General features: G+C 43.1%; 59 protein-coding genes and 8 tRNA genes (1 of these 67 running past the window's edge). 36 read left to right on the plus strand and 31 right to left on the minus strand.

Translation table 11 applies throughout. The features are described 5' to 3' along the window. Window positions 1–148, minus strand: a 148-nt coding sequence (locus GQA99_RS11470; RefSeq protein ID WP_170293532.1) for a helix-turn-helix domain-containing protein, incomplete at its 3' end; no start/stop codon positions are given. 496 nt (window positions 149–644) lie between these two features. Here GQA99_RS11470 and GQA99_RS11475 point away from each other — a divergent pair. The 7 genes from GQA99_RS11475 (at window position 645) to GQA99_RS11500 (ending at window position 4,758) form a co-directional block, all read left to right on the plus strand. Continuing rightward, window positions 645–721, plus strand: a tRNA-Trp gene (locus GQA99_RS11475). A gap of 789 nt (window positions 722–1,510) precedes the next feature. After that, entirely contained in the window at window positions 1,511–1,597 is an 87-nt protein-coding gene (locus GQA99_RS20945) for a Fic/DOC family N-terminal domain-containing protein (protein ID WP_369126857.1), read from the plus strand. Window positions 1,598–1,713: 116 nt separating this feature from the next. Further along, window positions 1,714–2,073 carry a Fic family protein gene (locus GQA99_RS20950; protein ID WP_369126856.1) on the plus strand — a complete coding sequence of 120 codons (360 nt, stop codon included), beginning with the start codon at window positions 1,714–1,716 and terminating at the stop codon, window positions 2,071–2,073. 874 nt (window positions 2,074–2,947) lie between these two features. After that, on the plus strand, window positions 2,948–3,256 hold the full coding sequence (locus GQA99_RS11485; RefSeq protein WP_160054028.1) for an ArsR/SmtB family transcription factor: 309 nt from the start codon (window positions 2,948–2,950) through the stop codon (window positions 3,254–3,256). 70 nt (window positions 3,257–3,326) lie between these two features. Next, a complete protein-coding gene (locus tag GQA99_RS11490) occupies window positions 3,327–3,572 on the plus strand; it encodes a thioredoxin family protein (protein ID WP_160054029.1) in 246 nt (81 codons plus the stop codon). 15 nt (window positions 3,573–3,587) lie between these two features. Beyond that, the gene (locus GQA99_RS11495; RefSeq protein WP_160054030.1) at window positions 3,588–4,064 is read left to right on the plus strand and encodes a nitrophenyl compound nitroreductase subunit ArsF family protein; all 477 of its coding nucleotides are present in this window, start codon (window positions 3,588–3,590) and stop codon (window positions 4,062–4,064) included. After that, a complete protein-coding gene (locus GQA99_RS11500; protein WP_160054031.1) occupies window positions 4,057–4,758 on the plus strand; it encodes an aromatic aminobenezylarsenical efflux permease ArsG family transporter in 702 nt (233 codons plus the stop codon). Before GQA99_RS11495 ends, GQA99_RS11500 begins: the two co-directional genes overlap by 8 nt. 110 nt (window positions 4,759–4,868) lie before the next feature. Here the strand turns inward: GQA99_RS11500 and GQA99_RS11505 are convergent, their stop codons facing one another. Continuing rightward, complete coding sequence (locus GQA99_RS11505) at window positions 4,869–6,152, minus strand: arsenic transporter (protein ID WP_160054032.1); 1,284 nt, start codon at window positions 6,150–6,152, stop codon at window positions 4,869–4,871. A gap of 450 nt (window positions 6,153–6,602) precedes the next feature. Here GQA99_RS11505 and arrA point away from each other — a divergent pair, with 450 nt between their 5' ends. The 6 genes from arrA to rimI all read left to right on the plus strand — a co-directional run bounded on the left by arrA (window position 6,603) and on the right by rimI (window position 12,579). Further along, on the plus strand, window positions 6,603–9,167 hold the full coding sequence (arrA, locus tag GQA99_RS11510) for an arsenate respiratory reductase molybdopterin-containing subunit ArrA (protein WP_160054033.1): 2,565 nt from the start codon (window positions 6,603–6,605) through the stop codon (window positions 9,165–9,167). 11 nt (window positions 9,168–9,178) lie between these two features. Next, window positions 9,179–9,883 (plus strand): arsenate respiratory reductase iron-sulfur subunit ArrB, encoded by a 705-nt coding sequence (gene arrB, locus GQA99_RS11515; protein WP_160054034.1) that lies wholly within the window; start codon window positions 9,179–9,181, stop codon window positions 9,881–9,883. Between the two features lie 308 nt (window positions 9,884–10,191). Then, entirely contained in the window at window positions 10,192–10,539 is a 348-nt protein-coding gene (locus GQA99_RS11520; RefSeq protein ID WP_160054035.1) for a metalloregulator ArsR/SmtB family transcription factor, read from the plus strand. Window positions 10,540–10,673: 134 nt separating this feature from the next. Beyond that, entirely contained in the window at window positions 10,674–11,669 is a 996-nt protein-coding gene (locus GQA99_RS11525) for a permease (protein WP_160054036.1), read from the plus strand. Between the two features lie 96 nt (window positions 11,670–11,765). Then, window positions 11,766–12,137, plus strand: a complete 372-nt coding sequence (locus tag GQA99_RS11530) for a hypothetical protein (protein WP_160054037.1) — start codon at window positions 11,766–11,768, stop codon at window positions 12,135–12,137. Continuing rightward, a complete protein-coding gene (gene rimI, locus GQA99_RS11535) occupies window positions 12,124–12,579 on the plus strand; it encodes a ribosomal protein S18-alanine N-acetyltransferase (RefSeq protein WP_160054038.1) in 456 nt (151 codons plus the stop codon). Before GQA99_RS11530 ends, rimI begins: the two co-directional genes overlap by 14 nt. 98 nt (window positions 12,580–12,677) lie before the next feature. Here the strand turns inward: rimI and lipA are convergent, their stop codons facing one another. From lipA to leuS, 14 genes are all read right to left on the minus strand, one after another. Further along, window positions 12,678–13,643, minus strand: coding sequence for a lipoyl synthase (gene lipA / locus GQA99_RS11540; protein ID WP_160054039.1), 966 nt, complete (start codon window positions 13,641–13,643; stop codon window positions 12,678–12,680). Then, the gene (lipB, locus tag GQA99_RS11545) at window positions 13,643–14,293 is read right to left on the minus strand and encodes a lipoyl(octanoyl) transferase LipB (protein WP_160054040.1); all 651 of its coding nucleotides are present in this window, start codon (window positions 14,291–14,293) and stop codon (window positions 13,643–13,645) included. Before lipB ends, lipA begins: the two co-directional genes overlap by 1 nt. A gap of 84 nt (window positions 14,294–14,377) precedes the next feature. Next, on the minus strand, window positions 14,378–14,644 hold the full coding sequence (gene ybeD, locus GQA99_RS11550; RefSeq protein WP_160054041.1) for a DUF493 family protein YbeD: 267 nt from the start codon (window positions 14,642–14,644) through the stop codon (window positions 14,378–14,380). 136 nt (window positions 14,645–14,780) lie between these two features. Further along, the gene (locus GQA99_RS11555; RefSeq protein WP_373291433.1) at window positions 14,781–15,989 is read right to left on the minus strand and encodes a serine hydrolase; all 1,209 of its coding nucleotides are present in this window, start codon (window positions 15,987–15,989) and stop codon (window positions 14,781–14,783) included. 133 nt (window positions 15,990–16,122) lie between these two features. Beyond that, a complete protein-coding gene (locus GQA99_RS11560) occupies window positions 16,123–16,941 on the minus strand; it encodes a septal ring lytic transglycosylase RlpA family protein (RefSeq protein ID WP_160054043.1) in 819 nt (272 codons plus the stop codon). A gap of 10 nt (window positions 16,942–16,951) precedes the next feature. Then, complete coding sequence (gene mltB / locus GQA99_RS11565) at window positions 16,952–17,947, minus strand: lytic murein transglycosylase B (RefSeq protein WP_160054044.1); 996 nt, start codon at window positions 17,945–17,947, stop codon at window positions 16,952–16,954. A 14-nt stretch (window positions 17,948–17,961) separates the two neighbouring features. Beyond that, complete coding sequence (gene rodA, locus GQA99_RS11570; protein ID WP_373291432.1) at window positions 17,962–19,083, minus strand: rod shape-determining protein RodA; 1,122 nt, start codon at window positions 19,081–19,083, stop codon at window positions 17,962–17,964. Next, window positions 19,065–20,921, minus strand: a complete 1,857-nt coding sequence (mrdA, locus tag GQA99_RS11575) for a penicillin-binding protein 2 (RefSeq protein ID WP_160054045.1) — start codon at window positions 20,919–20,921, stop codon at window positions 19,065–19,067. The genes rodA and mrdA overlap by 19 nt, the downstream gene beginning before the upstream one ends. A gap of 127 nt (window positions 20,922–21,048) precedes the next feature. Then, window positions 21,049–21,519: a 23S rRNA (pseudouridine(1915)-N(3))-methyltransferase RlmH gene (gene rlmH / locus GQA99_RS11580; RefSeq protein ID WP_160054046.1), complete on the minus strand. Its 471-nt coding sequence runs from the start codon at window positions 21,517–21,519 to the stop codon at window positions 21,049–21,051. After that, entirely contained in the window at window positions 21,519–21,848 is a 330-nt protein-coding gene (gene rsfS / locus GQA99_RS11585; protein ID WP_160054047.1) for a ribosome silencing factor, read from the minus strand. The genes rlmH and rsfS overlap by 1 nt, the downstream gene beginning before the upstream one ends. Window positions 21,849–21,949: 101 nt before the next feature. Continuing rightward, window positions 21,950–22,585 (minus strand): nicotinate-nucleotide adenylyltransferase, encoded by a 636-nt coding sequence (gene nadD, locus GQA99_RS11590; protein ID WP_160054048.1) that lies wholly within the window; start codon window positions 22,583–22,585, stop codon window positions 21,950–21,952. 26 nt (window positions 22,586–22,611) lie between these two features. Then, window positions 22,612–23,646, minus strand: coding sequence for a DNA polymerase III subunit delta (holA, locus tag GQA99_RS11595; RefSeq protein ID WP_160054049.1), 1,035 nt, complete (start codon window positions 23,644–23,646; stop codon window positions 22,612–22,614). Beyond that, on the minus strand, window positions 23,646–24,140 hold the full coding sequence (locus tag GQA99_RS11600) for an LPS-assembly lipoprotein LptE (protein ID WP_160054050.1): 495 nt from the start codon (window positions 24,138–24,140) through the stop codon (window positions 23,646–23,648). Before GQA99_RS11600 ends, holA begins: the two co-directional genes overlap by 1 nt. Before the next feature lie 94 nt (window positions 24,141–24,234). Next, a complete protein-coding gene (gene leuS, locus GQA99_RS11605; protein ID WP_160054147.1) occupies window positions 24,235–26,826 on the minus strand; it encodes a leucine--tRNA ligase in 2,592 nt (863 codons plus the stop codon). Between the two features lie 120 nt (window positions 26,827–26,946). On the opposite strand from leuS, the gene GQA99_RS11610 reads away from it, so the two are divergent. Continuing rightward, window positions 26,947–27,447: a zinc ribbon-containing protein gene (locus tag GQA99_RS11610; RefSeq protein WP_160054051.1), complete on the plus strand. Its 501-nt coding sequence runs from the start codon at window positions 26,947–26,949 to the stop codon at window positions 27,445–27,447. A 15-nt stretch (window positions 27,448–27,462) separates the two neighbouring features. On the opposite strand, the gene GQA99_RS11615 is transcribed toward GQA99_RS11610, so the two are convergent. From GQA99_RS11615 to miaB, 6 genes are all read right to left on the minus strand, one after another. Further along, a complete protein-coding gene (locus GQA99_RS11615) occupies window positions 27,463–27,753 on the minus strand; it encodes a DUF6482 family protein (protein ID WP_229785871.1) in 291 nt (96 codons plus the stop codon). A gap of 155 nt (window positions 27,754–27,908) precedes the next feature. Then, window positions 27,909–29,471, minus strand: a complete 1,563-nt coding sequence (gene lnt / locus GQA99_RS11620; RefSeq protein ID WP_160054052.1) for an apolipoprotein N-acyltransferase — start codon at window positions 29,469–29,471, stop codon at window positions 27,909–27,911. Window positions 29,472–29,474: 3 nt separating this feature from the next. Next, window positions 29,475–30,353 carry a CNNM family magnesium/cobalt transport protein CorC gene (gene corC / locus GQA99_RS11625; RefSeq protein ID WP_160054053.1) on the minus strand — a complete coding sequence of 293 codons (879 nt, stop codon included), beginning with the start codon at window positions 30,351–30,353 and terminating at the stop codon, window positions 29,475–29,477. Between the two features lie 45 nt (window positions 30,354–30,398). Continuing rightward, entirely contained in the window at window positions 30,399–30,869 is a 471-nt protein-coding gene (ybeY, locus tag GQA99_RS11630) for an rRNA maturation RNase YbeY (protein ID WP_160054054.1), read from the minus strand. Next, a complete protein-coding gene (locus tag GQA99_RS11635; RefSeq protein ID WP_160054055.1) occupies window positions 30,866–31,930 on the minus strand; it encodes a PhoH family protein in 1,065 nt (354 codons plus the stop codon). Before GQA99_RS11635 ends, ybeY begins: the two co-directional genes overlap by 4 nt. Before the next feature lie 162 nt (window positions 31,931–32,092). After that, on the minus strand, window positions 32,093–33,517 hold the full coding sequence (gene miaB, locus GQA99_RS11640) for a tRNA (N6-isopentenyl adenosine(37)-C2)-methylthiotransferase MiaB (protein ID WP_160054056.1): 1,425 nt from the start codon (window positions 33,515–33,517) through the stop codon (window positions 32,093–32,095). A gap of 442 nt (window positions 33,518–33,959) precedes the next feature. Here miaB and GQA99_RS11645 point away from each other — a divergent pair, with 442 nt between their 5' ends. The 11 genes from GQA99_RS11645 to GQA99_RS11695 all read left to right on the plus strand — a co-directional run bounded on the left by GQA99_RS11645 (window position 33,960) and on the right by GQA99_RS11695 (window position 39,342). Next, window positions 33,960–35,192, plus strand: a complete 1,233-nt coding sequence (locus GQA99_RS11645) for an FAD-dependent monooxygenase (RefSeq protein WP_160054057.1) — start codon at window positions 33,960–33,962, stop codon at window positions 35,190–35,192. A 148-nt stretch (window positions 35,193–35,340) separates the two neighbouring features. Beyond that, window positions 35,341–35,928 (plus strand): aminoacyl-tRNA hydrolase, encoded by a 588-nt coding sequence (gene pth, locus GQA99_RS11650; RefSeq protein WP_160054058.1) that lies wholly within the window; start codon window positions 35,341–35,343, stop codon window positions 35,926–35,928. Window positions 35,929–36,007: 79 nt separating this feature from the next. Beyond that, window positions 36,008–37,099 (plus strand): redox-regulated ATPase YchF, encoded by a 1,092-nt coding sequence (ychF, locus tag GQA99_RS11655; RefSeq protein WP_160054059.1) that lies wholly within the window; start codon window positions 36,008–36,010, stop codon window positions 37,097–37,099. Window positions 37,100–37,302: 203 nt separating this feature from the next. Continuing rightward, window positions 37,303–37,379: transfer RNA gene (locus tag GQA99_RS11660), tRNA-Met, on the plus strand. A gap of 43 nt (window positions 37,380–37,422) precedes the next feature. Beyond that, window positions 37,423–37,507 (plus strand) — tRNA-Leu (locus GQA99_RS11665). A gap of 46 nt (window positions 37,508–37,553) precedes the next feature. Further along, a tRNA-Gln gene (locus GQA99_RS11670) sits at window positions 37,554–37,628 on the plus strand. Window positions 37,629–37,652: 24 nt separating this feature from the next. Next, a tRNA-Gln gene (locus GQA99_RS11675) sits at window positions 37,653–37,727 on the plus strand. Between the two features lie 5 nt (window positions 37,728–37,732). After that, a tRNA-Met gene (locus tag GQA99_RS11680) sits at window positions 37,733–37,809 on the plus strand. 107 nt (window positions 37,810–37,916) lie between these two features. Next, window positions 37,917–38,001: transfer RNA gene (locus tag GQA99_RS11685), tRNA-Leu, on the plus strand. A 52-nt stretch (window positions 38,002–38,053) separates the two neighbouring features. After that, window positions 38,054–38,128 (plus strand) — tRNA-Gln (locus GQA99_RS11690). 188 nt (window positions 38,129–38,316) lie between these two features. Beyond that, window positions 38,317–39,342: a patatin-like phospholipase family protein gene (locus tag GQA99_RS11695; RefSeq protein WP_160054060.1), complete on the plus strand. Its 1,026-nt coding sequence runs from the start codon at window positions 38,317–38,319 to the stop codon at window positions 39,340–39,342. 71 nt (window positions 39,343–39,413) lie between these two features. On the opposite strand, the gene GQA99_RS11700 is transcribed toward GQA99_RS11695, so the two are convergent. The 3 genes from GQA99_RS11700 to lolB form a co-directional block, all read right to left on the minus strand. After that, window positions 39,414–40,361 (minus strand): ribose-phosphate pyrophosphokinase, encoded by a 948-nt coding sequence (locus GQA99_RS11700; RefSeq protein WP_160054061.1) that lies wholly within the window; start codon window positions 40,359–40,361, stop codon window positions 39,414–39,416. A 91-nt stretch (window positions 40,362–40,452) separates the two neighbouring features. Further along, the gene (ispE, locus tag GQA99_RS11705) at window positions 40,453–41,325 is read right to left on the minus strand and encodes a 4-(cytidine 5'-diphospho)-2-C-methyl-D-erythritol kinase (RefSeq protein WP_160054062.1); all 873 of its coding nucleotides are present in this window, start codon (window positions 41,323–41,325) and stop codon (window positions 40,453–40,455) included. Window positions 41,326–41,365: 40 nt separating this feature from the next. Continuing rightward, window positions 41,366–41,977, minus strand: a complete 612-nt coding sequence (lolB, locus tag GQA99_RS11710) for a lipoprotein insertase outer membrane protein LolB (protein WP_160054063.1) — start codon at window positions 41,975–41,977, stop codon at window positions 41,366–41,368. Window positions 41,978–42,214: 237 nt separating this feature from the next. Here lolB and hemA point away from each other — a divergent pair, with 237 nt between their 5' ends. From hemA to GQA99_RS11750, 8 genes are all read left to right on the plus strand, one after another. Next, window positions 42,215–43,465: a glutamyl-tRNA reductase gene (hemA, locus tag GQA99_RS11715; protein ID WP_160054064.1), complete on the plus strand. Its 1,251-nt coding sequence runs from the start codon at window positions 42,215–42,217 to the stop codon at window positions 43,463–43,465. A 14-nt stretch (window positions 43,466–43,479) separates the two neighbouring features. Continuing rightward, on the plus strand, window positions 43,480–44,565 hold the full coding sequence (gene prfA / locus GQA99_RS11720) for a peptide chain release factor 1 (RefSeq protein WP_160054065.1): 1,086 nt from the start codon (window positions 43,480–43,482) through the stop codon (window positions 44,563–44,565). A 9-nt stretch (window positions 44,566–44,574) separates the two neighbouring features. Then, window positions 44,575–45,429 (plus strand): peptide chain release factor N(5)-glutamine methyltransferase, encoded by an 855-nt coding sequence (gene prmC, locus GQA99_RS11725; RefSeq protein WP_160054066.1) that lies wholly within the window; start codon window positions 44,575–44,577, stop codon window positions 45,427–45,429. A 119-nt stretch (window positions 45,430–45,548) separates the two neighbouring features. Continuing rightward, window positions 45,549–45,944, plus strand: coding sequence for a SirB2 family protein (locus GQA99_RS11730; protein ID WP_160054067.1), 396 nt, complete (start codon window positions 45,549–45,551; stop codon window positions 45,942–45,944). Window positions 45,945–45,953: 9 nt separating this feature from the next. Then, window positions 45,954–46,742: a transglutaminase family protein gene (locus tag GQA99_RS11735; RefSeq protein ID WP_160054068.1), complete on the plus strand. Its 789-nt coding sequence runs from the start codon at window positions 45,954–45,956 to the stop codon at window positions 46,740–46,742. Between the two features lie 158 nt (window positions 46,743–46,900). Then, window positions 46,901–48,148 carry a DUF819 family protein gene (locus GQA99_RS11740; protein WP_160054069.1) on the plus strand — a complete coding sequence of 416 codons (1,248 nt, stop codon included), beginning with the start codon at window positions 46,901–46,903 and terminating at the stop codon, window positions 48,146–48,148. A 17-nt stretch (window positions 48,149–48,165) separates the two neighbouring features. Further along, window positions 48,166–49,017, plus strand: a complete 852-nt coding sequence (gene kdsA, locus GQA99_RS11745; protein ID WP_160054070.1) for a 3-deoxy-8-phosphooctulonate synthase — start codon at window positions 48,166–48,168, stop codon at window positions 49,015–49,017. A 158-nt stretch (window positions 49,018–49,175) separates the two neighbouring features. Beyond that, window positions 49,176–50,048, plus strand: coding sequence for a DMT family transporter (locus tag GQA99_RS11750; protein WP_160054149.1), 873 nt, complete (start codon window positions 49,176–49,178; stop codon window positions 50,046–50,048). A gap of 48 nt (window positions 50,049–50,096) precedes the next feature. Here GQA99_RS11750 and GQA99_RS11755 read toward each other — a convergent pair whose 3' ends face one another. Both GQA99_RS11755 and GQA99_RS11760 read right to left on the minus strand, forming a co-directional pair. Then, a complete protein-coding gene (locus GQA99_RS11755; RefSeq protein ID WP_170293533.1) occupies window positions 50,097–51,056 on the minus strand; it encodes a ketopantoate reductase family protein in 960 nt (319 codons plus the stop codon). A gap of 25 nt (window positions 51,057–51,081) precedes the next feature. Further along, the gene (locus tag GQA99_RS11760; RefSeq protein ID WP_160054072.1) at window positions 51,082–51,438 is read right to left on the minus strand and encodes a VanZ family protein; all 357 of its coding nucleotides are present in this window, start codon (window positions 51,436–51,438) and stop codon (window positions 51,082–51,084) included. 359 nt (window positions 51,439–51,797) lie between these two features. Between GQA99_RS11760 and GQA99_RS11765 the strand changes: the two genes are divergently transcribed. Further along, window positions 51,798–52,283, plus strand: a complete 486-nt coding sequence (locus GQA99_RS11765; RefSeq protein WP_160054073.1) for a YajQ family cyclic di-GMP-binding protein — start codon at window positions 51,798–51,800, stop codon at window positions 52,281–52,283. A 207-nt stretch (window positions 52,284–52,490) separates the two neighbouring features. On the opposite strand, the gene GQA99_RS11770 is transcribed toward GQA99_RS11765, so the two are convergent. The 4 genes from GQA99_RS11770 to GQA99_RS11785 all read right to left on the minus strand — a co-directional run bounded on the left by GQA99_RS11770 (window position 52,491) and on the right by GQA99_RS11785 (window position 55,817). Further along, complete coding sequence (locus GQA99_RS11770; protein WP_160054074.1) at window positions 52,491–53,906, minus strand: AmpG family muropeptide MFS transporter; 1,416 nt, start codon at window positions 53,904–53,906, stop codon at window positions 52,491–52,493. 100 nt (window positions 53,907–54,006) lie between these two features. After that, a complete protein-coding gene (locus GQA99_RS11775) occupies window positions 54,007–54,333 on the minus strand; it encodes a hypothetical protein (RefSeq protein ID WP_160054075.1) in 327 nt (108 codons plus the stop codon). Between the two features lie 274 nt (window positions 54,334–54,607). Next, a complete protein-coding gene (locus tag GQA99_RS11780; RefSeq protein WP_160054076.1) occupies window positions 54,608–55,192 on the minus strand; it encodes a peptidylprolyl isomerase in 585 nt (194 codons plus the stop codon). A gap of 58 nt (window positions 55,193–55,250) precedes the next feature. After that, the gene (locus tag GQA99_RS11785; protein ID WP_160054077.1) at window positions 55,251–55,817 is read right to left on the minus strand and encodes a YajG family lipoprotein; all 567 of its coding nucleotides are present in this window, start codon (window positions 55,815–55,817) and stop codon (window positions 55,251–55,253) included. 261 nt (window positions 55,818–56,078) lie between these two features. On the opposite strand from GQA99_RS11785, the gene GQA99_RS11790 reads away from it, so the two are divergent. Next, window positions 56,079–57,104: a DUF2804 domain-containing protein gene (locus GQA99_RS11790; RefSeq protein ID WP_160054078.1), complete on the plus strand. Its 1,026-nt coding sequence runs from the start codon at window positions 56,079–56,081 to the stop codon at window positions 57,102–57,104. Window positions 57,105–57,179: 75 nt separating this feature from the next. Next, window positions 57,180–57,671: the 5' portion of a sterol desaturase family protein gene (locus tag GQA99_RS11795; RefSeq protein ID WP_160054079.1), read on the plus strand. It continues 363 nt past the right edge of the window; 492 of the gene's 855 nt are visible here — the first part of the coding sequence; its start codon is at window positions 57,180–57,182; its stop codon lies off the right edge, out of view.

Genomic DNA, 57,671 nt, shown 5'->3' on the forward strand with positions numbered 1-57,671 from the left:
CATTTACACTTGTTCTACTGACCTTCAACATGTTGGCAATCGCGGTGCGAGAATGACCTTCGGTAAAGTGGAGTAAGGCGAGGTAACGGATACGTTTACGAGCACTTTTTTCAGATTTAGCTAATGCAGCAAGATTGATATTATTCATAAATATAGCAATAAGAGAATGACGGTTAATTAGATCATATATTTAATGTAATTGGTATAACGTGATCTTTATCTGCAATGTATTCCATAAATCACTAGGTATCGACGATTGCTTCGTAATCCCTCAAATAACGATTGGCTAGCTTACGTAGCCATAGCTAACTCCATACAGCTCTATTGAGTACAATTCCGTTAAATCGGGTGGTAGTTTCTACAGATAGATTCTCCAAATCATTTGCAATATCATTGGTGTGCCAACGAGGATTAACCTTTGTCACTGTTCGCATTTTGTTGTGGTTGACCTGAACTGTTCCTGAAGTTATACGATGGGCTTTTACTTTATTAATCTTGTAATCGCAGGGTATGAGGTTATTTTGCTTTGCGTTATTCAGTTTTAACAAATTGTTTAATCTGCATGAAAAAACTGCAATTGAACTGATATTTCAAAAAAGTACTTTACCTTTGGAAGGGGTTTTAGCATAATGCCCCTCGTCAACAGGGGTGTAGTTCCAATTGGTAGAACAGCGGTCTCCAAAACCGATGGTTGCGGGTTCGAGTCCTGCCACCCCTGCCAAATTAAGAGGGCCTAGCAGAAATGCTAGGCCTTTGTCTTTTCTAGAATTTATAAATTATTTAGTCATCTCTACAGTGTCAATCCCTTAGTTTGTAAAACTCGTATTTTGTAAATGGTGACCAAATGGTGACTCAGGCATCTTTTATGATGCTATTTTTACAGCCTTAGATCTAATATCTTACTAGTGTACGAGTTTAATTTGAGTGAGTTTGGTTTGCTGATCGAGTTTTAGGTTTAAACGAGGTAGACAAACACTTTCGTCACCTAATGATGACATGAAAGATTTAGTAGATATCACCTGTAGACTTTGTGGTCGATTTTATGGTGCCACTAAGTACCTGATAAGCTGTGCCCGGTACTAGAAGTTCAAAAAAGTGCTCCTTCTTGGGAGCAACATTATCGAGGCAGGACTAATAGACGAATTGATATCCACAATAGATAAACCCATTTTCTATACTCATTAACGGCTATCGACATGAGTGTAATAAATAGCCATAACATGTCGATTAAATTGGTTTTTGTAAACATGTTTTCTTTATATGTCGATTGAATCGACATAAGCTCACTGCAATCTCTTTACATGTCGAAAAAGAAAGTTTTTTAAACATGGATTGGCAAGCTGAACAAGCATACAACCATTTGCCCCTTTACCGCTAGACAGTGCACTCGCGGAGTTTGCCGAAACTAACCATACTCAAAGCCTGTATTCCTGCCTGAGTCGCGCTTGCGGAATTAAAGCAGGCGGGATAGCTATTACCTAACGAAGGGCTACTCACCGACTTACTGTCGCTGCTAGAAGCACAAGGCAGTAGTGAGATTGAAAATATTGTCAACACCTCCGACAAGCTATTTCAGTATACCCAAGAAGATAGCTAAGCCGACCCCTTGCCCAAAGAAACGCTGCACTTTATCAAGGTTTTACTGAGCTAACCAGTCGAACGTTAAGTGTCACAACCGCATTAGAAATTTGCAGTACCATCAAGTCGGTGCAAATGGATATACGTAAAGTACCTGGTATCAGTTTAACTAATCAGGCCACGGGTGAGGTTATCTATACTCTGCCATCAGGTGAGAACGTAATTCGTGATTTGCTGAGTAACTGGCAAGCCTTTTTACATAATCAAGATGATGTCGATCCATTGATTAAAATGGTCATGGCACATTATCAGTTTGAAGCCATTCACCCTTTTATTGATGGTAATGGGCGCACCGGCTGCATGCTTAATATTCTTTACCTTTTTGTACAGCGTACCGCTATCCAAAAAGGATCCAGTTCATTAGTGCCGACAAAATCGAAGCCCAAGTCAATGCCGCGCAAACTCGGGTTAATAACCTCACCCAATCGATACTAGCTAAAGCCTTTAGAGGTGAACTCACCTAGCAGTGGCATAAAGACAACCCTGAGTTAAGTACAGGTGACAACAGCGCTAGCGTTCTGCTTAAACGCATCAAAGCTGAACGCGCTTTGACCAAGCCAGTTAAAAGAAAGTCGAAGTAGGGTTAGCCACATGAGTGAGATTGATAACGTATATTGTGATGAATTCTGTCATTTAGGACATAATGTTGAGCAAGCTATGGTATCAGGTGCCCAGATAGCGAAAAACCCCGATGAACTCACCGAGGTTTAGACGCCGACCAGGTACTCCCAATCCACTCATAACGACTATAAACTAACCTCTGTGGTTATATCAATTAATGGAATCAAATAATATTAGGGAGACCTGAACAACTGAATTCGGTCACCCTAATTAAGAGATCCCCCCGAGTATGTTGCATGGTTATTGTGTTTTAAGGCATGGCTCATGGAAAACCACCCAACTCTAATGCTTTTACATACTCAACGAAGCTTTCAGCTTTACCTGCTTTACATAATTGTTAAGGTGTTAAATTGCCATAAGCTGGCAATGGTTCGCTTTCAAACCAGCTTAAAGCTGCTTCTGGTAAGTGTTAATTTTCGATGTTGTGATTGATTTCTCTTAGTCAGTTTCATTAGTCATTTAACATGGCAAGTTGGTACGACGTACTTATGATTTATCGTCAGTATATGCAGTACCATATTGATGAAGTCATGCTCGCCGCATCGATTAAGTCAAATTGTCTGTATTAACTCAGGGCTGTAATCATTATAGTGAGATAACTGTCGAAAAAATTATCATGGTACAGTGCTTTGATGAGGCTGTTGTTTATTGAATATTTCGACGTGTGTTTCTATTGAAAGTTGGGTTTATGAAAGAAAGAACAAAAGTAAAAGCAAACATTTTTAAGGCGCTTGGCCATCCAACTCGCTTATGGATAGTTGAACAACTGGCCGATGGTGAAAAATGTGTCTGTGAATTTGTTGAAGAGGTTAACGTTGATTTCTCCACCATCTCTAAGCATTTGGCGGTATTACGTCATGCAGGTGTGGTGAATATGGACAAGCGTGGCAAACAAATTTTCTACTCATTAAAAATGCCATGCTTGCTAAGTTCGTTAGATTGCATTGATGTTGTGTTGAATAACCAAATTCAGCAACAGATCACATTAATGGATTAATTTTTATCTTACATTTGGTCAAAAGGTAAAATGACCAATTGAATGTAACATCATTAATCGGAGAACTATTATGGAAATTAAAATACTCGGCACAGGGTGTACTAAGTGTCAAAAGCTTGCAGAAGCAGCTGCCGAAGCGGCAAAAGTGCATAACCTTGATTTTCAGATCTCAAAAGTAACAGATATTGCCCAAATTATGGATTATGGCGTGATGTCGACGCCGGCTTTAGTGGTTGATGAGCAGGTTGTGATGAGTGGCCGTTTAGCTAGTGTTGAAGAGATTGTTGCATTGCTCAAACCCTATGCAAAATTCTAATTAGGCGGAGGCTCTATGAATGCTAAAACCATCGTTAGGTTTTTGTTATTGAGCGTTGTTTGTCTCGGCGTTGCTTTAGTTGGCTACCAGCAATTTACTGCGTCAGCGGATAACGGTAATGACTCTGTCAGTGTGAAGCCACAACTCAAAGACGGTATTAATGTTTATTACTTTCATGGTAATCAGCGCTGCACTACATGCGTGAGGATGGAGGGGTTCACTAAAGACACCTTGAACCAATATTTTTCGCAACAAGTTAACGATGGTCAAGTTCAATTAAACATCATCAACGTAGACTTAAATGAAAACCAACACTTTATTGATGACTACCAATTAATTTTTAGAACGGTTGTGATAGCCAACGCTAAAGAGGGTGTTGAAACAGATTGGCGCCGTTTAGATAAAATATGGGAACTTGCTAATGATGAAGCTGCCTATCAAGGATATTTGGCGGAAGAGATTGGCTCGATGATGAAGCATTCTCATGGATGAATGGTCAATCATGTTGATGTCGGCATTTTGGTTCGGTATCTTAACATCCATTAGTCCGTGCCCATTAGCAACAAATGTCGCGGCGATTTCATACATCAGTAAAGGTGTCCAATCGCCGTCTAAAGTGATTTTCACTGGGCTTGCTTATACTTTAGGGCGCATGCTTAGTTACTTGGCTCTAGGCGTGATATTAGTTGGCAGTTTACTGTCGGCGGTGTCGTTGTCGGTTGTATTGCAAAAATACATGAACCTGTTACTGGGGCCGATTTTAATCCTGGTGGGGATGTTTTTACTGGAGTTACTGACATTACGTTTGCCGGGCAAGGGAGATTTAATTGAAACCCTAAAAGCCAAAATTAACCCACAAGGTTACGTTGGGGCGCTTTTACTCGGGGTGTTGTTTGCCTTGTCATTTTGCCCAACATCAGCGGCATTGTTTTTTGGTTCACTATTGCCTCTGGCATTGGAGTCTCAGTCTAGTATTGCGCTTCCGGCTATTTATGGCATTGCTACCGGTTTACCCGTGTTGTTGTTTGCGATCCTGTTAGGGATTAGCGCAAATAAAGTGGCGAGTACCTATAACCATTTAATGACATTTGAACATTGGGCTAGAAAGATCACCGGTGGGGTATTTATTGCGATTGGTGTTTACTACGTTTGGAACAATATATTTGCCCCCATTTTGATGATGTAATATGCCAATGGCACGCTATTTACTGTATTGCCGATGGATATAACGTTGAGCTGTTTATAGCGAGTGAGTCAGAAAGCACTAAAAGCAGGTTTTAGTGCTTTCAGTAACCGTTAGACTGATAACCGCAGTGCAAGTGCCGCGAGAGTGACAAATAACACGGGTAAGGTCATTACTATTCCTACTTTGAAGTAGTATCCCCAGGTAATTTTAATGTCTTTTTGAGCCAAAACATGCAGCCATAACAAGGTGGCTAAGCTACCGATTGGGGTGATCTTAGGACCTAAATCGCTGCCGATGATATTAGCGTAAATCATTGCTTCTTTAATCACGCCAGTGGCATCGCTTCCATCAATAGACAAGGCGCCAACCAGTACAGTTGGCATGTTATTCATGATGGATGATAAAAACGCGACTAAAAAGCCTGTGCCCATGGTTGCAACCCAAAGTCCTTGCTGAGCAAAACTATTTAATATACTCGACAAGTAATCGGTTAAACCGGCATTACGTAGGCCATAAACCACTAAATACATACCAAGCGAAAACACCACAATTTGCCATGGGGCTCCTTTTATTACTTTGGTGGTATCAATGGTGTGGCCCTTTTTAGCCACAACAAATAAAATTAATGCCCCAACTGCTGCCACTAAACTGACAGGCACTCCAAGTGGTTCTAAGCCAAAAAAGCCAAAAAGCAGTAACGCTAATACACCCCAACCGGTTTTAAAAGTTTGTGCATCTTTAATCGCCTCTTTGGGGTGGCGCAGCTTTTGTACGTCATAAGTGACCGGAATATCTTTGCGGAAAAACCAATGCAACATGACTAAGGTGGCAATAATGGCTGCTATATCAACAGGAACCATAACAGCGGCATACTGATTAAACCCAATATCAAAAAAGTCTGCTGACACGATATTAACCAGATTAGAGACAATTAAAGGAAGACTTGCGGTGTCTGCAATAAAGCCTGCTGCCATAACAAAGGCTAACGTTGCCCCTTTGCTAAAGCCTAATGCTAATAACATTGCGATAACGATAGGGGTTAAGATGAGCGCGGCACCATCATTGGCAAACAATGCGGCCACACAGGCACCTAATAGCACAATATAACTAAATAATAACCGTCCACGGCCGTTGCCCCAACGTGCAACATGAAGCGCTGCCCATTCGAAAAAGCCTGACTCATCTAATAATAAACTAATAATAATAACTGCGATAAATGTGGCTGTCGCATTCCAAACAATATCCCATACAACGGGGATATCGCCTAAATGCACTACACCTAACAGTAAGGCAAGTATTGCCCCTAAAGAGGCACTCCAGCCAATGCCTAACCCCTTAGGCTGCCAAATTACTAACACTATGGTAAGAACAAAAATTGCTCCGGCCAACCACATATAACCTCCTAAAATGGTAGTTGTTACCTACCGTAAATCATAAAAATCTCTGGCTATTTTTATCATTGGTTCAAACTTGGTACACCAATGCGCATGTTGCTGTGTACTTTTACTCGCAGCGTTTAGCGAGGTCATCAAATCACTGCTTTGATTTGAGAGCCTCATACTTTCAAAATCTCAGTTGAATACAATATATATGAAAATCCGTATGTACTATACGCTTGATATCAACAGAGTCAATCATCTGAGTATTAATAGAGTGATTCAAAAAATTAGAAAGTCCGTAAATAATAAATTATTGCCTGCCATCACATTTGGGTTCTATTCGTCGCCTTTGCTCACAAATACTTTACAACAAAGGCCAATAAAAGAAGTTTGTTGATCTTAATCGCAGATATATACCTAAAAATGTATATATTATTTGCCATACCCTTGTAAGGAGTGTGGATAATGAGTGAGAAAAATCAAATCAACATTGGTCGGCGTCAGCTGCTCAAATCAACTGCGGCAACAACCGCATTAACCGGTCTAGGTGGGACGTTATCGTTTACCCCCATTGTCGAGAGTATTGCTGCAGAAATACCAGCACCTTTGCTACGAACAGGTACCGGAGAGTGGATAGCCACTACCTGCCAAGGTTGTACTTCTTGGTGTGCAAAACAAATCTATGTCATGGATGGCCGAGCGATAAAGGTTCGTGCTAATCCAAACTCTGGTGTACATGGCATGTCGAGTTGTCCTCGACAACACTTAAGTCTGCAACAGGTTTATGACCCTGATCGATTACGTACGCCAATGATGCGAACTAATCCGAAAAAAGGTCGTGATCAAGACCCTAAGTTTGTGCCTATCTCGTGGGATAAAGCGCTCGATATGTTGGCCGATAAAATTATTGCGTTGCGTGAAGCCGATGAGTCACACAAATATGCACTCCTTCGTGGCCGTTATTCACATATTAATGATTTGCTTTATAAAAAAATGACCCATTTAATTGGTTCACCTAATAATATTTCTCACAGTGCCGTATGTGCCGAAGCGCATAAAATGGGACCATATTACTTAGACGGTAACTGGGGATACAACCAATACGATATTAAGAATGCTAAATTTATTTTGTCATTTGGCGCAGATCCTATAGCAAGTAATCGCCAGGTGTCTTATTACTCACAAACATGGGGCGATGCACTTGATCATACAAAAGTGGTTGTCGTTGACCCAAGATTTTCAGCTTCTGCAGCGAAAGCCCATAAATGGATACCAATAGAACCCGGCCAAGATAGTGTATTAGCTTTGGCTATTGCACATGTAGCCTTGGTAGAAGGGTTATGGCACAAGCCTTTTGTTGGTGATTTTGTTGACGGTAATAATCAGTTTAAAGCAGGCCAAAATGTTAAAGATGAGAGTTTTAAAGAAACTCACACCTATGGTTTAGTTGCTTGGTGGAACGAGGCACTTAAAGATTACACCCCTGAATGGGCATCAAAGATTACCGGTATCGATCCCAAAACCATTATTGCTATTGCTAAAGATATGGGAGCCGCAGCGCCTGCTGTACAAGTTTGGACTGCTCGTGGCGCCGTTATGCAAGTGCGTGGAACCTATACCTCTCTAGCTTGTCATGCGTTAAATGGTTTGTTTGGTGCAATTGATAGTAAAGGAGGGTTATTCCCCGGCAACAAAATCCCTTTATTAGAAGAGTATCCAGACGAACATGCTTACATGGATGACATCGCTAATAAAGGGGTTAAAAATGCAAAAATTGACCATAGCGGCCGACTTGAATTTCCTGCATTAAAGAAAGGAAAGTCTGGTGGTGGAGTGGTTACTGCAAACGTTGCCAATAGTATTTTTAATGCCGACCCTTATGATATTAAAGTCATATTGGCGTACTTTAATAATTTCAACTTTTCAAATCCAGAAGGTCAACGTTGGGATGCTGCGTTAAGCAAAGTTGATTTTATGGCACACATTACCACGAATATTTCGGAGTTTAGTTGGTTTGCGGATGTGTTACTCCCTGCAAGTCATCACATGTTCGAAAAGTGGGGCGTGTTAGATTCTATCGGTAATGGTGTACATCAGGTTTCCATACAACAACCATCGATTAAACGTCTATGGGATACGCGTATTGATGAGTCTGAAATCCCTTATATGCTGGCTAAAAAAATGGCAGAAAAAGGTTTTGATGCACCATGGCGTTATATCAATGAACAAATTGTCGACCCTGAAACCGGTAAACCGGCAGACAATGAAGTCGATTTCGCTAAAGTCATGGTTCGATATATCACTTCTCCTTTATGGCATGAAGATGCATCTAAATATGGCGACAAACTGGCTTCTTGGGATGACTTTGTCGAAAAAGGCGTCTGGAATAGCAGTGATTACAAGCTCGAATCTCGTTGGGGCAAATTTAAAACTGAAACCCAAAAATTTGAGTTTTACAGTAAAACATTAGAAAAAGCCTTACAAGGCCATGCCGATAAACACAAGGTTAGTATTGATGAGGTCATGGAGGTCTGTGAATACCAGGCTCGTGGTCAGTTAGCCTTTGTACCCCATTATGAGCAACCTTACCGCGTTGGTGATGAAGCGCAATTCCCATTATTACTAGTGGATCAAAAATCTCGTCTTAATAAAGAAGGCCGTTCAGCAAATAGCCCTTGGGTTTATGAGTTTAAAGATGTCGACCCTGGTGATGTAGCCAATCAAGATGTCGCTAAATTTAATCCAATTGACGGTAAAGCATTGGGGCTCAAAGACGGCGATGATATTCGGATCTCAAGCCCAGTTGGCTCGCTTACCTGTAAAGCCAAATTATGGGAAGGCGTGCGTCCTGGTACGATTGCAAAATGCTTTGGACAAGGCCATTGGGCTTACGGCCGTTATGCCAGTACTGAGTTTGGTGTCACCGCCAGAGGTGGTTCAAATAATGATCTTATTGCTGATAAATACGACCGCTTAAGTGGTGCGTCGGCATTTTATGGTCATATCCGTGTTCGTGTTGAGAAAGTATGAGGTAATCCATTATGAGATTAGGAATGGTAGTTGACCTACAAAAATGTGTAGGATGCGGAGGCTGCAGTTTAGCCTGTAAATCAGAAAACAACACGAGCGATGGTATTCATTGGTCGCATCATATTGCGACGACTGAAGGGATATTTCCTGAGGTAAAATATACTTATATTCCAACCTTGTGCAATCATTGCGATGATGCCGCTTGCGTTAATGTGTGCCCAACTGGCGCAATGTATAAAGATGAACGTGGCCTTACATTGCAAAATAATGATGAATGCATTGGCTGTAAAAAATGTATGCGTGCATGTCCATATGGTGTGATTAGCTTTAATTCGAGCACCCCTCATCGTCGTTGGCAAGATGACTCTGAGGTGGTCGCGCATGGTACAGCCTCACCACTTTTATTGTTAAAACGTAGCGGCGCCAATGCATCGCCTAACGAAAACCCTGAGCGCGGAGATACTTATCCAGTAACCAGACCAAAACGGACAACAGAAAAGTGTACCTTCTGTGACCATCGCCTTGACCAGGGTTTGAACCCTGCTTGCGTCGATGCTTGTCCGTCTGAAGCTCGAGTGATTGGTGATTTGGACGATCCAAAAAGTAAGGTGTCGCAGTTAATTAAGTTGCATAAACCGATGCAATTAAAGCCAGAAGCTGGCACTGGCCCTCGGGTATTTTATATTCGTAGTTTTGGGGTAAAAACAGCCTATTAATTGATATTCGTGAAGTTGAAACAAAGCCACAGATACTCTCTGTGGCTTTTTGCGTTTCTGAACAACGATATCGAATATTGTTATGGCTTAAATGGATAATTTACACATAGTCCTCTAACGCAGATAGCGGCAAATAGAGAGATTCAGGTGTCAATTTTGTGATCCCTTACCATTAAACGTTAATGTAATGGTGTTGTTGGTTTAAGCTTCCTGATAACCTTATTGTCAGTGATATTCGCAATCTGAGCAGCAAATTTAGTCAGGTGCGATAAGGTCACACGTTTTATTCATTCAGTTTAAGGTTCTTAATGATTACTCCAATTCAATTTTTTAAATGTTTAGCTGATGAAACTCGCTTGCGCTGCTTAATGTTGATTCAACAAGAAGGTGAGCTGTGTGTGTGTGAATTGACCGAAGCCTTGCAAGAAATTCAACCTAAAATATCGCGACATTTAGCTCAGTTACGCAAATGTGGCATATTGGTCGATCGCCGTCAGGGACAATGGATTTTTTATCGTATTAATGCTGATTTACCACAATGGGCTAAAGCCATTTTTAACGAAGTAACAAGCCAGAATAGTGAGTTTTTAGACCCAAATACTACCAATTTAAAACGAATGGGTGGTCGCCCTGAACGAGTAAAGTCGTGTTGTTAAACTCATAATTTTTCAAAAACATGATCTACAACATATGAAATTCCATATGTAAGGCTTATGATATTCTTATCTAATCACTTCAATGCATAAGCGTGTTGATTTCATCTAGCTTATGCTCCTAAGGCGGTCCAATTATGTTGCAAATTTTTTCTGATTTAGCAACGTGGCTCACTTACGGGATATTTAACTTAGATCCCAATACTAAGCTTGCTGACGCGATTCATTTCTTTATTGAAGATACCACTAAGATTTTTGCTCTGCTTGTGCTGATGATTTACGTCATCGCTCTGGTTAGAGCCTCACTGAATGTTGAACGAGTGAGGGATTACTTGGCCGGTAAAAATCGCTTTGTCGGTTATTTTATGGGGTCGGTTTTTGGTGCAGTCACTCCATTTTGCTCATGTTCGAGCATTCCGGTCTTTCTCGGATTTACCTCTGCGGGGATCCCCGTGGGGATCACCATGGCATTTCTTATTACCTCGCCATTAATTAACGAAGTGGCTATTTTGCTACTCGTCAGTCTTCTCGGTTGGAAGTTTACCGTTATTTATGTGGCAGTTGGTATGTCGGTTGGCATACTGGCCGGGGCATTTTTAGATGCGATTCATGCCGAGCGTTGGCTGCAATCTTTTGCCGCTAAGGCGCTTGAAAAAGGCCAGGCACAAGCTAATCAGAGTAGCAACGACACAACGCAAACAACTATGACGTTTGCTCAGCGTCATCAATTTGCTAAAGATGAAACCTTAGACATATTTGGCCGAGTGTGGAAGTGGGTTATTATTGGGGTTGGACTTGGCGCAGCTTTACACGGTTTTGTTCCTGATGGTTGGATTGAAGCCCATTTAGGCAATGGTCAATGGTGGTCGGTACCTGCAGCTGTATTAATTGGTATACCGTTATACTCAAATGCTACAGGGGTTATCCCCGTTATGGAGAGCTTAATTATGAATGGCTTGCCCATTGGCACAACATTAGCTTTTTGTATGGCAACAGTTGCAGCAAGCTTTCCCGAGTTCATTTTACTTAAGCAAGTGATGCAATGGCGCTTACTGATCATCGTGTTTAGTATTTTACTGATTTCGTTTACCTTCATTGGATGGATATTTAATTTTATCAGTCCGATGCTGTAATTTTACATCGATTTGTTGTGGGGGATGTGTCTCTTTTTACCGACGCGCTTAGCTGCTATGCTTGGCGGTGAATGAAATTTTAGTAATGAGAGCCTAATGGACCAATCAGCTTTTTTAGATGCGATGAACATTACTCGCTGGCGCAGTGCTGATAAGCCTAGTAAACCTTATCTTGTGCTGCATGATCTTGATGCCGATCTTTCTGATGAGACATTAATTGTTGATGTATTGCGGTTATTGGGCGTAGAGATTGAACAATGTGAATTTGATTGCGAGATGGTCAAAGGCCCTCAAGTTGTATGGGATATGCGTAAAGTGAAAGTCAGGCCGAGAGTGGCGTGGATTGTCAGTGCGCCGTTAAGCGACTTACCTGTAAACCCCCAAGAAAAGCGCCAACTTTGGCTGCAAATTAGTCAGCATCTTGATAAGCAACAAACAGATAAGGATGAGCCTAATGCACAACACTGAAGCTTATTCCATTTCTGTGCTAAGCCTTGATGATGTTGCAGCAATGTCAAACATTGAAAAACAATCTCATACTCATCCGTGGACAGAAGCTGGCCTAGCAGACTGTTTTAGCCCCTTATATCGTGCTATTGGGGTGATGCAGCAAGGTGAATTGCTGGGGTTTGCGATTGTTCAACAAATTATTGATGAAGCGACCTTGCTTGATATTTGTGTGGCGCCAGCCTATCAAGGACAAGGGTTAGGATTATTACTGATTAGGCACATTTTGAGCGAAGCAAAACAAGCCCAGGCCGTTTTGATGATGCTAGAGGTGCGTGAATCAAATACCTCTGCCAAAGGATTGTACGAGAAAGTGGGGTTTAGTGAGTCAGGTAGACGCAAGAATTATTATCAAACTAGCGATGGCAATGAAGATGCTATTTTGATGGATAAAGCCTTATAAGCTATATTGCCTCCTTAGTTCGATATTGCAGACATAAAAAACAGCGCTTGAACGCTGTTTTTTATTGGTCAAAAAAGGTTATTTACCCAGATCTCGGGTTATTTAACTTCTTTACCCTGGGCTTGTAAATCTGCATGGTAGCTTGAACGCACCAAAGGTCCACAGGCAGCATGGGTAAATCCAATACTGTCAGCCAGCGCTTTTAACTCATCAAATTCTGCAGGTGGCACGTAACGCTCAACTGGTAAGTGGAATTTAGATGGTTGTAAGTATTGGCCTAGCGTAAGCATTTCGACGTTATGTGCACGCAGATCATGCAATACTTGCGCGATTTCTTCGTTAGTTTCACCCAGACCCATCATTAAACCCGACTTAGTCGGTACATTTGGGTGACGCTCTTTAAAGCGTTTAAGTAAGTCTAATGACCACTGATAGTTAGCACCTGGACGGGCTTTGCGGTAATGCGCAGGTGCTGTCTCTAGGTTGTGGTTAAATACATCTGGTGGCTCAGTCGCTAAAATATCGAGTGCGGCATCAATACGGCCACGGAAATCAGGCACTAGAATTTCGATTTTGATTTCTGGGTTTAGTAAGCGGATTTCACGGATACAATCAGCAAAATGTTGCGCGCCGCCATCACGTAAATCATCACGGTCAACTGAGGTGATAACCACGTATTTAAGCTTCATGTCTTTGATGGTTTGCGCAAGCTTTTGTGGCTCTTGTGCATCAGGCTTTAATGGACGGCCATGGGCAACGTCACAAAACGGGCAGCGACGGGTACAAATTGCACCTAAAATCATAAAGGTTGCCGTGCCGTGGTTAAAGCATTCTGCAAGGTTAGGGCATGATGCCTCTTCACATACAGAGTGTAAGCCGTTTTTGCGCAAGGCTGATTTAATATCCAGAATACGCTGATTTGATGCCGGTAATTTTACGCGCAGCCAATCTGGTTTACGTAACATGGTTTCACGTTCAGATGGCACTACTTTGACAGGGATTCGCGCGACTTTTTCTGCATCACGCAATTTAACACCTGGTTGTAATCTTTCAGGCCTATTCATTATTCTGCTAATCCTTGATGATGTACAAGTTGTTGATAGCCCATAATTTGGCTAAAGGTTTGGATTAATTTATCACCGGCTTCTAGCACGGTTTGCGGTCCACCTAAGGCTTTACATTGCACCATTTCTAAACCAGCATAACCGCAAGGGTTAATGCGTTGAAATGGGGCTAAATCCATGTCGACATTCAGTGCTAAACCATGGAATGAACAACCTTTACGAATACGCAGTCCTAAAGAAGCGACTTTTCTTTCGTTTACATACACCCCTGGTGCGTCGGCTTTGGCATAAGCTTCGATATCATATTGGCTCAGCATATCAACAATACTTTGCTCAATATGGTTAACCAGTTGGCGCACGCCTATTTTATTACGTTTGATATCAATAAGTGGATATACCACTAATTGACCTGGGCCGTGATAGGTGACTTGACCGCCACGATCGACCTGAATAACGGGGATGTCGCCTGGATTGAGGATATGCTCGCTTTTACCTGCCTGGCCTTGGGTAAATACTGGCGAGTGCTCAACAATCCACAATTCATCCTGGCTGTTTGAGTCTCGGGTGTCAGTATATTCCTGCATGGCATGCCAAATCGACTCGTAGTCTTGCAGGCCGAGATGGCGAATGTGCAGTGTATTTGCTTGCAAGGGCAACGTCTCCCCTAGGTAAATGGTGTGATTAATTCCTGAGTATTATACTCAAGTTTTACGCAAATGCTGACTCTATTTGAGTTACAGTACGCGTTTTACACCGTCAATGGCGGCAAGATCGATATACGCTTTTTCGATGTGCTCTTTACTGGTCACGGTAATACGGATGGTGACCGAATAGTAACTGCCTTTGCTCGATGCTTTTACTGTTGGTACATAATCACCAGGTGCCAGTTGTTGTGCGACTGCAACAACGCGATCTGCAAGTGTGTCATCGGCATCACCAATCACTTTGAATGGGCATGAATTCGGAAATTCCATTACTTGGTCAAAAGTTGTATCTAACATTGGCTACTCAATTGGTTGGCTATGACTTAAATATGGTGGCGATTATACCCGATTCAAGCCTGATAGGGCTGAAAAAATTAAAGCCGCATAAATGCGGCTTTAATATATTGATTAAGTTGTAGTTTACAAAACCGACTTATTCGAACCAACCGGCAAACATTTGCTTAAAGTAGTCCATCAGCTTACTAAACCAACTGCCTTCTTCAACAGCGTTTAATGTCACTAACGGGTATTGAGCAATATCCTGGCCATCAAGTTGGAAATACACCCGGCCAACGGTTTCGCCTTTAGCAAGTGGGGCAGTTAACTCTTTAGTTAATTCAAAGTTAGCTTGTAAATCTTTTGCTTTACCACGGTTGATAGTAATAGGTGTGTCTGTCATTACGCCTAAATCAACGGTTGCTCTGTCACCATACCAAATATTTTGGGTAACAAACGTGTCGCCAGCTTTGTAAGGGGTAATGGTTTCAAAAAAGCGGAAACCGTAGTTAAGCAGTTTTTTACTTTCAGCTTTACGAGCTGACTCGCTTGCCGTGCCCATAACAACCGTAATTAAACGCATACCTTCACTGGTGGCTGATGACACGAGGTTATAACCTGCGCCAGAGGTATGGCCGGTTTTAATACCATCAACATTTAAGCTTTTATCCCACAATAAGCCATTGCGGTTGTACTGTTTAATACCGTTGTAAGTAAACGACTTTTCAGAATATACACGGTATTCTTCTGGTACATCACGTATAAGCGCTGCACCTAATATAGCCATGTCATAAGCGGTAGTTTTGTGGTTTTCTGAGTCTAAACCGTGCGAGTTTTCAAAATAGCTGTCTTTCATGCCCAATTGCTTGGCCCATGAGTTCATTAAGTCAACGAATGCACCTTCAGTACCGGCGATGTGTTCAGCCATGGCCACACAAGCATCGTTGCCAGATTGAATCACAATACCGCGGTTTAAATCGTGTACTTTGACCGTTTTACCCACTTCAATGAACATCTTAGATGAGTCTGGGAAGTTTTTTGACCAGGCATTTTTGGTGATTGTGACATCATCATCTAATGAAATATTACCCTCACGTACTTCATGACCAATCACATAACTTGTCATCATTTTGGTCAAGCTTGCTGGGTTTAAGCTTTCATAAGCATTTTCTTCTGCGATAACTCGGCCAGAATGATAATCCATTAACACATAAGCTTTAGCAGCAACACTAGGTGCATCAGGGGTTACCATCGGAGCTCGATTAGGTGTTGGACGAGGGTCTGGTTGCGGTGTTTCTGCAAGCGAAGAAAAAGACACAACAGATGCAAAAAGCATTGAAGTGAGTTGAGCGGTCTTAGAAGTCATCATGAATTAGGCACGTCTCTAGTTAGTCGAAGAAAAGACAAAAAATCAATTTTAATAATTGTTAATGATTATACATGAGTAGACAATCATTTCGCATTAAGGTTCTTTCATTCTCGATAAATCATCAGCTTATTTAAGGCACGATGAAGCTTTGTGGGTAACCTTCCACTTGCAATTTATCGAGTAATTTATTGGTTAAATGAATTTGTTTAATTGGTCCAAGCTGTAAGCGATGGATCCCATTTGATGAGCTCACTCTTGACGACACTGAATATTTATTTTCAAGCTGCCTTGCAAGCATGTTCACTCGCAATTTGTCTTTTGAGGCGGCGACTTGAATAAAATGGTTGTCATTATCTTTTAAATCACTGATGACTCGTTGCTCAGGCGATGGCACATAAACGGTTTCGATTGCCACTCGTGCGGTACCTTTTGCCAGCATACCTAGGTGATAAGCGCCAGCGTATGATAAGTCGATAACACGGCCGTGATGAAATGGGCCCCTGTCGTTTACTCGAACAATAATTTGCTTATTGTTGTCTAAATTAGTGACTTTAACATAGCTCGGTAACGGTAAGTTTTTGTGTGCAGCAGACATGGTATACATGTCATATGTTTCACCATTTGACGTTAAATGGCCATGAAACTTTGAACCATACCAAGAGGCATGACCTTGCTCTTTAAAGCCTTTACCTGTGTCGAGTACCTTGTAACTTTTGCCTAACACTGTGTAATCACGGTTACCTTGGCGGCTGTAAGGTTCATATTTAGGTTGGGCATTTTTAACCAGGCTCACATCGGGTGCATCATCAGGGTAGCGATCGTTGGCCATTTGATACCGACTTTTACTGCCGGACTTGGTGCCTGGATTACTGCTGTCGCTTGACGAGCAGGCGATTAAAAACGCACTGCACAGCAGTGTGAATAGAAAAGTGCGAATAGATATTGGCATATTGAATGACCTAACGTTGATAGTGAGCATTTAGTTGCTCACTAAACTGATAAACGGCCATGGCATAAAGTGGGCTTCTGTTGTATCGGGTAATAACATAAAAGTTTTTAAGCCCTAACCAATACTCAGTAGTGTCTGGTTGGTCTAATTTGACTAGCAGCGCTTTTTGCGACGCGTCGATGTCTTGATTTTTGGCTAGGCTAAGGCTTGGGCTAAGAATGTCAGACACTTTGTAGTGGAGCTTTTCTTTAGTCCAAACTTTTGCTTTAGGGGCTTGGTTTGAGGTGTGGTTAAGTAATAACGCCACCGGTTGACCTTTTTGCCAGCCATGTTGATGGAAGTAATTTGCAACACTGCCAATGGCATCGGCTTTGCTGGTTAATAAATCTCTTCTGCCGTCGCCATCAAAATCGACAGCGTAATGACGATAGCTTGATGGAATAAATTGACCATATCCCATCGCGCCAGCATAAGAGCCTTTTAAAGTGCTGTTATCAAGCTTTTCTTCTTTTATTAATGCCATTAAGTTAGCGTATTCGCTACGGAAAAATGTTGCGCGAGGCGGATAATAAAAGCCTAAAGTGTATAGCGCATCTTGTACGCGGTGGTTACCCATGTAGCCGCCGTAAAAGGTTTCAATCCCAATAATGGCAACAATAATTTGTGGGTCTACGTTAAATTTCTCAGCCGCTTTACTGATCAATGCATGGTTTTCTTTCCAAAATGCTAAGCCTTTTTCTAAGCGTTTATCGGTAAGAAAAATAGGGTAATATTGATGCCAAGGTTTTGCTTCCCAGGGCTTTGTCATGGCGTCGATAATGCTTTGATCGAATGTCGATGTTGCTAAAAACTGTTCAACATCTGCCTGACTGGCACCTTTACTGACTTGTTCTTTTATAAACGCATTTTTGAGCGCTTGTGGGTCATTGTCTGTGGCTGCATTCGCGTGTAAAACAACACTGCAAAGCAATGTCAGACTGGCGATTTGTAATGATATTTTAGCCATGTTCACTGTGTTCCCTATCTGTCGACAAATCGTCTATGTGTTTGAATGCTCATTAAAATGCCAAATCCAGTCATTAAGGTTAGCATGGAGGTTCCGCCATAACTAATCAATGGGAGTGGCACGCCAACTACGGGCAGAATACCCGATACCATACCAATATTAACAAAAACGTATACAAAAAATGTCAATGTAATGCTACCTGCTAATAGGCGTGCAAAGCTGGTTTGCGCTTGCGAGGCAATAATGAGGCCTCGACCAATCACAAATAAATACATCGACAGCAAAAGTAAGCTGCCTATTAAGCCAAACTCTTCACCGATAACGGCAAAAATAAAGTCGGTGTGCCGCTCTGGTAAGAACTCTAATTGTGACTGAGTTCCATTAAGCCAACCTTTACCCCAAATACCGCCAGAGCCAATACCAATTTTTGATTGAATAATATGATAACCCGCGCCGAGCGGATCTTGCTCTGGATTAAATAAGGTTAATACCCGAGTACGTTGGTAGTCGTGCATTAAGAAAAACCACAACACGGGCAAAAATAATAACACCGCAGTGACAGCACCACCGACAATCAGCCAACTCATCCCCGACATAAACAGCACAAATACACCCGATGCAGCAACTAAAATCGAGGTGCCTAAGTCGGGCTGTTTAGCAATCAGTAAGGTGGGGATCAGTAATATGACCACGCCGCCAGCAAGGTAGCGTTTTTTGGGTGGTAATGGGAATTTACTGATGTACCAGGCCATCGTAATTGGGAAGGCAAGTTTGATAAGCTCCGATGGTTGAAACTCCATAAACCCTAGGTTTAACCATCGTTGTGCGCCTTTATTTATGGTGCCAAATAACTCCACTCCCACTAATAGCACCACACCAGCCAAATAAATCGGTAACGCCCAACGCCTTAATATTTCAGGGTTAATTTGCGCAAAACAGAACATGACGCCAAGCGATAATGACATACGCACTAATTGGCGTTCCATCATGGCTGGATCTTCGCCACTGGCCGAATAAATCACAAATAAACCGAATAGCATGAGCACTAAAATGCCGCTCAGGAGTGGTACATCTATGTGTATCTTTTGCCAAAATGACTGTTGGTGTGGATGATTATTCAAGGTTTTATTGCCCATTCGTCACGTAAAATATACTCATCGAGTAATGCCCTTGCTAATGGGCCTGCGTTTGCGCCACCCCAACCCGCATTTTCCAATACCACGGCCAATACAATGCGTGGGTTTTCGTAGGGAGCATAAGCAATAATTAATGCGTTATCGCGTAAGTGTTCGGCTATTTTATCTGCATCGTATTTTTGATCTTTGGCGACACTAAATACCTGCGCAGTACCGGTTTTCATTGCGGCGGTATAGGTTGCATCAGTAAAGCGAGATTTGTCTGCAGTTTGGCGCATGGCCTCATTAATGATGTCCCAGTTGCGCTCATTTTTAAGCTCAATTGGCGCCTGCTCATCAATGGGGGTGTCAATTTTTACGGTATTATTTTTAAATGACTTTAATAGGTGCGGGGTAAAACGCTTACCTTTGTTTGCCATAATGGCTGCCGCGTTAGCTAATTGCAGTGGTGTCGATGTCCAGTAACCTTGACCAATACCGACAGAAATCGTGTCACCATTATACCAAGGCTGGTTATAACGCATGCGTTTCCAGTCCCTTGATGGCATCACACCGTCTGATTCTTCAAAAATATCGATGCCGGTACTTTTACCAAAGCCAAACGGCTCCATGAACGTAGCCATTTTATCGATACCGACTTTATAGACTAAATCGTAAAAGTAGATGTCGCATGAGTCGACAATGGCGTGATACACATCGACCCAGCCATGGCCCCATTTTTTCCAGTCGCGCCATTTTCGCTCAACACCGGGCATTTGCCAGTAACCTGGGTCCCATACTCTGGTGCGTTCGTTAATGATTTTTTCTTCTAAGCCGAGTAACGCCACATGTGGTTTGATGGTCGATGCGGGTGAGTACTGGCCTTGGGTTGAACGGTTAATCAATGGGCGTGATTTGTCATTTAATAAATCGGCATAGGCTTTACCACTAATGCCATGCACAAATGGGTTTGGGTCGTACGATGGGCTCGATACCATGGCTAATACGCCACCATCTCTTGGGTCGAGTGCGACAACCGAACCTCGGCGACCGGCCAATAACTCCATGGCTTTTTGTTGTAGTTTTAAATCTAGGGTGAGGTAAATATCTTGACCCGGAAGTGGTGGAGTGACTTTTAACGTGCGGATCACTCGGCCACGGTTATTCACTTCTTCTTCAAGGTGACCAGGAATACCGTGAAGTAAACCTTCATAGTATTTTTCTATGCCTTGTTTACCAATATCTTTGGTGGCGGCGTAGTTTTTCCATTGCTGGCTTTTTTCAAGTTGCGCTTTATCGCGGGTGTTAATTTTGCCAACATAGCCTAGTACATGCGTCATGAGTTCGTTGTACGGATAATGACGTTTTAGGCCTGCCTCAACATAGAGTCCAGGAAATTTATATTGGTTAACACTGAAAGTCGCCACTTGCTCTTCAGTTAATTTATTTTTTATGGTCAACGGTTTAAAACGACGGTGAAACTTCAGCGATTCGGTAATGTTTTCGCGCTCATCGGTGCTGAGTTCAATCAGTTTGTTTAACTCATCAAGGGTCGCATTTACGTCGGAGACTTTTTCTGGAATTAACTCGAGTGAGTAATAAGGTTGATTTTCGGCCAGTAATACACCATGGCGGTCATAAATAAGGCCGCGGCTAGGTGCTGTTGGTACCACACGGATCCGATTGTCATTTGAACGGGTTTCGTAGTCTTTGTAAGACACGACTTGCAAATGATAAAGATTGGAAAACAGCAAGCAAAGTAAGCCGAAAACGCAAATAAACGTAAACAATGCACGACGTTTAAATAGCGCTGCTTCTGCGGCGTGATCATGCATGGTAATGCGCTTTTTTGGCGGCACTTATGCTATCCCCGTCGTTATCAAATGGAAGGTTGAATAAAAGAGATCACTGTATCAGCTGATGTATATGAAAAAAAGCATTGCATGATAATCATTATCGATATGCTTAATTATCTACGCCAATGGCTTATTCTCTGTGATAGGGATGGTTGTTGTTAATGCTCCACGCTCGGTAGAGACTTTCGGCAACAATAACCCTGACCAAAGGGTGAGGTAGGGTGAGGGCTGATAAACACCAGCTTTGGTTGGCCGCCTCTTTACAAGCAGGTGAGAGTCCTTCTGGGCCACCAATCAGCAAGCTGACATCTCTACCGTCTAATTGCCACTTTGTCATTTGCTCGGCAAGGTCTGGCGTTGTCCAGTTTTTACCGGGTAAATCTAAGCTAACAATATGGTTACCTTTGGCTACCGCCGCTAGCATTAATTCGCCTTCTTTATGTAAGATTCGGGCGATGTCTGCATTTTTTCCGCGTTTCCCCGCAGGAATTTCAATGAGTTCCAATGCCATGTCTCTTGGAAAACGGCGTTGATATTCTTCGAAACCTCGGGTAACCCAGTCAGGCATTTTGGTGCCAACGGCAATAAGCTGTAACTTCATTAGGCGCTGTGTTCAGACCACAGTTTTTCAAGCTCGTAATAATCGCGAGTTTGCTCTTGCATAACATGCAAAATCACGGGGCCTAAATCGACAAGTACCCATTCGCTGCTGTCACGACCTTCAACACCAAGAGGCTGTTCACCAGCATCTTTTGCTGAAACGATAACGTGCTCCGCGATTGAACGAACATGAGTTTTAGAAGTACCAGTACAGATGATCATGGTGTCTGTGATGGTTGACTGTTTAGACACGTCTAAAACAGTGATGTTTTTTGCTTTTAAATCATCGATTTTATCGATAACGAAATCTTTTAGCTCGGTGCCTTGCACGCGATGTACCTCATTAGTAAAAATTAACGGAGTATTATACTCAAATTCACTGTGAATGCGCAATTAAGCTTATTTAATCCGCGCTAAATTAATCTTTGGAATTATCGATAAAGCTGATGTTGTTCAATATAGTCGCGTGTCGATGGATGTAATAAGGATTGTGTGTCGGCGTGTTGCTGTAATCGTTGACGGATATCTGTTGATGAAATATCAATGAGCTGACTGTTTACACTGAATATTTTTCCGTGTTTAGTCTGGTGTGATTGATTTGCATCATTGATGGTTGCTTGCCGAAATAGCAGTTCCTTGGCCATTTCGCTATGGGCGTCCATAGCCCATCCAGGGCGTTGACATAATGCAATGTGACACAATGAAAACAGCGATTGCCATTGATACCACAGCGGCAACTGGATAAATGAGTCCATTCCCATAATAAAGAAGAACTCATGTTGTGGGTATTCTTGAGTCAATAAGGTCAGGGTGGTGACACTATAGGATGTGGTATCACGATTGATTTCGATATCGCATAATTGAAACTCAGGATAATGCTGGCACACGAGCTTGACCATTTCAAGGCGATGAAAGCTGCTGACCATAGTAGTATTTTTATGCGGTGGAATATGGTTTGGCATTAACCATACCTGGTCTAAATTGAGTTGTTGTTTGACGTCTAAGGCCGGATTGATATGTCCTAGGTGAATGGGATCAAAGGTGCCGCCCAATATACCAATTCGCATGTGTTGTCCTTTATTGTAGGTTAACGCTAATCACTTAATTCTATGTGCGCCAATCGATTGTGGGCGCGCGGGTCGAATAAAATGCACAGATGGCTAATGCCAACCCAGTCTTCTATGCCTTTTTGTTTCAGGTTTAATTCAAGCTTGGAAGCAAAAGCGAGCATGTGCTCGATATGGTCGAGATCTAAACGTGTCAGTGCCGCTTGAAATAACGGTTTACGTTTGTCCCAAATTCGATGTTTACCCCATAACTGATTCAGTTGCTCGCCATTGTGCTGGGCGAGTTTGAGCGTAAGTAGCAAATTAATCTCTTTGAATAGAGCCCACATTAATATTGGCATCGCAGTCCCTTCAGCTTGTAACTGTGCCAACATGTGTTGTGCCTGTTTTTGGTGGTTTGCCAATATGGCATCACACAATTGAAACACGCTAAAACGTGATTGATCTTCAAAGTATTCGTTGAGTTGCTCAGGGGTAATGTTTTGCTTCGGGCTCAGTAGTTGCAGCATTTGCATTGCTTGCTCTGCGGCTAATAAGTTACCTTCAAACAAAGTAAATAACATGGCTTTGGCGTCATGATGTACGGTAAGGCTGTAATGGGCGATACGACTATCGAGCCAGCGTTCAAATTGTTTGCCTTCGGGCGTGGTACAAGGTAGGTAAATACCTTTAGCATCGAGCGACTTAAACCATTTACTGTTGCTTTGTTCTGCACTGGCCTTAGGGCCTTGCACAATCAATAGCATATCTGGATTGGGATGTTGTAACAGGGTTTGAAATGCAGCTGCACCGTCTGTACCCGGTTTACCTTGCGGTAAGGTTAATTCGATGATGCGTCGACTGGCAAATAAACTCATGGCTTGCCATTCTTGGGTTAATTCTCCCCAATTAAAACCGGTCTCCTGGCTGAGCTGTACCCGTTCTTCAAAACCTTGTTTTTTAGCTGCAGCTAAAATTTGCTGCTTACTGTTTTCAATCAGCCACGGGTCATCACCAAATAATAAAAAACAATCAGGTAACGTTTTTAGGTGTTGTTTTAGCTGATCGGGGTACACGCGCATTATTGCGCTCCAATCGATGCCAGGGTTTGAATAATATAGTCAGCCGCTTGTACACGCATCTCTTTTACAAGTAGTTCCATCTCACGACTTTTTGCCAACGCGGTACGTGGATCGTCTTGGTAATCTCGGCGGATTTCTGTATCAAACTCTTGTGGCTCTTCTCCCGGAAGCGTAACTGAGTAATGGACCAAATAGATGAGTTCGTATTCTGCCACATTACCGGTTGGGTAAAGTGATAGGGTAGCGCGTTCAAGTGAGTCGTTGATTAATCGAAGCGTAGGTGTTTTTTCTGCAGCATCAACAAGGCTGATACGGTTAATACGCAATCTGTCACGGACTAAACGCGTTAATTCGCTGTATTCGTCACTACTGCTTAAGTGCAGTTCGGCTAATTCAGCAGGAATTGAGTAACTGCGTTGTAGTTTAAAACCGCAACCGGCAGTGGTCAGTAGCACCAGGGTCATTATGGCTAAACAGATTTTTTTGGCTAGCATAGTGAGGGGAGGCATCCTTGTATATTGACATGGTTAACATTAAAACCTGTGAGAGTTGCTCACTCCCACAGGTTTTTGCCGTTGTGGTTAACGATTAATTAGCCACAATGCTTAACAGTTTGCCTGGCACGTAAATCACTTTACGTATGCTTAAGCCTTCAGTGTGTTTTTGTACATGCTCATCACTCATGCCGAGAGCTTCCACATCTTCTTTAGATGCATCGGCAGCTACGGTGATTTTTGCACGGACTTTACCGTTCACTTGAACCACAATCAGTTTACTGTCTTCAACTAATGCAGACTCGTCAACTTCTGGCCAGCGGCTGTCTTCGATGTTGCTTTGGTTACCCAGTTCTTTCCACACGGTAAAGGCAATGTGCGGCACGATTGGGTAAAGTAAGCGTGTCACTGCTGATAGCGCTTCAGCAAGTAAGGCGCGGTCTTGTGCGCTTTCTTGTGGTGCTTTTAGCAAATGATTCATCAATTCCATTACTGAGGCAACAGCGGTGTTAAACATTTGACGACGCGCGATGTCATCACTGACTTTTGCAATCGTTTTGTGTAGCTCACGGCGAAGGGCTTTTTGATCAGCATTTAGCTTGCTGACATCAAGTGCTTCTGTCGGGCCGGCAGTAACATGGTCACTAGCCAATTTCCAGAAACGCTTAATAAAGCGGTGTGCTCCTTCAACGCCAGACTCTTGCCACTCAAGTGTCAGCTCTGGAGGTGATGCGAACATCATAAATAAACGGACGGTATCAGCACCGTATTTTTCGACCATTACTTGTGGGTCAATACCGTTATTTTTTGACTTAGACATCTTGCTCATACCGGTGTAAACCAGTTCATTGCCTTTGCTGTCTACCGCTTTAAGAATACGGCCTTTATCGTCTTTTTCTTCTACTGTTACGTCTAAAGGTGATACCCATACTCGGGCACCTTTTTCATTGGTGTAGTAGTAAGCGTCTGCCAGTACCATGCCTTGAGTTAATAGCTGTTTCGCGGGCTCATTACTGTTAACTAAACCGGCATCACGTAATAACTTGTGGAAGAAACGGAAGTAAAGCAAATGCATACACGCGTGCTCGATACCGCCAATGTATTGATCGACAGGTAACCAGTAGTTGGCTTTAGCAGGATCTAACATCTCATCTGCATGCGGACTACAGTAACGTGCGTAGTACCAAGATGACTCCATAAAGGTGTCAAAAGTATCGGTTTCACGCAGTGCTGGTTGACCGTCGACAGTGGTTTCTGCCCACGCTTTATCAGCTTTAATTGGGCTTTGAATCCCGTCCATTACCACATCTTCTGGCAGAATCACTGGCAGTTGATCTTCTGGTGTAGGGATAACAGTGCCGTCAGCTAAAGTAACCATAGGGATCGGTGCACCCCAGTAACGCTGGCGAGAAACACCCCAATCACGTAGACGGTAATTCACCTGGCGCTTACCTTTACCTTCAGCGGTTAAGCGCGCGTCAATAGCATCAAATGCTGCTTGAAACGCTAGGCCGTCTAATTCAGGGAAAGCGTCACCAGAATTAAACACCACGCCTTTGTCGGTGAAGGCTTCTTTGCTAACGTCTAACTCGCCTTCAAGTGGTTTAATGACCGCTTCAATGGCTAAGTTGTACTTTTTCGCAAATTCATAATCGCGTTGATCATGTGCAGGCACTGACATTACCGCACCGGTGCCGTAATTCATCAATACAAAGTTAGCGACCCAAATTGGTACAAGTTTGCCTGAAATTGGGTGAACTGCGTTGAAGCCGGTTGCAACGCCTTTTTTCTCCATAGAGGCCATGGCGGCTTCGGTGGTGTCAGCGTTTTTACATTCTTCTAAAAACTCAGCTAATTGCGGATTGTTTTCAGCGGCTTGTATTGCAAGTGGGTGACCAGCTGCAATGGCAACATAGGTCACGCCCATTAATGTATCAGGGCGGGTGGTATAGATATCAAAGCTGTCGTCACTGCCTGCTACAGCAAAGGTCATTTCGATACCTTCACTACGACCAATCCAGTTACGTTGCATGGCTTTAACCTGTTCAGGCCAGCCATCTAATGTGTCGATGTCGTTAAGCAGCTCTTCAGCGTAGTCAGTAATTTTAATAAACCACTGTGGAATTTCTTTTTGCACCACTTCAGTGTCACAGCGCCAGCAACAACCGTCTTGTACTTGCTCGTTAGCCAGTACGGTTTCGTCGTTTGGACACCAGTTTACTGATGAGGTTTTTTTATACACTAGGCCTTTTTCATACAACTTAGTGAAAAACCACTGTTCCCAACGATAATATTCAGGCGTACAGGTGGCAATTTCACGGCTCCAATCATAACCAAAACCTAATAACTTAAGTTGGTTTTTCATGTAGTCGATGTTTTCGTATGTCCACGGCGCAGGTGAGGTCTTGTTATTGATCGCGGCGTTTTCAGCTGGCAGACCAAATGAGTCCCAACCAATCGGTTGCAAAACATTTTTACCTTGCAAACGTTGATATCGTGCTACAACATCACCTATGGTGTAGTTACGAACGTGGCCCATATGAAGACGGCCTGAAGGATACGGAAACATAGAAAGACAATAGAATTTCTCTTTGCTTTCATCTTCAGTGACTTCAAAGGTTTTATGTTCTTGCCAGTGCGTTTGCACTAAGGCTTCAATTTCTGAGGGATTATATTGCTCTTGCATCAATCTATTTCCGGCCATGCCGCCCATTGTTTGATCTAACGCTCAACAGCGCGATTTATAACTGCATAGAATAAACCAGAAGTGATCTATTAAAAAGGTGCGTATTAAGGAGTATTACCTATGAGTGGAAAAAGTTCAGCACTATTAGCCTTGTATCAATCACTATTTGAACAGGTTAAAACCAAGTTCGATCAAGATAACTCATTGACTGCTAAAAGTTTGTTTAAGTCAGTCACTCAAGGAAAAGCCTATCTACAACTAAAATTAAATGCCGATGAAGAAGAGTTAGCTTTAGTAGAAGAATTTTTAAAGCGAGACATTGCCAACTTTTTAAATGAGAAAAACGAAGACAATTTGAGTTTAAGTCCGATGGTTATCGGCATTGAGAATACATTATGGCAATGGCTTAGTGAAATTACCGACAGAAGCCAGGTTGAATGGCATGAACTATTACAAGATTTTAAGCATCATGGGGTTTATAAATCTGGGGAAATCATTAATCAAGGTAAGCTGACATGCAATAAGTGCGGTCACGAAATGCAAATCGATTTCCCTGGTGTTATCCCCGACTGCCCTAAATGTGATTATGATGAATTTTCTCGTGAACCACTGACACCATAATCATCGATTGCTCGCTTAAAACTCGACTCGGTAACGGCAATGTTGTGTGCTGCTGTTACCGATCATTTCATCATACGCCGTCTGAATTTGTATCATGGCGTAATGGATCCCTTGCTGTTTAAGCAATGCTTCTGCTTGTGTAATGGAATTAAGGCTCATTAACTTGCCTGTTTTATCACGAGCACTTTTAAAGTTTCCTTGCTCATCTTCTATTCCAAGTAAGTAATGATTTGAATCGGCGTAACTGATGATGGTTGGGTGTAGCGCTTGCTGGCTAATGGCTAGCTTGATTTCTGACAGTTGCATAATAACCTCCATTTGTTTTGTAAGGGTTATTACGATGTCTAGATGGATATAGTTCAATATTTAACCGATGATTAACAGGACGGCAAAATTTAAGATAAAAAAATAGGCTACCTCAATGAGATAACCTATTTATCGTAGCTGTTCATTTATGTGGGTTATTTACGTACATAATTGACCACGCCCATCAATAACAGTAAGCCGCATAAGATTAGCAAAGGTAATTGACCGATTTTTCTAAACCAGGTTTCGCCTTTGTAAAGCGCAACATTTGTCACCAGTACGCCAGTTTCAAATTGCGGAATCGCATCGGTAATACGGCCATGGGGGTCAACGACAGCGGTGACGCCATTGTTGGTGCCACGTAACAGTGGTTTACCCATTTCGATAGCGCGCATTTGGGCTATCTCCATGTGCTGTAATGGCCCGTTAGATGCGCCAAACCAGGCATCGTTTGAAACCGTTAATAGCATGTCTGTTTGATTGGTTACACTGGCTCTAACTTGCTCGGGAAACACTATTTCATAGCAAATGGCTGGCGCAATATGGTAACCCACAGCGGTGAGGTTTTTTTGTGTGTAATCGCCACGTTGGAATGATGACATGGGTAAATTAAAAAACGGCGCGATGGGACGCAGTAAGTCACCGAAAGGTACAAACTCACCAATAGGCAGCAAATGGTGTTTTTTAAATTCATTTGCGCCATTGCCAAGGTAATCAGCACCTGTTTGCTGCTTTTGATTATGGTTACCCAATACAATTAGCGAATTATAAAAGTCTTGTTGCTGGTGGCTAATAATACCAGTGATGATGGCCATATTATTGATGTTGGCAACCTGGTTAGCATTAGCTAAAAAGTCTTCCACCATGGCTTCTGGTGCGGGGATAGCGGCCTCAGGCCAAATGACAATATCAACGCTGGATGTATCATCAAACTGGGCACGAGTGAGATCCATGTATTTGAGCATGGTTGGCCATAATGCATCGGGCTCCCATTTCATACTTTGGGGAATATTGCCTTGTACCAATGCAACTTTAACTGATTTTCCACTTGGTGCGATAGGGTTTAACTGTGGGGCTGCCCATGCGCTTAACGCCAGTATTGGGATAATGATTAACACTGGCAAAATGCGCTTTTGCGTCAATAACAGTAACGCACCTGCGACCAGTGCCACAATAAAGCTCAGCCCAAGCGCGCCAATAAAACTGGCTAGTTCACTTAATGGCCCAAGTGTTTGGCTGTAACCTGCCCATATCCACGGGAATCCGGTTAATACCCAACCTCTTAGCCATTCTGTTAAGACCCATAATGCAGGGAATAAGCCTAAATAGGTTAAATATGGGGATAACGCGTGTTTACGTGTTTTAGATAGTTTATTGAGTAAATAACCACACAGAGCAGGGTAAATGGCTAAATACAGCGCCAGAATAGCCATCAATGTCATTGATACTACAATGGGCATACCACCAAAGGTGTCAATACTGACATGAACCCAGCTGATACCCACAACAAAGCAACCAAAACCAAAGCTTAACCAGTAATACAGGCTATGTTTAGCGGTTAATGATTGGCTTTGCCATAGTGCAAAAGTCAGTGCGAGTGGGAAAGCGGCCCAGATTTCATAAGGCGCAAAAGATAATGCAGTGCTGGCGCCAGCAATAAATGCTGTCACCAGACTGACAATACTCAAGGATGAGTATAGAAGTTGATTTTTTAACACGATTTAGTCGTCGAATTCTTCGCTGATGTTAGGGTCGGGTAGCTTAACACGAAGTTGCACTAAACGGCGGTTATCTGCATTGATGACTTTGAATTCAATATTGTCGATAACAATACTTTCGTTACGCTCAGGCAAATGACCAAAGGCGTGTGAGACTAAACCACCAACGGTATCGAACTCTTCATCGCTAAAGTGGGTGCCACAGGCTTCGTTAAAGTCGTCAATTTCGGTTAACGCTTTAACCATAAAGACCGTATTGCTGAGTTTTTTAATTTCGGTGTCTTCAACTGAATTGTGGTCAAATTCGTCTTCGATTTCGCCGACGATTTCTTCCAAAATATCTTCAATAGTCACAAGACCTGATACCCCGCCGTATTCATCAACCACAATGGCCATATGATAACGTTGTGAACGGAATTCTTTCAGCAGTACATCAACGCGCTTACTTTCTGGCACTACCACGGCTGGGCGGATAACTTGTGCAAGTGTGAAAGGGTCGTCTGACTGTTTGAAGCCGAATTTAATCAAATCTTTGGCCAGCAATATGCCTTCGATATGATCTTTGTCTTCATTGACGACTGGGAAGCGAGAATGACCTGAGTCGATAACTGTTTCTAACAGCTGTTCGACGCTACAGTCGATTTGGATGGTTACTATTTGTGACCGCGGGATCATGATGTCACGCACACGCAGGTCGGAGACCTCTAATACACCTTTAATCATTTCGCGAGTGTCTTCGGTTATCAGGTCACGCATTTCTGCGCCTGCTATGACGTCGACTAAGTCTTCGCGATTTTGAGGCTCGCCCTGAAATAGTTGGTTAATTTTATCGAACCAGCTTCTCTTGTGGGCGTTTGTACTCGGGGGGATATCGTCACTCATAATATTTTTCTAAACACGGCTATCTATCAGATATACCTTGTTTATTTATGCTTCCTTATAGGGGTCTGAAAAACCTAAGCCTTCAACAAGTTGGGTCTCTAATGACTCCATCTCATCGGCTTCCTCGTCGATAATATGGTCATAACCCAGCAAATGCAAGCAGCCGTGTATGACCATGTGCGCCCAGTGAGCGTTTAAGGGTTTATTTTGCTCGGTAGCCTCTTGTTCAACTACCTTTGCGCAAATCACTAAATCACCTAAAAGTGGTAGCTCGACCTCTGGCGGCGCTTCAAAAGGAAACGACAATACATTAGTGGGTTTGTCTTTGCCGCGATAGGTTAGGTTAAGCTGTTGGCTTTCGGCAATTTCAACCACGCGAATCGTGAGTTCAACTTCAGGCATGGTTTGGCCAATGGCTGTGCGCACCCAGGTTTTAAACTCTGCTTGAGTCGGAATGGTTGAGTTATTAACGGCAATTTGCAGGTCAAGATCTAACATTATGGCTTGCTGGCTCATTGGGCCGGTTCCTGTTTTTCTTGTTGTTGGCGTTTTTGCTCGCGCTCACGGTAAGCTTGCTCTTTTGCCGCTTTTTCGATTTGCTCTTGTTGCTCAAATGCTTCATAAGCTTCAACAATACGAGCCACAACGGGGTGACGCACAACATCTTGGGCGACAAAGAAGTTAAAGCTGATTTCTGGCACTTCACTTAGCACTTCAATTGCGTGGCGAAGTCCTGATTTTTGACTGCGAGGTAAATCGATTTGAGTAATGTCGCCGGTGATCACCGCGCGTGAATTAAAACCAATCCGGGTTAGGAACATTTTCATTTGTTCAACCGTGGTGTTTTGCGCTTCATCCAAAATAATAAATGCATCGTTGAGAGTGCGGCCGCGCATGTAGGCGAGTGGCGCAACTTCAATCACGCTGCGTTCAATCAGTTTTTCTACTTTTTCAAAGCCCATCATTTCAAACAGTGCATCATAAAGCGGACGTAAATAAGGGTCGACTTTTTGGCTTAAATCACCTGGTAGAAACCCCAGTTTTTCACCAGCTTCAACCGCAGGACGAGTCAGTAAAATACGGCGTACTTCTTGGCGTTCATAGGCATCGACTGCGGCGGCAACGGCTAAATAGGTTTTACCTGTACCGGCAGGGCCAATACCAAAGCTGATGTCGTGGCGAGTAATGTTATGCATGTACACGCTTTGATTGGGCGTGCGCGGCTTAATCACGCCACGTTTGGTTTTGATGTGCACGATACTGTCATCGTTTTCTTGCTCAGCTTCAAGATTAATGGCTTCTTGAATGGCTAAATGCACCACTTCGGGCTCTAAGTCTGGTGTGCTGCCTTTAACGGTTTGTGTTTCGATATACAGCTGACGTAGTAAATTATTCGCATTTAGCGCGTTACGCGGCAAACCGACAATAGTGAAATGATTATTTTTATGAATAATCTCAACGCCTAAGCGACGTTCGAGTTGTTTGATATTGTCGTCAAATGGGCCGCATAATGAGGCTAAACGGCGGGTATCTGATGGTTCGAGATACAAGTTCATGGTGGTGACTTTAGTGGTCAAATAATGCTCCAGTGCTTAGTCGGTAACAGCAAAAAAATAAACAGACGGTCTGATGCCAACAGTTTACGAGTGTCTTTATTGAATTACCATAATATGACGAATTTTAGGCAAAATTAAAGGCGGACTAGCCGCCTTTATTACTGCATTCACAATCAAGCTGATTTATGGCTTGTAGTGGGTTACACCTAAAGCGTCATCATGTTTGTGTTTAGCTAAAATATCAGACGGACGTAAACTGCGGCGTAGATCCATTTCATTTTCGCCACGAATAAATTCGCCACGCAATGAGTTGGTATACACGTCAACAATTTTCACATCAACAAAACTGCCAATATGAGTGTGCGGTGCTTCAAAGTTGACCACACGACTGTTTTCAGTACGACCGCGAAGCTCCATTGGATTCTTTACAGAAGGACCTTCAACTAAAATACGTTGTACAGTGCCTAGCATGTGGCGGCTGTAACGCATAGCTTGTTGGGTAATGCGGTCTTGTAAAATCGCTAAGCGCTGTTTCTTTTCATCATCGCTGACATCATCAGGTAAATCAGCCGCAGGCGTGCCTGGGCGTGCGCTGTAAATAAAGCTAAAGCTGTGATCAAACGCGACATCTTCAATTAGCTTCATGGTGTCAGCAAAATCATCTGCCGTTTCACCTGGGAAGCCAATAATAAAGTCAGAACTGATTTGAATATCAGGACGGGCTTTACGTAGACGACGAATGATTGACTTGTATTCAATCGCCATATGGCCGCGCTTCATTTGGGTTAAAATACGGTCAGAACCCGACTGTACTGGTAAATGTAGGAAGCTAACTAACTCAGGTGTGTCTTCGTACACATCAATAATGTCTTGGGTAAACTCAATCGGATGGCTAGTGGTAAAGCGTAAACGATCGATACCGTCAATTGAGGCGATTAAACGCAACAATTCAGCAAAGGTACAGATTTCATCATCGTGAGTTGCACCGCGATAAGCGTTAACGTTTTGGCCAAGCAAGTTGACTTCACGTACGCCTTGAGCCGCTAATTGCGCTACTTCAAGAATGATGTCGTCTAATGGACGGCTCACTTCTTCGCCGCGGGTGTATGGCACTACGCAGAATGAACAGTATTTACTGCAGCCTTCCATAATCGATACAAACGCAGTAGGACCGTCAGCACGAGGTTCTGGTAAACGGTCGAATTTTTCAATCTCAGGGAAACTGATATCGATAACGGCTTTTTCGCCACGTTGGATCTGTTCGATCATCTCAGGTAAGCGATGTAAGGTTTGTGGGCCAAAAATAATGTCGACGCATTGAGCGCGATCTTTAATGGCTTTACCTTCTTGTGAGGCCACACAGCCGCCAACCCCAATAATTAAATTAGGATTTTTGTCTTTTAAAGTTTTCCAACGCCCTAGCTGATGGAAAACCTTCTCCTGTGCTTTTTCACGAATAGAGCAAGTATTAAGCAGTAATACGTCTGCTTCGCTCGCGTCTTCGGTCAAGGTATAACCTTGATAGTCGTCTAATAAATCAGCCATCTTAGATGAGTCATACTCATTCATCTGACAGCCCCAGGTTTTAATATGAAGTTTTTTACTCATCAGTGCTCGCCGGTAAACAACAGTAAAAATAGCGCGATATTTTACCTGTTGTCTGGCGCTCTGGCTAGTACTAGTGCAAGTTTCACTTGTTTAGCGGTAAATTATTTGATAACCCTAAAAACAGTAATGTTTTAAGTTGCTAGGCAACCTACTTATAAATAGCGTAATTTTATTGTTCTATTTCGGTGTTATCGCCGCCTCATTAAAAGCAGGCTTAGGGCTAAATCATGATTAACGCAACGCAACCTTTCCGTGATTTGTGGATTTAGGGCATAATCATCGGATTGTAAATGGGTTTGTAGAGTCCGATGACGTAAGCTTAAACGTTATCCTGGTTGCCACTTTATACTCGTGAGTTCGCTTTTTACGCTATGTCGCAAATTAAGGCACTCATACGGCAAATCACTAATCGATTAGGCATAATGCCAATCAGTTACTCTTTATGGATGTAGACACAATGCAAGAAATTCCTCACGCTATGGATACTCAACCTTCAGCTGAATACGATGCTGTGATTGTTGGCGGTGGCATGGTGGGCGCTGCGGCCGCCATTGGACTGGGACAACTAGGGTTGAAAGTCGCTGTTATTGAAGCGCGTGAGCCACATGTTTATGATCCTGAACAGCCATTAGATGTACGTGTATCAGCCATTAGTGTGGCATCAGAGCAGCTACTCACGCGACTAGGCGTGATGGAACAGCTATTAACCATGCGTCATGCTCCATATACAGGATTAGAAACTTGGGAAATGGACGGCTGCTTAACCTCTTTTACCGCCGAGCAAGTTGGCCAAACACATTTGGGGTATTTTTTTGAAAATCGCCTGATCCAGTTAAGTTTATGGCAGCAAATCCGCACTATGGATAACATTGATTTGTTATGCCCTCACAAGGTAAGCCAATTTAAGCGCCAATCTGCACAACAACGAATTGAAGTCACCTTAGACGATGGTAGCCAACTGGCAACTCGATTACTTATTGGTGCCGACGGCGCTAATTCACAAGTGCGTCAATGGTCGGGTATTGGTGTGACAGGTTGGGATTATGCCCAGTCAGCAATGCTAATTAATATCCACACTCAAACCGAACAGCAATCTGTTACTTGGCAGCAATTTACTCCAGCAGGCCCAAGAAGCTTACTACCATTACCTGGCAACAACGCATCATTAGTGTGGTACGACGATGCCAATCGTATTAAGCAACTATCGCAATTAAACAAACTGCAATTAGCTGAACAAATTAAACAGCATTTTCCAGCAAGACTCGATGCAGATTTTAGCGTTGAAAATAGTGGCAGCTTTACCTTAACTCGACGTCATGCACAGCGGTATTACCAGGATAACCTCGTGATTATTGGCGATGCCGCTCACACTATTAATCCACTGGCAGGTCAGGGGGTTAATATTGGCTTTAAAGATGTTGATGTGCTGGTGGCGCAAGTCGCCAATGCAATAGGCAAGGGGGAAACCTGGTGGCAAGCCCCCGTGTTAAAGCGATATCAGCAGGCGCGCTATTACGATAATCAATTAATGATGACGGCGATGGACGCTTTTTATGCCAGCTTCAGCAATGACTTATTACCATTAAAACTATTACGTAATGGTGCACTTAAACTGGCGAATATCGACTCACCCATAAAGCGTAAAGTCTTAAAGTACGCTCTGGGATTAAATTAACCCTAATAGCGAGCTAAACTTGTGGTTTGTTGACAAGCCATTTGAGTGCTAAAATGCCGCGTTTTGCATCATGTGTATGTTAATGGTCTTTCAAAATGGCGTTGAAGGCGCACACGTGGTCACTGGCAAATAAACTGACTAGGTTGTGATGAGTAACATTAAATTAATTGTTGGGTTGGCAAACCCAGGTGCTGAATACGCACAAACTCGCCATAATGCTGGCGCTTGGTACGTGCAAGAACTCGCGCGTATTTGTAATGTTCCTTTAGTTGCAGAGAGTAAATATTTTGGTGTCACTGCACGCGCTATTTTGCACGGCAGAGACGTTCGTTTATTGATCCCAACGACATTCATGAACTTAAGCGGTAAGTCTGTTGCCGCATTAGCCAATTTTTTCCGCATTCTGCCTGAAGAGATTTTAGTGGCCCATGATGAATTAGACATGGATCCCGGCGTAGCCAAATTTAAATTAGGCGGCGGGCATGGCGGACATAATGGCTTAAAAGACATTATTGCCAGTTTAGGTAACGACAAAAATTTCCATCGTTTGCGCATTGGCATTGGCCACCCAGGCGATAAAAATAAGGTTAGCGGTTACGTTTTGGGCAGAGCGCCTGCCATTGACCAAGAGCGCATCAATGCGGCTATTGATGAAGCTGTGCGCTCAACCGAGATTTTATTTAAACAAGACATGGTGAAAGCCATGCACAGATTACATTCGTTTAAAGCAGAATAAGCTCAGCAAGTTTTGTTTTAACACCTTATTCGACATCATTATCCATCGGGATAATTCTACATATATAAAAGGTAAGCATATGGGTTTTAAATGCGGCATTGTTGGTCTGCCAAACGTAGGTAAATCAACGCTGTTTAATGCGTTAACACAAGCGGGTATTGAAGCGGCTAACTTTCCGTTTTGTACGATTGAGCCAAACACCGGTGTGGTGCCAGTACCAGATGCACGTCTTGATGCGTTAGCTGCTATTGTTAAACCACAGCGTATCTTACCTACTTCTATGGAGTTCGTTGATATCGCGGGCCTTGTGGCCGGCGCATCGAAAGGTGAAGGATTAGGTAACAAATTTTTAGCTAACATTCGCGAAACGGATGCAATTGGCCACGTGGTACGTTGTTTTGAAGACCCAAATATTGTTCACGTTGCCAATAAAATTGACCCAGCTGGCGATATTGAAGTGATTAACACTGAACTGGCATTAGCGGATCTAGACTCATGTGAACGAGCTATTTTACGTCAAGCCAAGCGTGCTAAAGGTGGCGACGGCGATGCTAAGTTTGAAGTAAGCGTACTTGAAAAAATGCGTCCAGTGCTAGACCAAGGCCAAATGTTACGTTCAATGGACTTAACCAAAGAAGAAAAAGCCGCTGTAGCGTACTTAAATTTCTTGACCATGAAGCCAACCATGTACATTGCTAACGTGGCAGAAGATGGATTTGAAAACAATCCTCATTTAGACGTTGTGCGTGACATTGCTGCTAACGAAAATGCTGTTGTTGTGCCTGTGTGTGCTGCTATTGAGTCAGAACTTGCCGAAATGGAAGCTGATGACCGTGCCGAGTTTATGGCAGATCTCGGCATTGAAGAGTCTGGGCTTGATCGGGTTATTCGTGCCGGTTACGAATTACTAAACTTGCAAACCTACTTTACGGCAGGTGTAAAAGAAGTGCGCGCTTGGACAGTACCTGTTGGCGCCTCTGCGCCACAGGCTGCTGGCGTGATCCACACCGACTTTGAACGCGGCTTTATTCGTGCTCAAGTAATGGCTTATGCTGATTTTATTACCTACAAAGGCGAAGCTGGCGCAAAAGAAGCCGGTAAATTGCGTGTAGAGGGAAAAACTTATATCGTTAAAGACGGCGATGTAATGCATTTCTTATTTAACGTTTAAGCTTTTTTAAGACGGTAAAAGGGGCGTTAAGCGAATTTAGGCGTGTTAGTTGAGTTTATTTTGTCGATTCGGCATCCAGTTTGGTGAAGTTATAGCCGAACAAGACGATTTGATGAAAATAGCGAAAAAAACCAGTTGACCTCGATAACCTGAATAAGCATAATACGCCCCGTTCCTCGCCAAGAGGGATTGCAAAAAGTAGTGGCAATATAGCTCAGTTGGTTAGAGCACAGCACTCATAATGCTGGGGTCGCAGGTTCAAATCCCGCTATTGCTACCATTACTTTGCACATCTTACTCAAGATGTAAAACAAGAGTGTTGTGCGGGAATGGTGAAATTGGTAGACACGCCAGATTTAGGTTCTGGTGCCGCAAGGTGTGAGAGTTCAAGTCTCTCTTCCCGTACCATTTATTAGAAAGGCTGGCTCAGGCGGGCATTTCAGAAAAGTTTGATTGGGATATCGCCAAGCGGTAAGGCACTGGGTTTTGATCTCAGCATTCCAAGGTTCGAATCCTTGTATCCCAGCCATTTATAAAGTAAGAAAAAGATTATTGGGATATCGCCAAGCGGTAAGGCACTGGGTTTTGATCTCAGCATTCCAAGGTTCGAATCCTTGTATCCCAGCCATCTTTGGCAATATAGCTCAGTTGGTTAGAGCACAGCACTCATAATGCTGGGGTCGCAGGTTCAAATCCCGCTATTGCTACCATTTTTACTCGGTAGAATGAGGGCTTAACCAAAGTACTTTGTTATTGCCAGTAGAAATCAAAGTTTACTCTTAATAAAATTTGAGTATACTCTAAGTTAAAATTTGATGCGGGAATGGTGAAATTGGTAGACACGCCAGATTTAGGTTCTGGTGCCGCAAGGTGTGAGAGTTCAAGTCTCTCTTCCCGTACCATCAAATTTAGTCAAATAGATTTATCTTCTGTTTTATAATAAAATTAGACAATTGGGGTATCGCCAAGCGGTAAGGCACCGGGTTTTGATCTCGGCATCCCCAGGTTCGAATCCTGGTACCCCAGCCATATTCTGAAAAGCCCGTCTTTATGACGGGCTTTTTGCATTGTCTTTTTGATATTTTTTTTCTCGCACCATTATGATCGATTGCCTTTTCCTATTAACACAATTGATTCTATCCATTATCTATCTTTGTAACAGTTCTTTAGACTTGCCTTATACAGTCAATAATCAATAATCAAGTATCAGGTTAATTATGAACAGCCACCTCAACCCACCTTTCACTTCTTCACAGCAAGCATCAGAGCCAATGACGGCGTTAATTGCTGAGGGTGGCGGTCAGCGCGGTATTTTTACTGCAGGGGTACTTGATGCATGGTTAGACGCTGAATATGATCCTTTCGATCTGTTTATTGGCACCTCAGCGGGTTCGCAAAATCTCACCAGTTTTTTATCAAGACAAAAGGGTTACGCTAAACGCTTAATCCGTGGTTTGTCACGTCACAAACGTTTCTATCAACTTGGAAGAGGGCTTGTTGGTGGTCATGTGGTGGATTTAGATTGGTACTTTGATCAAACCAGCCGTGGCAGCTTTGCGTTAGATTTTTCCGCTGCGGCAAAAACATTGGGTCAAAGGCAATTATTGATCACAGCAACGAATGCAAGAGATCGTCAAGGATACTTTTTAAGCCCAAGCGAAGATTCAGGCCATTGGCGCGAGCTGTTAAAAGCATCGAGTGCATTACCGTTTCTTTATAAGCAGGGCGTTAAGTTAACGCCCTGGTTGGCGTCAAATGCGGCGAATCAATCTGATGAGCTGCCACAGCCAATGCAAGAAGACTTCTTTTTAGATGGTGGTTTAGCGGCTCCTTTACCTGTACGAGAAGCATATGAGCGTGGTGCGCGTAAAATTGTGGTGATCCGCACGGTAAATGCAGACTTTCAGGCACAATCGGCTTGGGTACATAAACTCAAATCGTGGATTTGTGTCTCGGGGTATTGCCCTAAAACCATAGATTATTTAGTACAACATGAACAAGCATATCAAGAGGAGCTAGCGTTTATGGCTAATCCGCCAGCTGATGTCGAAATTGTACAAATTTTTGCTGATGATACTTTGCAAAGTAAATTGCTAGGCAGTACCGATGCTGATTTACGTCAAGATTATCGTACAGGCATTGCTGCTGGAAATGCATTTTTACAACGAGGCCATGAAGATAACGTGACGCCAGCCGCTTTTAATGTTCAACATGGAATGCAATCGCAGGCGCTGTCGGCGTAATAGGGATGATAAAGACAACAAAAAACGCACTCGATGAGTGCGTTTTAGTATGCAACTAATTAAAGCAAATATTAGTGGCGGAACATCGCAGAGATAGACTCTTCATTGCTCACACGACGAATAGCTTCAGCAAGTACAGCTGACATAGTCAATTGAGTCACTTTAGCCACTTTAAGCATTTCTGGGCTTAACGGTACAGTATCGGTTACGATAACTTCATCGATAACAGAGTTAGCAATGTTTTCTGCCGCGTTACCTGAAAATACTGGGTGAGTAGCATAAGCAAACACGCGGTTTGCGCCGTGTTCTTTTAATGCTTCAGCCGCTTTACATAAGGTGCCACCCGTGTCGATCATGTCATCAACAATGATGCAATCACGGCCTTGTACGTCACCAATAATATGCATAACCTGGGCAACGTTTGCTTGCGGACGGCGTTTATCGATAATCGCAAGGTCTGAATCATCTAATAACTTGGCAACCGCACGAGCACGCACAACACCACCGATGTCAGGAGAAACCACTACTGGGTTTTCAAGCTTTTTAGCCAGCATGTCTTCAAGTAACACTGGGCTGCCGAATACGTTGTCGACTGGTACGTCGAAGAAGCCTTGAATTTGCTCTGCGTGGAGATCGCAGGTTAATACGCGGTCAACACCAACGCTAGACAAAAAGTCAGCAACCACTTTAGCGGTAATCGGTACACGGGCACTGCGTACACGACGGTCTTGACGAGCATAACCGAAGTAAGGGATAACGGCAGTAATACGACCAGCAGACGCACGACGAAGTGCATCAACCATTACAATAAGCTCCATGAGGTTATCGTTGGTTGGTGCGCAAGTAGATTGAATGATAAATACATCCGCACCACGTACATTTTCGTTTATTTGAACACTGATTTCACCGTCGCTGAAACGGCCTACAACTGCGTCGCCAAGTTTGCAAAATAAACGTTCGGCAATCTTGTTGGCTAGATTTGGGGTAGCGTTACCAGCAAAGAGCTTGATGTCGGGCACTTTATGAACCTCAGGTGTTTGCTTTACTATTAAAGGCTAGATCAATTTTACGTGTTGTCACTCAAAACTGACCCAGAAGAAAAATATGTTGTTAGAGCTGCTCAAGCCGCGTTAATAACGGTGACTTATTCATCCCTTTTGCGACAAACCCTTGCATGTCGGCCGGTAATTCGGCTAAAGCACCTAGGGCTTGCTGCGAATGTGTAAATTCCCCGAACACGCATGCACCTGTTCCGGTCATTCTCGACGGCGCATATTCTACCAGCCAGCTTAAGGCATTGGCAACTTGAGGGTACTTAGTTGTGACGAGTTTTTGACAATCATTGCTCCACTTTTGGTTCAATAAACTGTCCATGTCTAGTTTTGGTGTGTTTCGCGGTAAGCTCGGGTCTTGGAAAATCTCTTTCGTCGACACGTGTACATTAGGCACGATAACAAGGTACCAGGGCTCATTGGGTTGAACATTAATGAGTTGCTCTCCGACACCTTCAGCAAAAGCAGATAAACCATTAATAAAAACAGGTACATCCGCGCCAAGTGCGAGCCCTATTTCAGCCAGTTTTGACTGTGAAACATTGGTATTCCAAAGGGCATTAAGAGCCACTAATGTGGTAGCCGCATCCGATGAGCCGCCACCTAAACCGCCACCCATAGGCAGCAATTTGTTTAACCAAATGTGCGCGCCACCTTTATATTGGGTATAACGTTTTAGTGATTTTGCGGCTCTAAGAATTAAGTTATCGCTGTCTGCGACAGCATCACCCAGATTTGAGTGTAAAACCAAATCAGCTGATTCTGTCACATGGAAATCGAGATAATCACAATGATCAATAAACTGAAATAAGGTTTGCAGCTCATGGTAACCATCTGGGCGCTGGCCAGTTACGTGTAAAAAGAGATTGAGCTTTGCTGGCGCGGGCCAACTCTTTGAGGCGATTGATTGAAATGAACTGGTTGATTTCATGTTGTCACTACCTTGTTGATAGATCAATTTACCCAAGTCATTATTGGGCTTTGAACTGTACAGCTGTCCATTGGTTACTTTGAATCTTTATTTGCACATCGTCACGTTCAATCTTTAATAACTTCGGCACCATCGCACCACTTTGTTGTTGCCAGCTCATAAAAGTCACATGCCAATCGGATTGTGGGTCGCTGCTTATTAATTGCTTAATCGTACCATCAGAATGATAGCTTACAATATTATCATTGCTGCCCGTTTGCCCTGTGATCCATAGTGGTAGGCTGTCTAATGGAATTGACCAACCACTAATACCGGTTAATAAGTCTTGGGCATTGCTGTCATGATAAGTTTTTCCGTCAACGTCTAACGTCGCCATGCCTTGATTTGTTGTCAGTGTTAACACTGTCGTACCCAATACCGTGGTAAGACGTAGATCGTTTTCGGCTGGTTGATGCAACCAATAAAGGTTGGTGCTGAATTTATCATCCGCGGTTTTAACGGCAATTTTACCTTGAAGCTCCCACGATTTTGCTTGCGAGGCCTGGCTGACGTCTATAGGGTTAAATTGCTCAGACGGCGTGATAGTACAGCCTGTTAGTAATAACAGAGTGAAAATTACAGAGGTATGAAACGCTGATACTGATAAACGCAATGGCTTGCCTAACAGTTGCTGAAGATGGGCCTTATGATACTGGGCTTAGGCTATGATGTAAAAATGCTTTTCCAAAATTAATGTGATTTTAATCTAACGCATAAGACAATGGCCTTATATCTAAGAAATAAAAATTTAGACATTTATTCGGTTTTGTTAAGCCAATTGTGTTTTTAGTTGGTTCAATTCAGTAGAATAGCCTAATTAACGTCACCGAAAAGAACTTGATACAGTCAAATGAGCCTAGTAGCAATCGGGATAAACCATAAAACCGCCACGGTAGATTTGCGTGAAAAAGTCGCTTTCTCTCCAGACCGCATTCATGACGCCATGAAAAGCTTGGCGAGTCGCACTCGTACGGGTGAGGCTGTGATTGTGTCTACCTGTAATCGCACTGAACTGTACTGTAATAATGCTGACAAACACGACATTATTGAGTGGTTAGAAGAGTATCATCAGCTGAATCATGATGATTTAATGCCCTGCATATACGCCTACGAAGAACAGGTCGCCGTAAAGCATTTAATGCGCGTGGCATCTGGATTAGATTCGTTAGTGTTAGGCGAACCGCAGATTTTAGGTCAAGTGAAACAAGCTTTTGTCAAAGCCAAAGAAGCGGGCACTACCGCCGCGACCATTGACCGCTTATTTCAAAATACCTTCTCTGTTGCCAAAAAAGTACGCACCGATACCGAAATTGGTGCCGCGGCTGTGTCGGTAGCGTTTGCTGCCGTGAGTATGGCAAAGCATATTTTCTCCACGCTGAGCACCACCAAAGTATTGCTCATTGGCGCAGGTGAGACCATCGAACTGGTCGCCAAGCACCTTAAAGACAATGGGGTTGCGTCAATGGTCGTGGCCAATCGAACCATTGAACGAGCCCAGGCCATGTGCGAAGAGTTCAATGCCACTGCCATTACCTTGCAACAAATACCAGACTTTCTCGCTAAAGCCGATATCGTGATATCCTCTACGGCAAGTCCTTTACCGATTTTAGGTAAAGGAATGGTCGAAAAAGCATTAAAACAGCGTCGCCATCAGCCGATGCTGTTAGTCGATATTGCAGTTCCGAGAGATATTGAAGCAGAAGTCGGTGAGTTAGACGACGCATTCCTTTATACTGTCGACGATCTGCATAGCATTATTGAACAGAACATGGCTTCACGTAAGGAAGCCGCCGAGCAAGCAGAATTAATTACTGAAGATCAATCGCACTTATTTATGGAGTGGATTCGATCTTTAGAGTCAGTCGACAGTATTCGCGAATATCGCAGCCAGAGCTTGGCGATTAAAGACGAGTTAGTTGAGCGAGCCTTGAACAAGTTGTCTCAAGGCGGTGATAGTGAGCAAGTGATAATCGAGTTAGCTAATAGGTTAACCAATCGCTTAATTCACGCCCCCACACAATCGCTAACCTCTGCCAGTCGTCAAGGTGATTTGAATACAGTAGGCCTATTAAGAACTGCGCTTGGTTTAGATAAAAACTAAGGTTAGCGAGCTAAATGAAAGAATCCGTTATCCGCAAGCTAGAAGGCTTGCTTGAGCGTAATGAAGAAGTATTGGCATTACTAAGTGATGCAAGCGTGATTGCGGATCAAGACCGCTTCCGTGCGTTATCAAAAGAATACTCACAACTTGAAGATGTTGTGAGTAGTTTTAAGGCATTTCAACAAGCTCAGAAAGATTTTGAATACGCCAAAGAAATGCTTGAAGAAGACGATGCTGACATGCGCGAAATGGCGCAAGAAGAGTATAAACATTCAAAACACACCCTAGAAACACTCGAAGACGAGTTACAAATTCTATTATTACCCACAGATCCTAACGACGACACTAACGCGTTTTTAGAGATCCGTGCCGGTGCTGGTGGCGATGAAGCGGCTATTTTTGCTGGCGACTTGTACCGTATGTATTCACGCTTTTGTGAAGCCAACCGCTGGCAAATGGAAGTCATGAACCTTAACGAAGGTGAACATGGCGGCTTTAAAGAAATTATTGTTAAAGTGAGCGGCGACGGTGCCTACGGTAAACTAAAGTTTGAGTCTGGCGGACATCGAGTTCAACGTGTACCAGAAACTGAATCTCAAGGCCGTGTCCACACATCTGCATGTACGGTAGTGGTACTTCACGAAGTGCCTGAAGCTGAAGCGATTTCAATTAACCCTGCCGACCTTAAGGTTGATACTTTCCGTGCATCAGGTGCGGGTGGTCAGCACGTTAACAAAACCGACTCAGCGATCCGTATTACCCATATTCCATCAGGCATTATTGTAGAATGTCAGGATCAGCGTTCACAACATAAAAACCGCGCCCAAGCGATGAGTGTGTTGGCTGCGCGTATTCAGGCGGTCGAAGATGAAAAACGTCGTAGTGCTGAAGAAACAACACGTCGTAGTCTGGTTGCCAGTGGTGATCGTTCAGAGCGCATCAGAACGTATAACTACCCACAAGGCCGTGTGAGCGATCATCGTATTAACTTAACCTTATATCGCTTAAATGAAGTGATGGAAGGTGACTTAAACGCGTTACTTGATCCTATCATGCAAGAACATCAAGCAGACATGCTTGCCGCTCTCGCCGACGAATAAGGAGTGAACTTGCCTCAGTCTTCGTATTCAACTATCGCTGAAGCCCTGCAATGGGCTTACTCGCAATTAGCGGCAACCTCAGAATCTGCACACGTAGATGCTGAGGTGTTGTTATTGCATTGTTTGAATAAAAACCGCAGCTTTTTATATACCTGGCCTGAAAGGCAACTCACGAGCGATCAGTTTAAAGCATTTAGCCAAATGGTGGCTAAACGTCAAAGTGGTTCACCTGTAGCGCACATTATTGGTGAGCGTGAGTTTTGGTCATTGCCTTTTATTGTTAATGATTCAACCCTCATCCCTAGACCTGACACTGAAATTTTAGTTGAAACTGCGCTCAATTTAACCGTGCGTCATAACGCTAAAGTATTGGACTTAGGAACCGGCACTGGCGCTATTGCTTTGTCTTTAGCCTCTGAGCGGCCTAAATGGCGTATTACCGCCATCGACAATGTGCCTGGGGCTGTTGAGTTAGCCAAAGCGAATCGGGCTAACTTGAATTTACCTGATGTTGAAATTATTCAATCTAACTGGTTTTCATCGGTTGAACATCGCGACTTTGACTTAATTGTGTCAAATCCACCGTACATTGATGAAACCGATGAACATCTCAACATGGGCGATGTTCGCTTTGAGCCACAAAGTGCACTCACTGCCGCTGATGAAGGTTACGCAGATTTATTCCACATTGCCGATATTGCACGTTCACACTTATTAGCGGGTGGTTATTTATTGCTTGAGCATGGCTATGAGCAGGCCATCAAAGTTCGTGAAAAACTCATCGAGTTAGGCTATCAAAATGTCGCGACCGTGCGCGATTTTGGCAGTAATGATCGTTGTACCTTAGGCCAATGGGTCGATTAGTTATTCTACACTTGCGGTGAATCTTCCTTTAGCATCCTTAACGACCATGATATTGGTATCCGTTAGGCTGTTCGAGTACACTAGCCGCGATTTTATTTATTATCTTAAGAGACTTATTAATGGAAACATTTTACAGTTTATATCCAGCGGTAAAACACTCTCACATGCTGTTAGTCGCATTAAGTGTCACCTTTTTTATTGTGCGTTTTGTGCTGCATCTACGTCAGTCTCCTATTATGGAGAAAAAGTTTGTCAAAGTAGCGCCTCATGTCATTGATACTTTTTTACTGCTGTCTGGTTTTACGCTTTGCTTTATGATCAAGCAGTATCCGTTTGTCGACCCATGGATGACCGAAAAAATCATCTGTGTGGTGGCGTATATTGCATTAGGCATTATGGCGCTTAAATCTAACCGTAATAAGCTGTTTAAGTTTTTTGCTTTTATCGGTGCGATAGGTTGGGTAGTGTTAGCGGCCAAGCTAGCTCATTTTAAACAAGTCGTATTCGTGGGTTAATTGGTTTTAATGGCAAAATATCTTCTTAACGATGCAGTTTCGATCCCTGAAACTGCATTTGAGCTTTCTGAACACCTTGGTTTTTCAACGTCTAAACCTGCTATGTGGGCTTGGTATGAAATGTCAGGGGCGGTACTCAGCCATTACGTGGTTGACCAACAGACCCGTTTACAAGGTTTGTTTAATTGGTTTTACAAAGACTTAGGCTTTTGTGCCCGTGACAATTACTTTAGTGTTGAAGCAGCCGACTTAAGCTACTGCGTGTTAAAGCGTCAGGGTAATAGCACGACGCTCTCAATACTGTTGATTTTATTGGCCAAACAACTTGATTTGAAATTAGAGGCTATATTACTCCCAGGTAATACGGTATTGAAAAGTCAGGTCAATGATGTGATTAAATATCACGACCCATTAACCGGCAAAGAGCTAGGCCGCCATCAATTACACGCGTTAGTACGGGGTGAAATGGGCAATGCGGCAAAGTTAAAGCCCAGTCATTTAAAACCTGCCACCTTAAAGCGTTTAATTAGCCGTATGCTGCATGAGCTAAAGGCGGGTTGCATTGTGAATCAAAAATTTGAGTCAGCAATGGAGTGTTGTAATTTGTTATTGCAATGGCACCCAGACGATGTGCACTTAAACCGTGAACGGGCGTTTATTGCCCAGCAGTTAGGGTGCATTAAAGTGGCCATGTCTGACTTGCAACATTTTATTGATTTAAGCCCGCACGACCCGGTCACTGAGCTGGTTAAGATTCAGTTAAAAGAGTTGAGTCAACATACGCAGGTTTATCATTAAGTGCAGTGAATTAACTGCACTGTTTTACGGGTAACACAGCGTCAAATAAGAATAGGCTATAAAAGCCAGTATCAATCAACGTTAACGCATAGTTAATGATTTAACGTAATGAAAAATATAACTATTATAAATATTGCTTTTGCAAGGGAGAATACCGCATGACCACGTCAGCTATGGTGAGCAATGATGCCACCGCACTGGGTTTACTCGCCGTTATTTTAGGTTTTGTGTTTTATACCAGTTCATCGCCACATCCATTTTGGCAAAAGTTTTACAAATATATCCCTGCGTTATTATTGTGCTATTTCTTACCTTCTTTGCTTAATACCTTTGGTGTGGTCGACGGCCACACATCACAATTATATTTTGTTGCCTCACGCTATTTACTTCCCGCGTGTTTAGTTTTGCTTATTTTAAGTGTTGATTTAAAAGCTATTTTAGGCCTTGGTCCTAAAGCGGTGATCATGTTTTTAACCGGTACGCTGGGTATTGTTATCGGCGGCCCGATTGCCTTACTGCTAGTGTCGATGATTGACCCAAGCTTAATTGGTAACAATGGACCAGATGCTGTTTGGCGAGGTATGACAACGCTGGCGGGTAGTTGGATTGGTGGCGGTGCAAACCAGGCTGCCATGAAAGAGATTTATGAAGTGGGCGGCGAGATTTTCTCTGTCATGGTGACGGTCGATGTAATTGTGGCCAACATTTGGATGGCGGTATTGCTGTTTATGGCATCAAAAGCGAAAGAGATAGATGCCAAAACTGGTGCCGACACCACAGCAATTGAAGCGTTAAAAGAAAAAGTAGAAAAATACCACGCTGAAAACTCACGAATTCCATCGCTGCGCGACATTATGATGATTGTCGCAATCGGTTTTGGTGTAACCGGTTTTGCTCATTTTGCTGCTGATTTCTTAGGGCCATTTTTTGAAGCGCATTATCCCTGGACAGAAGATTACAGCTTAACCTCTAAGTTTTTCTGGTTAGTGGTGATCGTGACTACCGTTGGTTTAGGCCTTTCATTTAGTCCTGTGCGCCATTTAGAAGCTGCTGGCGCGTCAAAAATTGCCTCGGCATTTTTGTATATTTTAGTGGCAACGATTGGCTTGCACATGGACGTGTCTAAAATCATGGACACACCGATTTACTTCCTAGTGGGTATTGTGTGGATGATAGTGCACGCAAGTTTAATGCTATTAGTGGCTAAACTCATTAAAGCGCCATTGTTCTATATGGCAGTGGGCAGTCAGGCTAACGTTGGCGGCGCAGCTTCTGCCCCCGTTGTGGCTGCAGCATTTCACCCCGCGCTTGCGCCAGTTGGGGTATTGTTAGCGGTATTTGGTTATGCATTAGGTACCTACATGGCATGGCTATGTGGTCAGTTATTACAAGTTGTCGCAGGTTAATGCGCAAAGAGGTTCAAATGGATCAAAAAATTATTCAGTTAGCTAACGATATTCAAGTGGCCAATGACAAGCCATTTGTATTATTCGGTGGTATGAACGTGCTTGAGTCACGAGACTTAGCCATGTCAATCGCTGAGCACTATGTTGAAGTGACCCAAAAGTTGGGTATTCCTTATGTGTTTAAAGCGTCATTTGACAAAGCGAATCGTTCATCGGTTAATTCATACCGTGGCCCAGGTATGGAAGAAGGCTTACGTATTTTTGAAGAGATTAAATCAACTTTCAATGTGCCATTAATCACCGACGTGCACGAAGTGCACCAATGTGCACCAGTGGCGGAAGTGGTTGATGTTATTCAGCTACCTGCATTTTTAGCCCGCCAAACCGATTTAGTGGTGGCGATGGCTAAAACGGGCGCGGTGATCAACGTGAAAAAACCGCAATTTTTAGCGCCACATGAAATGCGTCATATCATCACCAAATTTAATGAAGCCGGTAACGACAACATTATTTTGTGTGAACGTGGCAGCAGCTTTGGGTATAACAACCTGGTGGTAGACATGCTGGGTATGGACGAAATGAAGCAAACCGGTTATCCGGTCATCTTTGATGCGACTCATGCACTACAACGCCCAGGTGGACGAGCAGACTCTGCTGGTGGCCGCCGAGCTCAAGCGACTGAGCTTGCCCGCAGTGGTATGGCACTAGGTTTAGCAGGTTTGTTTATTGAAGCGCATCCAGACCCTGACAATGCGAAATGTGACGGCCCATGTGCATTGCCACTGCATTTATTAGAACAATACTTAACGCAAATGAAAGCCGTCGATGAACTGGTTAAATCATTTGAGTTTATTGATACCAGCAAGTAAACATGGCGCGATTAGATGCCGAACGGCAGGTAAGTTGATTTTTAATCAATTTGACATACTTTGAGTGTCTTTTACTCACCGTAAACAGTAATCTAATTACCCTTGTATAAGCCCTGACTTTTTACAAAGTTGGGGCTTTTGTCTTTCTGGATGTAATGATGTGGATTTTATTTACTTTCCTTGCAGCATTTATGCAGGCATGGCGTAATGCCTTTCAAAGTAAGCTGAGTAAAGAGGTCAGCGTTGCTGGCGTTACGTTAGCTCGCTTCATTTGGGCTGGGCCGATAGCCGCCGTGTATTTGTTTAGTTTGCATCAATACCAACCCGCAACGATGCCAGATTTTGGCGCGACATTTTGGGGATTTGTCATTGGCGCCTCATCTATGCAAATACTCGCTACAGGCCTAATGGTTAAGTTGTTCAAAATGCAAAACTTTGCCATTGGAGCTGGGCTAGCAAAGAGTGAAGCGCTCGTTGCAGCGATCCTAGGGGTATTTTTCTTTGGGACTCAGTTGTCACTACTTGGTTGGACTGGTGTTGTGGTCGGCGGCATTGCGATAATGCTGCTCAGCAGTAAACAAGGATTCAAACAGTTATCACTCAAAACCGTATTATTAGGCTTGGCCTGTGGCAGTGCGTTTGCGTTAACATCTTTGTGGGTGCGCGAAGCGAGTTTAACCCTACAAGGACCGTTTACTCACCGAGCAGCCTGGGTGTTGCTGTGGGTTATTAGTATTCAAACAATTGTGCTGATTGCTTATTTGTTAGCAAAAGATAAATCAACGCTCGCCGCGCTGTGGCAAAGGCCTGCACTCACATTATCGATAAGCGTCACCAGTTGTATTGGCTCAATTGGTTGGTTTAGTGCAATGTCGTTACAAGCTGTGCCCTATGTCAAAACACTGGGGCAAGTGGAAGTGTTTTTTACGCTGATTATTGCGGCGTTTTGGCTTAAGGATAAAGTAAAAATCAACGATGTTGCAGGTTTGGTGCTTATTGCAGTCGCCGCTATTTTAGTGATGTGGAGTTAATGACGACATCAGATAAATAGCTATAGATGAAGCCTGGCTAAGGTGAGCTTAAAGCCGATTAAGTTGTAAAACTTGCTCGAGTAGCTGTTGATTATGCGGGGCTGCCAACCTGTGCAGTTGTGCCTGCTGGCAAATATAGCCATTAATGTAGTTGATTTCAGTGGCTCGATGATGGGCCACATCTTGATACATCGAAGAGAAGTTGGCCGCTGTGAGTTTAATGACCTGATACACTCTGGTGCTGATCAAGGCGGGATCTAACTCAATCCCATCCCATTTCGCGACATTGACTAATTCGTCAATAATTGCCGTAATTTGTTGTCGATATTCATCATTGGCTAATTGACCATTGGCACAATGATACAGCGCCGTTAACGGGTTTATGACCGCATTAATTGCCAGCTTTTGCCATAATACCGCTAATACCGGTTGATGCCATTCAAGCGCTTGATTATCTTGATGTAATTTATCAATACGTGCTTTAAGCTCTGAGGTTAATTTACAGCCACAATAATAGCCCAGTTGAGTGACACCAAATCCGGTATGTTTTACATGCCACTGGCTGATTTTTAATGCCGCTTGTGATGTCGTGCCCAGTGTTAAGCCTTGGCCTGGATGTTGTGCTAGCGCCTCAGCAACCACTAAATGCGGCCCTAAACCATTGTGCAATAATACAATATGGCACTGCGGTGATAATTTATTAAGCAGTGGCAGCAGGGCGGTTGCAACTTGATACGCTTTAACGCACACCAATAATAAATTGACCTCAGCAAGGCCAGGATCATTGGTGCCTAATATCAAAGTATCCTTGCTATGGATGAGCCCACTATGGTCGGTAAACTGTAATTGTTGCTGCTGAGTATCTGTCTGGCGGCTGATTAACGCTATGCTGTTAACTGATTGCTCATTGCTCTGGCAAAGCTGGTGATACATTAACTGCCCAATTGCGCCCGCGCCCAGGATGGCGATATTGGGCGAGTTGGATGGTATTGTTAATGTATTTGCCATCATCAGGCCTTATAGTGATGCGTAATTAAGGCTTATTTCTTAATTTACGATATTGTAATATCGAAAAATTAAGTAAATAAAATAAAGCGATACCAGCAAAGTCGGCAGCAACATCGCCAACCGAAGCACTGCGATAAGGTAAGCGAGATTGCACAAGCTCAATCAAAATGGCGTAACTGCCTAAAGCGGCACATAAATAATACCATTTGGGTTTAAAAGCGTAGTGAGCCAGATACGAGAGAGCGAAAAAACTGCCCAGGTGGCCTACTTTATCCATATGAGAAAACGTTTGTGGGTAGTTCGGTTTAGAGAAAACTAAATAGCTGGTCACAAGTACAGCGACAACTAACGCAAGTTTAAACATGTTTTTGTAAGTGATCACGAGCGTTACATCAGCCTTGTGAAACGAGAATATACTTAATAATAAGAAACCTGTTTGATATTGTCACGAATAAACCACTAAGCTTGTTCATAATTGTTTAATTGGCGTGTTTTTCAGTCTTAAGAATGGCTATCAGCGATGAGTAAAACCCAATGTTAATCAGCATCGATGATACTTTTGTGGCAAAAACACCCACTTAGTTATTTTTTGTTAATCAAGCAAATTTTTGCCACAGTTTTGCAATCGTAAGCCGATGAGATTAGCGCTTTACTATCCCGATAAATCTTCCTGGTGTAAAATACATTAAACCATGAGCGTTTGGGTGAGCAACCCGATGAAATATCGAAGAGGAAAGCAACATGCCATCTATGGATGTAATATCAGAAATTGATGAAGAAGAACTACGAAACGCGGTAGAAAACTCCCGTCGTGAAGTGTCTAGCCGATTTGATTTACGTGGCAAAGAGATAGACATTGATCTGAAAGATAATGTTGTCACCCTCAAAGCAGAAGATGACTTTATTTGTAAGCAATTAGTCGACATATTGCGCATGCAACTCAGTAAGCGCAATGTTGATCCATCTGCAATGGAAGTTGATGAGAAAGCTATACACAGTGGTAAAACCTTCAGTTTAAAAGTGAACTTTAAGCAAGGTATCGATGCCTTAGTGGCCAAAAAGCTGGTTAAAGCCATTAAAGACAGCAAGCTTAAAGTGCAGTCAGCCATCCAAGGTGACAAGGTACGTGTTACTGGTAAAAAGCGTGATGATTTACAAGCTGTGATGCGATTGGCTAAAGAGTCAGAGCTAGGTCAGCCGTTTCAGTTTGATAACTTTAAAGATTAATTCTTAAAGCGACTCATGCTTTAGCGTTAAATGCCGAAATAATAAGCCGATACGGGAAACCTTATCGGCTTTTGTGTTTTTAGTATATGGTCTTGGGGAGCCTGTAAAATAGTGGACGCTTTGCTACAGACTTGTCGCTGTTCTGATAAGTTTTATCCAAATGAATTGGTTATAGCCCTAGTTTACCCCGAGACTCCAGATGCTCTGTTAACCTTTATCCGCTGACACATTAATTGTTCCGTCAGGCGGTGTCACTGCGGTGGCAGAGACTCGATTTTGCGATCGATTGACCAATATCACTAACAGTAATACCGGAAAGCCTATCAAACTTGCAGCTACAAAGAAGTTGATGTAGCCAAACGCATCGACATATAAGCCTGAGAACCCGGCGATAAACTTTGGGAACAGTAGCATAATCGACGACAATAACGCGTATTGTGTCGCGCTGTAGCCGCTGCTGGTTAAGCTCGACAAGTAAGCAATAAATGCTGCGGTAGCAATACCAGCACTGAAGTTATCGACCGAAATGGCAAAGGTTAAAAAGGGAATGTTGTAGCCAATATAAGCCTGCCACGCGAACAATAAATTAGTGATGGCCACTAACAATGCGCCTAAGAATAGAATTTTCATGGTGCCATAGCGCATTAATAACACACCACCAAAAGCAGCGCCCACTAAGGTCATGATTAAGCCGTAGACCTTACTGATAAAGGCGATTTCTTCTTTATTAAAGCCCATATCAACGTAAAACACGTTGGCCATAATGCCCATCACAATATCTGAAATACGATAACAAGAAATCAGTAGTAAAATTAAGATGGCGCTCTTGCCATAACGTTTAAAGAAGTCAATAAACGGCAAAACGCTGGCACTATACAGCCAAGCCAGAGCGCCAGCGATTTTTTTTGGGTATTTGGCGGCAAAGTCGGCCCGTAGTTGACGCTCTTTTTCGTCGGCATGCTTGGTATCGACTTGCGGTTCTTGGCTAAATAGGGTGGTAAGAATACCAACACCCATTAATAGCGCCATGACAAAGTATGCGGTTTGCCATGCTTGTAGATTGTAAGCATCGTCACCAGGGGAAACCCACGCTGCAATGGTTAATGCGCCAGCAGTGGCGATAATCATCGCACTTCGATAACCCACTTGGTAAGCCGCAGCCAGTGCCGCCTGCATTTTTTCGGGTGCTGATTCAATCCTAAAGGCGTCGATAACAATATCTTGAGTGGCAGAAGCAAATGCGAGCAATAACGCGCATAAGGCTAAACGCTCGAGGTTAACCACAGGATCGCTTACCGACATGCCTAAAATGGCGCCGACTAAGCACAATTGCGCAAACAGCATCCAGCCTCGTCGCCGTCCTAAAAAGCGCGTAAACAATGGCAATGACATGCGGTCTACTAGGGGAGACCATGCCCATTTAAAGGCGTAGGTCAGGGCTATCCAGCTGAAATATCCTATAGCTGCTCGGTCAACGCCTGCTTCTCGCAGCCAAAAGCTCAGCGTTGAAAAGACCAGCATAAGCGGTAAGCCAGCAGAGAACCCCAGCAATAATAAAATGAATACACGTTTATGGTAGTAAACCGATAAGGCTTCACGCGCTTGAGAAAAGAAAACCGACATAAGACAACTGGATAAAGGAGAATGGCTCTAGCTTATGTTGCAAGGGGTTTAGGTTCAAGCCATTCACGCAGTTTATTGAACGAGTTTGAGTTAAAAATGTTTAAGGTCTGATACCAATACAGCTTTGGGGCATATTGCCGCCGATATTGATGTAGTCACAACAGTCATGTATTTGCTGTCGAAGGTACTGGTTGCCTTTAATTGCCCACCCAGACCAATGATCAAAACAATACAGTAAATGCCAAAATACCTTTTCGGTGTCGCTAGGTTGCTCGGCAGATTGCTGATTTGAAATACATTGCCACTCTTCTAATACATCCCACATATAGAGCTGAATTTCTTTGTAATCAAGTTGGTTTTCTAAGAAGGCTTTGCCGTAATAAGCTAATTGTGGCGCTTTGGTTTCGATAAAATCATTTGCTGTCATGAAAATGTCCTTGGTAATGAATGCATGATGAAACAGCGACGACACTGATTAAAATTAGAGTATAGACACAAATTTGAGCGATGGCAGAAAATATGACAAAATTAATTTATGTTAAATAATTATATAATAACCAATTAAATTATATGCTTGTAAATTTTGTCCGTAAAAAAGTAAGTAAAAACAACAAGCAGAAATGTGATGGGTGTTCAGAAAATAAACATAGTGCCGATAACGCGCTTAACGGTTTATGGTGATTAAGCGCGCCATAGAGGCCTTAACGTGGTAATAATGTCGCTTTTTTGAGCAATACGGTTTTAACCGGTACATCTGGCCAATTTAATGTGCTGTTGTGCTCGGTTTCAACCAATGAGATAGCTTCAAGCACATCCATACCCTGGGTGACCTCACCAAATACTGTGTATCCCCAGCGACGCTTAGACGGGTCTAATTTTTTGTTGTCACCGACATTAAAATAAAATTGTCTTGTGGCCGAATGGGGGTCGTTATCTCGAGCCATGGCAATAGTACCCATGGCATTAGACAGACCATTACCAGACTCATTAACAATAGGCGCCATTGATGGGCGCTCTTCAAGCTTAGTGGTTAATCCGCCGCCTTGGACGACAAATTCGGCAATAACACGGTGAAAAATCGTGTTGTCGTACTCGCCTTTTACCACATAAGTTAAAAAGTTATCGATGGTTAATGGCGCGCGAGTGCGGTCTAATTCAACCACAATTTTGCCCATGGATGTGTCGAACTCCACTTGCGGGTAAATCGTGTCCTTTTGAATATCAACAGCGGCTATGGCAGATAAACTGGTTACAAGTAGCAGGCTAGTGGCGAGCCATTTAAACATAGTGAGAGTCCTTTAGGCGGCATCGTGTTGATGCCGCACTGCGCTAAATTAAGGGAGGTTAACGTTGAATAAACTGATGCAATTCATCATCGTTAAGGATTTCGGTCGTGAGCTTGTCGATTAGTTGATTAATGTCGAGCTCTAACGTAGCAAAATCTGGACTTAATGGACCTTTTAGGTAGCCATTGGCATTGTATGATTTAGTGAATTGCTGCTGTGCATTTTTGGCCAGAACGTTAATGACTAAACGGGTCTGCGACTCAAAGCTAAATGTGGTGTCGGTAACATCAGCCAATAAATAATGTAATTGAAATTGTACAGAGTTACGTGCAGCTGGGTCTACGACGTAGCCAGCTCTGATCATGCCGTTACGGAACACCTTGTCGAGTTGTTGACGCATAGGCTCTGTGGTGCCAATCAATTGTGGTGCTTTATCACCTTCAGTAATGCGCAACACAAAGCTCGCTTCACGAGTGTCTATGGTTTCGATTAACACCTGAGTGTCAGATTCTGTTTGCAAGCTCACCGCGCCAAGCGTTGGATTAAGGCCGATTTGACTGGGCTCATAACTGGCGCAAGCCGTGAGTAATAATGATGACAGTATAACGGGAATGAGTGACTTCATAATGACAATAACTTTTAACAAAAGGTAGCTAAAGGATACCAGAAATTGTTTGCCATTCCAGTGCAATAGCATATCGCTTGAACAATTATGCATGGTGTTGACGGTTTGGATACTCTATGGAAGCGATTGTTTACCTATCAGTCTAAATGGTGACTTGAAGCTATCATCAATTCAGTTTAGTTTGGTTTAATTCTATTTTGTCGCGTTCTATTGCGATGAATTCTATTCGTTGACTCAACCGTCGCCGTAGCAGGAAAACAAATGCAGCATGTTCAATCACATCTAGCGCCACCAAAATTGATTGCCACTGATGGACAACCTGTCTTTGGTGTTTTTGATGGTATTGTCGATTCACTCAATGTTAAACAGTTTGCCTATTTCAATGAGATGGACAAGCCTGCTTCAGCGTTATCTAAACACTTTGATTTTAAGCAGTTTCAATTTGTTAGCATTATTACCCCTCATTATATTATTGCCTTGGCCGTTGCGGATATTCGCTATGTTGCTAATGGTTTTTGTTACCTTTACGACATTAAAGCCAATAAACTTAGCCAAACGCAGTGGTTGACTCCGTTAGGGGTAGGCTGCCAACTAAGTGACTCACCTAAACAGGGGCGAGCAGCAATAGGCAGTAAGCGAAAAGGTATTGTGATTGATATTGTCGAAGGCCAATGGCATGTCGAGATAAATTTGGCCGATATTCAAGCCAATTTACATATTCAACCCGCACCGCTAAGTTTGCCAATAAGCCTGTGCACGCCTACCGGCTATAACGGCTGGACCTATACGCAAAAGCATAACGGTTTAGCGGTAACCGGGCAGTTAACGGTTCATCATGAGCCACAACCGTTGCAATATGCGCTTGCGGGTTATGATTTTTCTGCTGGGTTTATGCGCCGCGAAACTAGCTGGCGTTGGGCGTCAATTAATGCGCAAACTGAGGCGGGGATTATCGGGCTTAATCTTGCTGCAGGGGTAAATGAAACGGGTCAAACAGAGAATGTGATGTGGATAAATGGCGAGCGTCACTTATTGGGCGCCGCGCAGTTTGATTTTAATCGACACTCGCAACAAGACATATGGCATATCACCACCAATGATGGTCAAGTCGATTTGTATTTTAGGCCGCTTAACCAGCGCAGTGAGAAACTCAACTTGCTCTTGCTGAAGAATAACTTTAGGCAATATATCGGCTATTTTAGCGGCGTAATAACCGATAACAACGGTAATCAATACCGTCTGCATAATCAGCTAGGGTTAACAGAAGACCATTTTGCTAAATGGTGATAGACCAAATGAGATAAAGCGGCCGATATAACGCGGTTGTTCAAATAACAATAACAATAAAAATGGACAATAAAGATGGATATGGATTTATTGATTGCTCACCCTGAGTGGTTATTACTGCTATTGGCACCAATTTTTTTCGGCTGCATTGTATTGGAATGGTGGTTTGGTGTGCGCGCTAAACGTTTACCTGAAAATGCCCAATATCACCCAGCAGAAGTGTTGTGCAATTTTGTGTTGGCAGGGATGCATCAAGTCGCCGATATCATTGCAGGCCTATTAATAGCCAAAATCTATTTGCACTTTTTTGGTTGGCGCTTGTTTGAGATTGAGATGACGCTATTCACATTTGGCTTATTACTGATAGCTCAAGACTTTTGTTATTACTGGTTTCATCGCGCAAGCCACCGTATTCGTTGGATGTGGGCTGCCCATGTAGTACATCATAGCTCTGAAAATATGAATTTCAGTACCGCTTTTAGGCAAAGCCTCATGTATCCATTGGCTGGCATGTGGCTATTTTGGTTGCCTTTGGTGGTGATTGGATTTGATCCTAACTGGGTGGTG

The organism is Shewanella litoralis (genome assembly GCF_009828585.1).
Classification (GTDB): Bacteria; Pseudomonadota; Gammaproteobacteria; order Enterobacterales; family Shewanellaceae; genus Shewanella; species Shewanella litoralis.

Bases quoted from the DNA above. Each gene is read 5' to 3' on its own strand.
- GQA99_RS11520 (WP_160054035.1), top strand. From the start codon at position 10,192: ATGATTACTCCAATTCAATTTTTTAAATGTTTAGCTGATGAAACTCGC.
- GQA99_RS11730 (WP_160054067.1), top strand. From the start codon at position 45,549: ATGGAAACATTTTACAGTTTATATCCAGCGGTAAAACACTCTCACATG.
- GQA99_RS11740 (WP_160054069.1), top strand. From the start codon at position 46,901: ATGACCACGTCAGCTATGGTGAGCAATGATGCCACCGCACTGGGTTTA.
- corC (WP_160054053.1), bottom strand. From the start codon at position 30,353: ATGAGTGACGATATCCCCCCGAGTACAAACGCCCACAAGAGAAGCTGG.
- rlmH (WP_160054046.1), bottom strand. From the start codon at position 21,519: ATGAAGTTACAGCTTATTGCCGTTGGCACCAAAATGCCTGACTGGGTT.
- kdsA (WP_160054070.1), top strand. From the start codon at position 48,166: ATGGATCAAAAAATTATTCAGTTAGCTAACGATATTCAAGTGGCCAAT.
- GQA99_RS11555 (WP_373291433.1), bottom strand. From the start codon at position 15,989: ATGACTTCTAAGACCGCTCAACTCACTTCAATGCTTTTTGCATCTGTT.
- GQA99_RS11770 (WP_160054074.1), bottom strand. From the start codon at position 53,906: ATGTCGGTTTTCTTTTCTCAAGCGCGTGAAGCCTTATCGGTTTACTAC.
- GQA99_RS11485 (WP_160054028.1), top strand. From the start codon at position 2,948: ATGAAAGAAAGAACAAAAGTAAAAGCAAACATTTTTAAGGCGCTTGGC.
- GQA99_RS11600 (WP_160054050.1), bottom strand. From the start codon at position 24,140: ATGCTAGCCAAAAAAATCTGTTTAGCCATAATGACCCTGGTGCTACTG.
- GQA99_RS11490 (WP_160054029.1), top strand. From the start codon at position 3,327: ATGGAAATTAAAATACTCGGCACAGGGTGTACTAAGTGTCAAAAGCTT.
- GQA99_RS11780 (WP_160054076.1), bottom strand. From the start codon at position 55,192: ATGTTTAAATGGCTCGCCACTAGCCTGCTACTTGTAACCAGTTTATCT.
- GQA99_RS11755 (WP_170293533.1), bottom strand. From the start codon at position 51,056: ATGGCAAATACATTAACAATACCATCCAACTCGCCCAATATCGCCATC.
- holA (WP_160054049.1), bottom strand. From the start codon at position 23,646: ATGCGCGTGTACCCCGATCAGCTAAAACAACACCTAAAAACGTTACCT.
- hemA (WP_160054064.1), top strand. From the start codon at position 42,215: ATGAGCCTAGTAGCAATCGGGATAAACCATAAAACCGCCACGGTAGAT.
- arrB (WP_160054034.1), top strand. From the start codon at position 9,179: ATGAGATTAGGAATGGTAGTTGACCTACAAAAATGTGTAGGATGCGGA.
- ispE (WP_160054062.1), bottom strand. From the start codon at position 41,325: ATGAAATCAACCAGTTCATTTCAATCAATCGCCTCAAAGAGTTGGCCC.
- GQA99_RS11695 (WP_160054060.1), top strand. From the start codon at position 38,317: ATGAACAGCCACCTCAACCCACCTTTCACTTCTTCACAGCAAGCATCA.
- GQA99_RS11645 (WP_160054057.1), top strand. From the start codon at position 33,960: ATGGATGTAGACACAATGCAAGAAATTCCTCACGCTATGGATACTCAA.
- ybeY (WP_160054054.1), bottom strand. From the start codon at position 30,869: ATGAGCCAGCAAGCCATAATGTTAGATCTTGACCTGCAAATTGCCGTT.
- lipA (WP_160054039.1), bottom strand. From the start codon at position 13,643: ATGAATAGGCCTGAAAGATTACAACCAGGTGTTAAATTGCGTGATGCA.
- GQA99_RS20950 (WP_369126856.1), top strand. From the start codon at position 1,714: ATGGATATACGTAAAGTACCTGGTATCAGTTTAACTAATCAGGCCACG.
- GQA99_RS11560 (WP_160054043.1), bottom strand. From the start codon at position 16,941: ATGCCAATATCTATTCGCACTTTTCTATTCACACTGCTGTGCAGTGCG.
- ybeD (WP_160054041.1), bottom strand. From the start codon at position 14,644: ATGTTAGATACAACTTTTGACCAAGTAATGGAATTTCCGAATTCATGC.
- GQA99_RS11495 (WP_160054030.1), top strand. From the start codon at position 3,588: ATGAATGCTAAAACCATCGTTAGGTTTTTGTTATTGAGCGTTGTTTGT.
- pth (WP_160054058.1), top strand. From the start codon at position 35,341: ATGAGTAACATTAAATTAATTGTTGGGTTGGCAAACCCAGGTGCTGAA.
- GQA99_RS11750 (WP_160054149.1), top strand. From the start codon at position 49,176: ATGTGGATTTTATTTACTTTCCTTGCAGCATTTATGCAGGCATGGCGT.
- GQA99_RS11785 (WP_160054077.1), bottom strand. From the start codon at position 55,817: ATGAAGTCACTCATTCCCGTTATACTGTCATCATTATTACTCACGGCT.
- ychF (WP_160054059.1), top strand. From the start codon at position 36,008: ATGGGTTTTAAATGCGGCATTGTTGGTCTGCCAAACGTAGGTAAATCA.
- nadD (WP_160054048.1), bottom strand. From the start codon at position 22,585: ATGCGAATTGGTATATTGGGCGGCACCTTTGATCCCATTCACCTAGGA.
- GQA99_RS11525 (WP_160054036.1), top strand. From the start codon at position 10,674: ATGTTGCAAATTTTTTCTGATTTAGCAACGTGGCTCACTTACGGGATA.
- GQA99_RS11500 (WP_160054031.1), top strand. From the start codon at position 4,057: ATGGATGAATGGTCAATCATGTTGATGTCGGCATTTTGGTTCGGTATC.
- miaB (WP_160054056.1), bottom strand. From the start codon at position 33,517: ATGAGTAAAAAACTTCATATTAAAACCTGGGGCTGTCAGATGAATGAG.
- GQA99_RS11615 (WP_229785871.1), bottom strand. From the start codon at position 27,753: ATGCAACTGTCAGAAATCAAGCTAGCCATTAGCCAGCAAGCGCTACAC.
- arrA (WP_160054033.1), top strand. From the start codon at position 6,603: ATGAGTGAGAAAAATCAAATCAACATTGGTCGGCGTCAGCTGCTCAAA.
- GQA99_RS11735 (WP_160054068.1), top strand. From the start codon at position 45,954: ATGGCAAAATATCTTCTTAACGATGCAGTTTCGATCCCTGAAACTGCA.
- leuS (WP_160054147.1), bottom strand. From the start codon at position 26,826: ATGCAAGAGCAATATAATCCCTCAGAAATTGAAGCCTTAGTGCAAACG.
- GQA99_RS11775 (WP_160054075.1), bottom strand. From the start codon at position 54,333: ATGACAGCAAATGATTTTATCGAAACCAAAGCGCCACAATTAGCTTAT.
- rimI (WP_160054038.1), top strand. From the start codon at position 12,124: ATGCACAACACTGAAGCTTATTCCATTTCTGTGCTAAGCCTTGATGAT.
- rodA (WP_373291432.1), bottom strand. From the start codon at position 19,083: ATGGGCAATAAAACCTTGAATAATCATCCACACCAACAGTCATTTTGG.
- GQA99_RS11530 (WP_160054037.1), top strand. From the start codon at position 11,766: ATGGACCAATCAGCTTTTTTAGATGCGATGAACATTACTCGCTGGCGC.
- GQA99_RS11790 (WP_160054078.1), top strand. From the start codon at position 56,079: ATGCAGCATGTTCAATCACATCTAGCGCCACCAAAATTGATTGCCACT.
- GQA99_RS11505 (WP_160054032.1), bottom strand. From the start codon at position 6,152: ATGTGGTTGGCCGGAGCAATTTTTGTTCTTACCATAGTGTTAGTAATT.
- prfA (WP_160054065.1), top strand. From the start codon at position 43,480: ATGAAAGAATCCGTTATCCGCAAGCTAGAAGGCTTGCTTGAGCGTAAT.
- mltB (WP_160054044.1), bottom strand. From the start codon at position 17,947: ATGGCTAAAATATCATTACAAATCGCCAGTCTGACATTGCTTTGCAGT.
- GQA99_RS11765 (WP_160054073.1), top strand. From the start codon at position 51,798: ATGCCATCTATGGATGTAATATCAGAAATTGATGAAGAAGAACTACGA.
- GQA99_RS11610 (WP_160054051.1), top strand. From the start codon at position 26,947: ATGAGTGGAAAAAGTTCAGCACTATTAGCCTTGTATCAATCACTATTT.